This window comes from Paenibacillus sp. FSL R5-0623, from assembly GCF_037974265.1.
GTDB lineage: Bacteria > Bacillota > Bacilli > Paenibacillales > Paenibacillaceae > Paenibacillus.
Map to the genome: position 1 here is coordinate 5,940,164 of NZ_CP150233.1, position 57,671 is coordinate 5,997,834.

Annotated in this window: 48 protein-coding genes (2 of these 48 running past the window's edge); 8 read left to right on the forward strand and 40 right to left on the reverse strand. The window is 46.3% G+C overall.

Annotated features, from left to right (window positions below; all coding sequences use genetic code 11):
• The 9 genes from MKY92_RS26185 to MKY92_RS26225 form a co-directional block, all read right to left on the reverse strand.
• On the reverse strand, positions 1–493 hold the beginning of the coding sequence (locus MKY92_RS26185; protein WP_339298170.1) for a prolyl oligopeptidase family serine peptidase. It extends 995 nt beyond the left edge of the window; the window shows 493 of its 1,488 coding nt (coding positions 1–493); it begins with the start codon at positions 491–493; its stop codon lies beyond the left edge, outside the window.
• Positions 494–577: 84 nt separating this feature from the next.
• On the reverse strand, positions 578–2,134 hold the full coding sequence (locus MKY92_RS26190) for a glycoside hydrolase family 32 protein (RefSeq protein ID WP_339298171.1): 1,557 nt from the start codon (positions 2,132–2,134) through the stop codon (positions 578–580).
• A gap of 44 nt (positions 2,135–2,178) precedes the next feature.
• On the reverse strand, positions 2,179–3,006 hold the full coding sequence (locus MKY92_RS26195; protein ID WP_339301916.1) for a carbohydrate ABC transporter permease: 828 nt from the start codon (positions 3,004–3,006) through the stop codon (positions 2,179–2,181).
• A complete protein-coding gene (locus MKY92_RS26200) occupies positions 3,006–3,890 on the reverse strand; it encodes a sugar ABC transporter permease (protein ID WP_338588587.1) in 885 nt (294 codons plus the stop codon). The genes MKY92_RS26195 and MKY92_RS26200 overlap by 1 nt, the downstream gene beginning before the upstream one ends.
• A 146-nt stretch (positions 3,891–4,036) precedes the next feature.
• On the reverse strand, positions 4,037–5,368 hold the full coding sequence (locus tag MKY92_RS26205) for an ABC transporter substrate-binding protein (RefSeq protein WP_339298172.1): 1,332 nt from the start codon (positions 5,366–5,368) through the stop codon (positions 4,037–4,039).
• A gap of 160 nt (positions 5,369–5,528) precedes the next feature.
• A complete protein-coding gene (locus tag MKY92_RS26210) occupies positions 5,529–6,509 on the reverse strand; it encodes a LacI family DNA-binding transcriptional regulator (RefSeq protein ID WP_339298173.1) in 981 nt (326 codons plus the stop codon).
• 91 nt (positions 6,510–6,600) lie between these two features.
• Positions 6,601–7,044, reverse strand: a complete 444-nt coding sequence (locus tag MKY92_RS26215; protein ID WP_339298174.1) for a FixH family protein — start codon at positions 7,042–7,044, stop codon at positions 6,601–6,603.
• 16 nt (positions 7,045–7,060) lie between these two features.
• Entirely contained in the window at positions 7,061–7,513 is a 453-nt protein-coding gene (locus tag MKY92_RS26220) for a disulfide oxidoreductase (protein ID WP_307542028.1), read from the reverse strand.
• A 126-nt stretch (positions 7,514–7,639) separates the two neighbouring features.
• On the reverse strand, positions 7,640–7,990 hold the full coding sequence (locus tag MKY92_RS26225) for a winged helix-turn-helix transcriptional regulator (RefSeq protein WP_307542026.1): 351 nt from the start codon (positions 7,988–7,990) through the stop codon (positions 7,640–7,642).
• Positions 7,991–8,133: 143 nt separating this feature from the next.
• Between MKY92_RS26225 and MKY92_RS26230 the strand changes: the two genes are divergently transcribed.
• Entirely contained in the window at positions 8,134–8,751 is a 618-nt protein-coding gene (locus MKY92_RS26230) for a nitroreductase family protein (RefSeq protein ID WP_307542024.1), read from the forward strand.
• 68 nt (positions 8,752–8,819) lie between these two features.
• On the opposite strand, the gene MKY92_RS26235 is transcribed toward MKY92_RS26230, so the two are convergent.
• Positions 8,820–10,448, reverse strand: coding sequence for a copper amine oxidase N-terminal domain-containing protein (locus MKY92_RS26235; RefSeq protein ID WP_339298175.1), 1,629 nt, complete (start codon positions 10,446–10,448; stop codon positions 8,820–8,822).
• A 330-nt stretch (positions 10,449–10,778) separates the two neighbouring features.
• Between MKY92_RS26235 and MKY92_RS26240 the strand changes: the two genes are divergently transcribed.
• On the forward strand, positions 10,779–10,985 hold the full coding sequence (locus MKY92_RS26240; RefSeq protein ID WP_017692174.1) for a hypothetical protein: 207 nt from the start codon (positions 10,779–10,781) through the stop codon (positions 10,983–10,985).
• Here MKY92_RS26240 and MKY92_RS26245 read toward each other — a convergent pair.
• Positions 10,982–11,872, reverse strand: a complete 891-nt coding sequence (locus MKY92_RS26245) for a phosphotransferase (RefSeq protein WP_339298176.1) — start codon at positions 11,870–11,872, stop codon at positions 10,982–10,984. The genes MKY92_RS26240 and MKY92_RS26245 overlap by 4 nt on opposite strands.
• A gap of 190 nt (positions 11,873–12,062) precedes the next feature.
• Here MKY92_RS26245 and MKY92_RS26250 point away from each other — a divergent pair, with 190 nt between their 5' ends.
• Positions 12,063–13,172 carry a hypothetical protein gene (locus MKY92_RS26250; RefSeq protein ID WP_339298177.1) on the forward strand — a complete coding sequence of 370 codons (1,110 nt, stop codon included), beginning with the start codon at positions 12,063–12,065 and terminating at the stop codon, positions 13,170–13,172.
• Positions 13,173–13,357: 185 nt separating this feature from the next.
• Positions 13,358–13,633, forward strand: a complete 276-nt coding sequence (locus MKY92_RS26255; RefSeq protein ID WP_076212874.1) for a WXG100 family type VII secretion target — start codon at positions 13,358–13,360, stop codon at positions 13,631–13,633.
• Between the two features lie 56 nt (positions 13,634–13,689).
• Here MKY92_RS26255 and MKY92_RS26260 read toward each other — a convergent pair whose 3' ends face one another.
• The 7 genes from MKY92_RS26260 to MKY92_RS26290 all read right to left on the reverse strand — a co-directional run bounded on the left by MKY92_RS26260 (position 13,690) and on the right by MKY92_RS26290 (position 21,787).
• Positions 13,690–13,959, reverse strand: coding sequence for a DUF4176 domain-containing protein (locus MKY92_RS26260; protein WP_076212877.1), 270 nt, complete (start codon positions 13,957–13,959; stop codon positions 13,690–13,692).
• A gap of 37 nt (positions 13,960–13,996) precedes the next feature.
• Positions 13,997–14,656 carry a hypothetical protein gene (locus MKY92_RS26265; protein ID WP_339301917.1) on the reverse strand — a complete coding sequence of 220 codons (660 nt, stop codon included), beginning with the start codon at positions 14,654–14,656 and terminating at the stop codon, positions 13,997–13,999.
• Positions 14,657–14,710: 54 nt separating this feature from the next.
• Positions 14,711–15,673 (reverse strand): hypothetical protein, encoded by a 963-nt coding sequence (locus MKY92_RS26270; protein ID WP_339298178.1) that lies wholly within the window; start codon positions 15,671–15,673, stop codon positions 14,711–14,713.
• A gap of 45 nt (positions 15,674–15,718) precedes the next feature.
• Positions 15,719–16,504 (reverse strand): hypothetical protein, encoded by a 786-nt coding sequence (locus MKY92_RS26275; RefSeq protein ID WP_339298179.1) that lies wholly within the window; start codon positions 16,502–16,504, stop codon positions 15,719–15,721.
• A 242-nt stretch (positions 16,505–16,746) separates the two neighbouring features.
• Positions 16,747–18,705: a hypothetical protein gene (locus tag MKY92_RS26280; RefSeq protein ID WP_339298180.1), complete on the reverse strand. Its 1,959-nt coding sequence runs from the start codon at positions 18,703–18,705 to the stop codon at positions 16,747–16,749.
• Between the two features lie 223 nt (positions 18,706–18,928).
• Positions 18,929–19,981, reverse strand: a complete 1,053-nt coding sequence (locus MKY92_RS26285; RefSeq protein WP_339298181.1) for a hypothetical protein — start codon at positions 19,979–19,981, stop codon at positions 18,929–18,931.
• 90 nt (positions 19,982–20,071) lie between these two features.
• Positions 20,072–21,787, reverse strand: a complete 1,716-nt coding sequence (locus tag MKY92_RS26290) for a DUF6138 family protein (RefSeq protein WP_339298182.1) — start codon at positions 21,785–21,787, stop codon at positions 20,072–20,074.
• Positions 21,788–22,080: 293 nt separating this feature from the next.
• On the opposite strand from MKY92_RS26290, the gene MKY92_RS26295 reads away from it, so the two are divergent.
• Positions 22,081–22,326 carry a hypothetical protein gene (locus tag MKY92_RS26295; RefSeq protein ID WP_339179545.1) on the forward strand — a complete coding sequence of 82 codons (246 nt, stop codon included), beginning with the start codon at positions 22,081–22,083 and terminating at the stop codon, positions 22,324–22,326.
• Positions 22,327–22,446: 120 nt separating this feature from the next.
• Here the strand turns inward: MKY92_RS26295 and MKY92_RS26300 are convergent, their stop codons facing one another.
• The 3 genes from MKY92_RS26300 to MKY92_RS26310 form a co-directional block, all read right to left on the reverse strand.
• On the reverse strand, positions 22,447–24,099 hold the full coding sequence (locus MKY92_RS26300) for an extracellular solute-binding protein (RefSeq protein ID WP_339298183.1): 1,653 nt from the start codon (positions 24,097–24,099) through the stop codon (positions 22,447–22,449).
• Positions 24,100–24,219: 120 nt separating this feature from the next.
• Entirely contained in the window at positions 24,220–25,812 is a 1,593-nt protein-coding gene (locus tag MKY92_RS26305) for a response regulator (RefSeq protein ID WP_339298184.1), read from the reverse strand.
• Positions 25,787–27,547, reverse strand: a complete 1,761-nt coding sequence (locus tag MKY92_RS26310) for a histidine kinase (protein WP_036606811.1) — start codon at positions 27,545–27,547, stop codon at positions 25,787–25,789. Before MKY92_RS26310 ends, MKY92_RS26305 begins: the two co-directional genes overlap by 26 nt.
• A gap of 318 nt (positions 27,548–27,865) precedes the next feature.
• Between MKY92_RS26310 and MKY92_RS26315 the strand changes: the two genes are divergently transcribed.
• Both MKY92_RS26315 and MKY92_RS26320 read left to right on the forward strand, forming a co-directional pair.
• The gene (locus tag MKY92_RS26315; protein WP_036668173.1) at positions 27,866–28,786 is read left to right on the forward strand and encodes an ABC transporter permease subunit; all 921 of its coding nucleotides are present in this window, start codon (positions 27,866–27,868) and stop codon (positions 28,784–28,786) included.
• A 12-nt stretch (positions 28,787–28,798) separates the two neighbouring features.
• Positions 28,799–29,677: a carbohydrate ABC transporter permease gene (locus MKY92_RS26320; protein ID WP_339298185.1), complete on the forward strand. Its 879-nt coding sequence runs from the start codon at positions 28,799–28,801 to the stop codon at positions 29,675–29,677.
• Positions 29,678–29,722: 45 nt separating this feature from the next.
• On the opposite strand, the gene MKY92_RS26325 is transcribed toward MKY92_RS26320, so the two are convergent.
• From MKY92_RS26325 to MKY92_RS26350, 6 genes are all read right to left on the reverse strand, one after another.
• Positions 29,723–29,914, reverse strand: coding sequence for an aspartyl-phosphate phosphatase Spo0E family protein (locus MKY92_RS26325; protein ID WP_221820680.1), 192 nt, complete (start codon positions 29,912–29,914; stop codon positions 29,723–29,725).
• 246 nt (positions 29,915–30,160) lie between these two features.
• Positions 30,161–31,183: a hypothetical protein gene (locus MKY92_RS26330; RefSeq protein ID WP_339298186.1), complete on the reverse strand. Its 1,023-nt coding sequence runs from the start codon at positions 31,181–31,183 to the stop codon at positions 30,161–30,163.
• 23 nt (positions 31,184–31,206) lie between these two features.
• Entirely contained in the window at positions 31,207–32,205 is a 999-nt protein-coding gene (locus MKY92_RS26335) for a hypothetical protein (RefSeq protein WP_339298187.1), read from the reverse strand.
• 28 nt (positions 32,206–32,233) lie between these two features.
• Positions 32,234–32,995: a WYL domain-containing protein gene (locus tag MKY92_RS26340; protein WP_339298188.1), complete on the reverse strand. Its 762-nt coding sequence runs from the start codon at positions 32,993–32,995 to the stop codon at positions 32,234–32,236.
• Between the two features lie 241 nt (positions 32,996–33,236).
• Positions 33,237–33,425: a hypothetical protein gene (locus tag MKY92_RS26345; RefSeq protein WP_074096524.1), complete on the reverse strand. Its 189-nt coding sequence runs from the start codon at positions 33,423–33,425 to the stop codon at positions 33,237–33,239.
• Positions 33,426–33,686: 261 nt separating this feature from the next.
• Positions 33,687–34,010, reverse strand: a complete 324-nt coding sequence (locus MKY92_RS26350; protein WP_339298189.1) for a helix-turn-helix transcriptional regulator — start codon at positions 34,008–34,010, stop codon at positions 33,687–33,689.
• A gap of 205 nt (positions 34,011–34,215) precedes the next feature.
• Here MKY92_RS26350 and MKY92_RS26355 point away from each other — a divergent pair, with 205 nt between their 5' ends.
• Positions 34,216–35,583, forward strand: a complete 1,368-nt coding sequence (locus MKY92_RS26355) for an MFS transporter (protein WP_339298190.1) — start codon at positions 34,216–34,218, stop codon at positions 35,581–35,583.
• Between the two features lie 82 nt (positions 35,584–35,665).
• Here MKY92_RS26355 and MKY92_RS26360 read toward each other — a convergent pair whose 3' ends face one another.
• The 13 genes from MKY92_RS26360 to MKY92_RS26420 form a co-directional block, all read right to left on the reverse strand.
• Positions 35,666–36,688 (reverse strand): BtrH N-terminal domain-containing protein, encoded by a 1,023-nt coding sequence (locus tag MKY92_RS26360; protein ID WP_339298191.1) that lies wholly within the window; start codon positions 36,686–36,688, stop codon positions 35,666–35,668.
• Positions 36,685–37,248 carry a hypothetical protein gene (locus tag MKY92_RS26365; protein WP_339298192.1) on the reverse strand — a complete coding sequence of 188 codons (564 nt, stop codon included), beginning with the start codon at positions 37,246–37,248 and terminating at the stop codon, positions 36,685–36,687. Before MKY92_RS26365 ends, MKY92_RS26360 begins: the two co-directional genes overlap by 4 nt.
• A 32-nt stretch (positions 37,249–37,280) precedes the next feature.
• Complete coding sequence (locus MKY92_RS26370) at positions 37,281–39,047, reverse strand: ABC transporter ATP-binding protein (protein WP_339298193.1); 1,767 nt, start codon at positions 39,045–39,047, stop codon at positions 37,281–37,283.
• The gene (locus MKY92_RS26375) at positions 39,044–40,789 is read right to left on the reverse strand and encodes an ABC transporter ATP-binding protein (RefSeq protein WP_339298194.1); all 1,746 of its coding nucleotides are present in this window, start codon (positions 40,787–40,789) and stop codon (positions 39,044–39,046) included. The genes MKY92_RS26370 and MKY92_RS26375 overlap by 4 nt, the downstream gene beginning before the upstream one ends.
• An 11-nt stretch (positions 40,790–40,800) precedes the next feature.
• Entirely contained in the window at positions 40,801–41,274 is a 474-nt protein-coding gene (locus MKY92_RS26380) for a hypothetical protein (protein ID WP_339298195.1), read from the reverse strand.
• Positions 41,261–41,530, reverse strand: a complete 270-nt coding sequence (locus tag MKY92_RS26385) for a phosphopantetheine-binding protein (RefSeq protein ID WP_221820660.1) — start codon at positions 41,528–41,530, stop codon at positions 41,261–41,263. The genes MKY92_RS26380 and MKY92_RS26385 overlap by 14 nt, the downstream gene beginning before the upstream one ends.
• Entirely contained in the window at positions 41,531–45,163 is a 3,633-nt protein-coding gene (locus tag MKY92_RS26390; RefSeq protein ID WP_339298196.1) for an amino acid adenylation domain-containing protein, read from the reverse strand.
• Positions 45,164–45,272: 109 nt separating this feature from the next.
• Entirely contained in the window at positions 45,273–46,532 is a 1,260-nt protein-coding gene (gene fabD / locus MKY92_RS26395) for an ACP S-malonyltransferase (protein ID WP_339298197.1), read from the reverse strand.
• Positions 46,533–46,562: 30 nt separating this feature from the next.
• On the reverse strand, positions 46,563–47,588 hold the full coding sequence (locus MKY92_RS26400; protein WP_076212928.1) for an HAD-IIIC family phosphatase: 1,026 nt from the start codon (positions 47,586–47,588) through the stop codon (positions 46,563–46,565).
• Complete coding sequence (locus MKY92_RS26405; protein ID WP_339301919.1) at positions 47,585–48,742, reverse strand: acyl-CoA dehydrogenase family protein; 1,158 nt, start codon at positions 48,740–48,742, stop codon at positions 47,585–47,587. The genes MKY92_RS26400 and MKY92_RS26405 overlap by 4 nt, the downstream gene beginning before the upstream one ends.
• A gap of 80 nt (positions 48,743–48,822) precedes the next feature.
• Entirely contained in the window at positions 48,823–49,065 is a 243-nt protein-coding gene (locus MKY92_RS26410; protein WP_076212934.1) for an acyl carrier protein, read from the reverse strand.
• Between the two features lie 83 nt (positions 49,066–49,148).
• On the reverse strand, positions 49,149–49,994 hold the full coding sequence (locus tag MKY92_RS26415) for a 3-hydroxyacyl-CoA dehydrogenase NAD-binding domain-containing protein (RefSeq protein ID WP_339298198.1): 846 nt from the start codon (positions 49,992–49,994) through the stop codon (positions 49,149–49,151).
• A 47-nt stretch (positions 49,995–50,041) separates the two neighbouring features.
• On the reverse strand, positions 50,042–57,671 hold the 3' portion of the coding sequence (locus MKY92_RS26420) for an SDR family NAD(P)-dependent oxidoreductase (RefSeq protein ID WP_339298199.1). It continues 1,478 nt past the right edge of the window; the window shows 7,630 of its 9,108 coding nt (coding positions 1,479–9,108); the start codon falls outside the window, past its right edge — the gene reads right to left on this strand; its stop codon occupies positions 50,042–50,044.

Below are 57,671 nucleotides of genomic sequence, written 5' to 3' on the forward strand. Positions count from 1 at the left end.
CCACCGGATACCACACATTAATCATCAGCTCACGCTTGTCCCCGGCCTCGGGTGTTTTGGTCTCTTCGCGAGATTCATCCACCAGGTGTTGAGAGAATGTGCCAATCGTATAGGTGCCGGTTGGTTCAGGCATCGTAAAAGCCGGCAACAGCCAGGTCAGTATGATTGAACCTGCACTGAAGGCCAGAACGAGAATCGATGCCAGCGTCATCTTTATCCATGAACGACGGTTAGGTTTCAGTGCACTCTGAACATAACGGCTACTGCGGTATGATTTCATGAGTTGAATGATTAACGTAATGAATAATACAAGTGTAACGATATAGGTTGGTATCATCTGCACACGAAATGAATTGATTAAGCCATGCAGAAGCACTGCCAGAATCAGAGCTGTGAGTGTCCCCACTGTCATTGCTCGGTGCTTCGGAAACACCAGCATGAGTACCGTAGCAGCTACGGTTACCAATACCAAAATCCATTCCAAAGTTCTCATTATTCAGCCTCCAATATTTCTTGATAAAAAAAGAATAAACCTTGAAGTATCCTTCAAGGTCAAGGCTGAATTTTAGATAGAATTTTATCGAGGAATTCGTAAGTTCCATTTGCGAAGTTCAGTCAACGTACACGTTCCAGCCGAAAAAGCCTTGATACCTGTTGAGTTCGGCCCAGGATATATCCGCCCAGTCATTACCTGTTCTCCCTGCTGAATGAACACTTCAACGGAGCTGACATCCATAAAAATATGAAGTTCCAGTTTCCCGTCAAGCAGTTCCACTGTCGCAGCTCGTTCGCCCCCCGGTCCTTGTCCGGCCTGCTCGCGACTTAAGCATAAACGACGCTGCTCTACATCATAGGAAATCACGGTTTCTTCATCCTCACCCGTACGCAGCTTCAACCCGAAATGCTGTGCGTCTTCCGCTTCGAATACAGCATACAGTTCATAACGGTCTCCACTGATTCCAAGATCATGTTCATTACCATTTAAATCTATGCCATACTGTTCGGTTCCTTCCGACCTGTATTGTATAAGTTCGGGAAGAGGCTGGAATATCAGGCGTTCTCCCCTACGAATTAGTTGTCTTGGCAAAGTCATTGCTCCAGCCCACGCATGGGAATATTGTGTCGGGATTTCCGTTTCCCACGTATCCATCCAGGCCACCATGATTCGTCGTCCCTGTGCATCCTCCATCGTCTGAGGTGCATAAAAGTCGAAGCCACAGTCAAGCGGAACGTACTGCTCGTACTTCAGTACACCTTGGTCTTCATCCAGCGATCCCATCATATAAACGGTCGAATGCAAGTTGCGATAGTTGTCTCCCTGAGCAGGCATTCGCTGCGGAGACATGATCAGCACATCTCGGCCATCCAGTGTGAACAGATCTGGACATTCCCAATTGTCACCAAGCGTCCCGTCACTCTGGGCCATAACGTTGACATAACTCCAATCCAGCAAGTCCGTTGAACGGTATAACAGAATGACACCTTTACCAGCAGCATCATTTGACCCAAGTACACAATAGTACACACCGTTTCGTTCAAATACTTTCGGATCACGGAAGTCCTTCGGACTGGTATGCTCCGGGATTTGATCCAGCCGAATAACCGGATTCATCGCGCTTTTGACAAAATCAATCCCATTGTCCGAGACAGCGATATTCTGTGTCTGCAAGTAATCGTTATCCTTGTCAGGTCCAGTCACGATATGTCCCGTGTACATCAGCACCAATTTGCCATCCTGCACGATTGCGCTTCCGGAGAAACAACCTCCACTGTCGTAGCTCTGATCCGGTGCCAGTGCAACAGGCAGATAAGACCATGTAACCAAATCACGGCTCACCGCATGGCCCCAGTGCATAGGCCCCCATACCGGTTCGTAGGGATAATGCTGATAGAACATATGATACATCCCACCGAAGTATATGAAGCCGTTGGGATCATTCATCCAGCCCACCTCTGGCATCAAATGATAATCCATTCGATAGGTTGGATCAACCTGATGTCGGTTCTCCTTGATATATGCGTTGGCCCGGGCGAGTGTATAACTCTCCTTTGTTTGAGCCGAAGAACTTGTCAGTCCAAGGTCTGTCTCTTGTCTTGTGTCCATTCCCTGCTTCTCGTGTCGTTCCTGGTTCATATGTCCTTCACTCCTGTCTCTCTCTCTATATCACCCGACTGAACTTATTTGATAGCCCCTTGCATGACCCCCTGAATAATGTACTTCTGCGCAAACAGATAAACGATCAGGACAGGCAACAGGGTCAACACCAGACCAGCCATCAATGGACCGTAATCCACTGTGTATGTCCCATAAAAATAAAACGTGGACAGCGGCAGCGTTCGCTGCTCCGATGAAGTCAGTACCAGGGAAGGCAGCAAAAAATCATTCCATATCCACAATACATTCAGTACACTAATCGTTACGGTTGTTGGCAATAACACCGGCAGTACGATACGGAAAAAGGTCTGCACCCTGCCGCAGCCATCCATTAGAGCGGCTTCTTCAAGCTCCAGGGGAATACTTTTGATAAAGCCATGGTAGATAAATACGGCGAGCGGACTGCCAAAGCCAATATACATGTAGATCAGCGACCACTTGTTATCCAGCAGACTGAGCGATCCGTATATTTTAACCAATGGAATCATAATGGCCTGGAATGGAATAATCATCGCAGCTACCATCAGGAAAAAGAGATACTGATTCAGCTTGCTTTTGTGACGAACAAAGTAATGTGCTGTCATCGCCGCAAAAAGAGCAATCAGTAATACACCTGCAATGGTAATGAGCAATGAATTGCTGAAGGCAGATACATATCCCATCTTGTCAAACGCATTGACATAATTATCGAATTGAAAGGAGCTTGGCAAGCCCAGCGGATCGGAGGTAATTGCCTGATTAGCCTTGAACGAATTGACGATTAGAAGTACAAACGGAAATACAAACAAAATCATCACAATGATTAGTGCAATAAACTTTATCCCGTTGAGAATGCGCGATTGTCCTGCCATCATGCCTCGACCTCCAGTTTTTTGCTGAAATAGACCTGGAGCAATGTAATGGCGGCTACAAGGATAAACAGAACAAAGGCTTCTGCCTGACCCAATCCGTAGTCACGGGCAAGAAAGGCCTGCTCATACACATGCATGGATACCATCTCTGTGCTCTTGAAGGGCCCGCCACTGGTCAAAGAGACGTTCAGATCATACACCATGAATCCACGTTGCAGTGACAAAAAGATGCATACAATAAATGAAGGAACCATCAGTGGCAATACAATGCGCGCCAGCATTTTGCGATTACTTGCCCCATCAATGCTGGCTGCCTCCATAACATCCTTCGGCACATTCATCAGTCCTGCAATGTAGATCACCATCATATAACCGGCATACTGCCAAACGGTCACCACAATGAGTGCCCAGAACGCTTTATCCGGGTCAGCCAGCCAGGAGGTGGAAAACAGAGTGAGGTTCATTTTTTGTCCTGCAAAAACGAGTACCTGATTAAAAATAAACTGCCAGATGAAACCAAGCACGATTCCGCCCACCAGATTCGGCAGGAAAAATCCGGCCCGAAACCAGCCCTGTGCCTTCATCCCCCGGGTTACAGCGTAAGCGAGCAGGAATGCAACCGCATTGGTCAGCACAACGGTAATAAATACGTACTCCAGCGTCATCCCGAATGATTTCCAGAACACGGTGTCCTTGAACACACCAATATAATTATCCCAGCCAACAAAGTTTTGATCGACTGCAATGCCATCCCAATTCGTAAACGTCAAATAAATACCATACAAAAATGGAATAATCATCACCGTAGCAAACGCAAATAATGTCGGGCCAGTAAAGATCAGGCGAGTGCGCAGACGTGTCCATAATCCTTTTTCGGTCAGCATTGTCAACCTCCACTCTATCCAAATGTTAGCCTAACGGTTATGCCGGAAAAAATTCGAACAGACCTCATGTGGAAGCTGTACGTTCATCATCTCCGGCGTACCGCAAGACTCTCTCTATGTGCTGCACAGGGCTAAGATTAATTCTTTTATTTCACGTTGCTCCAGTATGCCTGAATTTCGCTGGCAAGTCCGGCACGGTCAATGACGTCAGCCAAGTATTTCTGCATGGATGCACCCAGTTTGGACCAGTGATCCGCAGGAAGTGTACTCATTGATTCCTCGATTTTTCCTGCCTTGATGTATTCACTAATGGATTTGCCAAGTGGATCGGTTGGCTCCAATGTAATGTTGCTGAATGCCGGAATAATACTGGCTTGATTCACCAGGAAATCCTGACCTTTTTCGTTATAAACGATCCATTCCAAAAATTTCTTCGCTGCTTCCTGCTGCGCTGGTGTGCTCTTTTCCTTATCCAGCAATATTCGTTTGGATACAGCAGCAGAGATTTGTGTATTACCGAAATCATCTGGATTATTGCTCACAGGTACCGGGAGGAAGCCATATTTTCCATCTGCTGTATCAAAGCTTGAAATTTGCGGCCATGCCCAGTTGCCCTGGAACCAGATGCCAACCTCACCCTTGCCAAGCACCTCCGGTCCACGCTCATAGGTTCCGGACAATGGAGAAGCCTTATCAATATTGTAGGTTTTCATCAGGTCAAATGTATCTATCAAGCCATTAAATACGGCATTGGAGGAAAGGTCCACTTGTCCTGCCTTCAGATCAGTAATGAATTGGTCCACCTTCGCACGGTCCGGCGACTGCCCACCATATGCAAGCCCCAGATAATGCGCACCAAGCGACCAATCCATTGGTGATACAATCAAAGGTGATTTTCCAGTAGCAGCGATCTTTTGGAACAGCTCATCAAGCTGTGCAGTGGTCTGTACAGACTTCGGATCGAATGTCCCACCTACCGCCTGATCCAAGACATTCTGGTTATAGATGAATCCATATCCTTCAATAGAGAACGGGAAGGCATAATTTTTGCCATCAAACGTTGTAGCCGCTGTGCTGTTCTCCACAGCATCCTTCACCCAAGACTCGGATGTGAGATCCAGAACACGATCCTTGAACTTCTCGACATCCCCTGTATCCAGCATCATCATCGTTGTAGGGCTGCCGGAGGCATACAGAGCAGACGCTTTTTCAAACGGAGACTGTCCACTGCCTACAGGTACAATTTCAAGTGTGACATTTGGATTTTCAGCATGGAAGTCTTTAGCCGCTTGCTCCAGCTGACTGTTAATTTCCGACTTGGAATTAAGCAAGGTGATTTTGACACTCTCACTGCTGCTACCCTCTGAGGAGGAATTGGACTCCATCGCTGCTTTACTTCCACATGCCGACAATACAAGCATCATAATCAATGACAATGACAATACCGATAATTTCATCCATCTCTGTTCTCTTTTCATCTTGTTATGGCCCCCGATCAATAGTTTAAAAGGAAACGCTTACAAATCGAATTATAATGTCAAAGGTTTGACATGTCAATCGTTTGACATACCATTTAAAAAAAATATTGTGCCTTGATTTTTTCGTCGCAAAAGGACGAATAGGAAAAAACGACCTGTATCAGGTCGTCTCTCTCTCCACAATGGTAACTGGCAAAATATGCTCCATTCCGATCTTCTCTTCCGCGAGCTGGCGCCGAATCAGATCAATCGCCAGCTTAGCCATGGCCTCCACCGGCTGCCTGATCGTTGTTATGCCAGGCACCGTATACGACGCCGTACGACTGTCATCATAACCTACAATAGCGATATCGTCAGGTACCTTGCGCCCACCTAACATGATCTGCTTCAGCGCATGCACCGCCATCAGATCACTCGTTACAAAGAGCCCATCCACCTCCGGGTGTTGTGCAAGCAGCTTATCCACCAATTCCGTATACTGATGCTGATCAAACACATTCAGATCGGTTTCATGAATCATGACCGGCTTGACTCCATGAGCCTGCAATGTATCAACGAAACCTGTCGTCCGGCGATTGGACAGCATTTGCAATTCCAAATTACCGCAGATATGTGCCAGATTCCGTCTGTTCTTCGAGAGCAGCAATTCAGCAGCCATAACCCCTCCCTGATAGTTATCAGATGAGATAAAAGGGATGTCTTCACCGATCTTACGATCAAAGGTCACGATTGGGGAATGCAAATTCATATACTCATCGACTTCAAGTGTATGACTTCCCATAATAATGCCATCCACGCGATTACCCTTGAGCATTTCCACATATTCACGCTCTTTGGAAGGGTCCATGTGGGAATTGCATAACATAATTTTAAATCCATTCTGGTATGCATGGTACTCAACATAGTTAGCCAGTTCTCCAAAAAACGGATGGGATACATCGGGAATAATCAAGCCTATAACATTGGATTGTTTACGCAGAAGAGAACGGGCAATTTCGTTGGGTCGATAGTTCAGTTCGTCCATGGTTTGATACACTTTGTCCCGAGTCTTCTGACTGATATATCCCCGGTTGTTTAATACACGCGAGACGGTAGTTACAGAAACTCCTGCCCTGAGTGCAACATCATGAATTGTTGCCATAACAGCCTCTTTTCCTACAACATTCTTCATACAGATATTATTATAAACCTATTGCTAACCCTGAACCAATCCGCGGTATCTGCCCGCTCTTTCATTCCGCTACAATTCTCGCTCTCGGCATGCTATGCATAGCTCCGTGCGTAACATGGACCTGTACCACATACGTGCCTGGTTCTTCAAAGGTATGCTGGATTTCATATAGCCCTTCCTCTGACTCATTGGCAGTAATAGCCCCCTGATTCTCCAGTTCGTCCGCTGTCATCATACCTTTTTCCGGAGATACAGAAGGTGGATCATCAAGCTCATTCCAGATCTGGAATTGCACATGGTCGGCATGGCTTAACGGTGTATCTCCCTGTGTAAGCTTCACCTGCAACTGTATTGGTTTATGAAGAGAAGCCTTCTCTGGAACGACAAGTTTAACTTTGATCATCTCTGGCATCTCACCCGATTGTGACTGTTCCTCATAAGAGCATCCCACTGTCAGGAGGACCAGAACAATGAAGGGCATGAACCAACGAGCTTGTCCACTCATCACCATCTGTCCTTTCTTATAAAGAAGATTTTGGTGTTTTGCCGATACCCCACAGCATTACGATGATGATAATAAAGGCAATCAGTGCGAGTAGTGGAATGGTGATGAAACCAAACCAGTTCAAATAGTCGGTATAACACGGAACCTTGCCACAAGCTACGGCATTACCTGTAGCCGAAAAAATACGCTGGATTGTTACATGATATAACGAAATGCCACCACCCACAAAACTAAGTGGGAGTACGTATTTCGTGATGCCCACGTCATCCTTAAAGTAGGCAATGCCCAGCAAAATGGTTAGTGGATACATGAATATACGCTGGTACCAGCACAAATCACATGGTAGATATCCCTTGATCTCACTGAAATAGAGACTCCCCCCTGTTGCAATAACGGAAACGGCCCAAGCCACAAATAACCGGGTATCCACATTTCTCGCTGGACGCTCCGATTTTGATGATGTACTCATTCCTCTGTCCCCCTCTTCATTTTGCTTATACCAAATGATCATACATCATTCTAGACTCCATCGGCTATTCCAGCTGTTATGTAGGTCATTACTCGATGATTATACCAAATATTTGAACTTTTGGGTTCATTCATGGTCACATTGAATATGTCCATCCTGCTCCATACCTTTGGTCCTTGCGTACGTATTGCCCCAGTCGCACATCGTGTTCAAGACCGGAACGAAGGATCGTCCGAGATCAGTTAAACTATATTCTACTTTTGGCGGGACTTCCTTGAATATTTCCCTATGAACGAGGCCATCGCTCTCCAACTGTTTCAATTGGTCTGTTAAGACCTTTTGTGTGATTCCAGGTATCAGTTCATAGAATTCCTTGGTTCGCACCGATTGTTGGCTCAGAAAAAAAAGGATAAGACACTTCCACTTCCCCCCAGCGATATCCATGAAAATATTTATTCCGGTATTATATTTAACCAATGTGCCGTCCCTCCTCAATAGATACTTTAAAGTGGCTATACCACCTTTTTGTGCGTTATTTTCGTATTTGTTATTGCCTACTATAATTCAAGGGAGCTCTAAATAACAACGATGGAGATGATTTTGTGAGTGTACAAACCATTTTGGAAAAACGACGTTCCGTTCGTCATTTTGATTCAAATTATACGATAAGCCCAGTGATTCTGACATCGCTCATTGAATCTGCAAGCAAGTCACCGAATGGGAATAATATTCAAGCCACCCGGTACCTAATTATTGATGATCCCGACTTGCGGAGCACATTGCTGCCTATAGCTTTTAATCAACAACAGGTGATGGATGCTTCAGCATTGATAGTCATGTTGGGGGATTATCAGGCATTTGAGCAAGATAACATCATCAACATTCACGAAGAAGGCTTTCAGTCGGGCTATTTTGATGCATCACTCCGAGATTATCTGGCGAATGCGGCAATACAATACTATGCAAATAAATCGGATGAAGAGCTCAAGGTGGAGTTAACCCGAGATGTAAGCCTAGCATCGATGTCATTCATTCTACTCGCTAATGAGGCTGGTTTCGAAACCATCACGATGTCAGGTTATGATTCCGCTCAATTAAAAGCCAGCCTGAATATTTCCGATAGATACTTGGATGTCATGCTGATCGCAGTTGGCAAAGGTATTAAAAATGGACATCAAACGGTACGTCATCCTGTGCATAAAATTATGTATCGCAATACAATAACTTCCTTAGGATAACAAAAAGAAGCTGCCGTATGGGTATGGGGCAGCTTCTTTTTAATTCATTTCGTATTAAACTCTTCTTATTACATGGATTTGGTCAACGTAATGGAACCATCTTTTTGTGCCCATTTCACGTCCCAGTTCAGAAGTTCAGCAATGAAACGCAGAGGTACTTGAGTACGTCCATCTTTGTTTACAAATACCGTTGAACCCACGTTTTTCTTCACGTCGTTGACTTCCATAACGTTGTTGTTCACCCAGAATTCAAGGATATCATCGCCAGCCATTACCGTTACTTGTTGTGCTTTTTTGTCCCATTTCACTTTTGCGCCAATACCTTCACTCAGGAAACGCAATGGAATGTAGGTTGTGTTTTTCCAAAGCACCGGTGTAGTATCCATGTTGGTTGTTTTGTCGTTAATTTTCAGCATTTTGCTGTTCAGTTGCATCCACACCGTTGTCATTTCTGGCGCTGGTGCAGGTGTTGCTGGCTCTTGGAATTTGTCGTTGAATTGAGTCACGATGGCGTTACCAAGGGCTTGACCTACACCAAACATCACTTTGAAACCTTCACGATTTGTTGTGTACGAAGCATCATAGTTCCCTGCTGCATATTGATTCAATACGTTTTGCACTTGATTTTCATGTGTTGTCAGCGCTTCTTGTCCTGCTGCCTTTGGCAGATTGCCAGCTGTTGCTGAATCCAGGAATGTAGCGAATTCTGTTATAAATCCATCAATACGTTTCTCTACTGCCGCACGAGCCGCAGCATCGTTGTTTTTAACAGCTTTTACATAATCGCTTTGTGCATTAACGTGGTTCGTTACCCAAATTTTCTCGAAAGCATTGGCACCATCGTTACCGTAAACGGAAGCAATCGCTGCTTTGAAGTCAGCTGTGTTCCCAGCTTCAGCAGTAATCAATGCGTTGGAAGCGGCTGTACGTCCATCAAATTCCTCTTGCATTTGCAGAGCCGAAAGCGCAAAGTGTTCGGAAGCCAAGTGGTTGAGTGCAGATCTCAGATCAGCTGCTTTTGTATCCGCTTTGGTATTTTCGAATTTCTCAGGCATTTGTGCCGTAATTGCTGTGGAGAGTGCCTTACTTACGTCGAACATTTCTTTGAAACCTTCACGGTAAGCCTTGTATGCATCAGCGTAATCTCCAGCTACATACTCATCAAATACTTTTTGCACGAGATCTTCATGCACTTGCAGAGCCTGTTTGGCTGCTGCTTTTGGCAACTTGCCTTCGGTAGCTGTGCTCAGAAATGTGGAGAACTCATCCACAAAACCGTTGATGTTTGCCTGTGCTTGTTTGATCCCAGCCTGGTTGCCCATTTTGGTTGCTTTCACCAGATCATCTGTGTATTTGTTATGAGCGCGGAAGATGCGTTCGAATTCTTTGGCACCTGCGTCACCGTATAGGGAAGCAATCGCTGGTTGCATATCCAGTGCATTCTGGTCGAGTGCTTTGTAGGCTGCATCTGCATCTTTTGTTCCGTCATATGCTTTGGCCATTGCGGTTACTGCGAGTGCAAAGTGCTCGGACAACAGGTGGTCCAGGTTTGCTCTCAGGTCAGCCGCAGGTGTGTTCACGGATGCTTTCATCATGGTCATTGGTGTCTGTGGTGCGGCAGCTGCTCCAGCGATCCCCGGCATCAACAGTGTCAAGCTAAGTACAGGTGCGATAAACTTCTTCATCTTCATTTTCATTACGTGTTCACTCCTCGATTATGTTGTGTGTATAATTTCTTTCCTCGTCGTTGTCTTCATAGGGTGTAACGCAGGGTTCTCTATTCTGGATCACTCTGTGGGCAAAAAAAATTCACAGCTTTCAGTGAAGAAAGCTACGAACTCCTGTTGTATCAAGGTTTTTTTGAAATAAAAAAATATAAAATTGTAGTAATCTTTCCGATCCAAGACTACATACATACTGTAATATAGACACTTCATTTTCCTTTATTTCTCAACCAAAGCTTACATCAAAGGTTATCCTGAAGTACAATAAGGACATATCATATTATTCGCGAAGGAGGTCCATTCATGACCTGGTTGCCTTATGTTTTAATTGTGGGTATCGCCTTGTTTGGAGGTATTGCTACCATGATCATCGGAAATTCCAAAGCCAATCAGACCAGCAACCCCGAATATGACCGCCGCACAAAGCAAAACCTAAGCAAACTTTCCTATGTATACGTTGGTGCGATTGTCCTTGGTTTTGGCGGACTAATCCTCTATCTTTTTAACTAAAATGTTTCGATTCGGCAAAGAATACGTTCAAACACACCAAGCAGCTTCAGTTTTCGTTCTACATATCCAATGGTTGAGGGGCCATCTCCCCTCTCCCTGATTACTACCAAAAATCCGCGTAACATCCATACTTGTAACTGTTCGTAAAGCTGCCTCCTGTTAAAATCAGCATTCTCCTGCACATAACCATCTTCAAAGTCAGCCATAATCTTTCCAAGTTCTTGCCTATGTGTTGACGAGGGAATTGTAGAAGTCAGTACAGCTGCCAGATCGAAATGATGATCGTCCATTCTTACTTCACCGAAATCAATAATGTAGATGGACTCTTTTGTAAACAACAAATTCCACATGCCCAGATCCCCATGAATGACTGAATGGTTCGTCTTGCGAAATTTCAGACACTCCTCTGTAAGCTGCGCTAACATACGAATTTGTTCGGATGAAGAGGCTAACACTACATTGGAAACCTCACGCCATAATTGAGATAACTCGAAACGATCTTCCATACCAGCAACCTTAAGATGATTCGTCATACGATGAAAAAGACCGACCACCTGACCTAACCGAACAAAGTCAATGTTACTTTGGGAACGTGGAAGCAAATCCTCTATGTAGATCTGCAAATTATAAATCTCATCATTATATGTAATATACGGCATCCTGTATTTTGTCTGTACCATGGATGGCGAAATATTTACTGATGCCAATGCCTGAACCATTTCATACTCAATCCACGCCTGTTGTTCGTCCCTCAATTTACGTAAAACGAATTTACCTTGTGTAGACTCAATCAACATGGCTTTAGAACTATTACCGTGTTCTATAGCTTTAAATCCTACAATATTACCAATATCATAATGATCTCCTACGTAATGAAAATTTGTCACGCCTTCACCTCATTTCCTGATCCTAAGCGATCTATTCAACAGACAGATGCCAGTCTCCTGTTTATATACACATGTTTACAAGTTGGAGATAATTCAGAATTATTCTGGATATGTTCGGGGTTTAATATAAAGCCATAAGGGACAGCGAGCCCATTAAACAAAACTAACCCCCAACTTGAAGGAGAGATATATGATGAAAAAAAACATGAAGAAATCCGTAGCAACGATGATGGTACTGGGCATGACTTTAACAGGAGCAACGGGTGTATTCGCCGGAACACAGCTGGAGAAAATCTCTGCATACCTTAACCATGGAATTAGCTTCAATGTCGATGGCGCGGCTTACTCACCAACGGATGGCAATGGCAACAAACTTGCGCCAATTACTTATAACAACTCTACTTATCTGCCCGTACGAGCGCTTGCTGATGCACTGCATGTGCCTGTATCCTATGACGGCAAAAAAGGACAGGTCATGATCGGCCAAGCTACCAGCAATCCATCAGCCTTGACGAATGTAACGTATAGCGCTGCACAAAAAGCGGCAATTCAAAAAGCTTTTGCACAATTCGATGGGTTTGAAACAGCTTATGCCCCTCAGCAGATGATCGCAGGTGACACGTTCAAAAGTGTAGGTGCGGGTGGCGATGGTGTCAGCTTTATTTTTAGCCATATGAAAGTGGATGTATCTCCAAGAGATTATTCGGACGGTTATACGAGCAAAGACGTGAAACTGTCCAATGGTATAATCGCCAAATGGTACACACCAGATCAAACGGGCATGCTTACGTTCCAACTGGATGATCGCTATGTTACCCTTAGCTCCCCGGATCATAAGCTGAGCCAAACTCAGTTGCAACAAGTCGCTGTCTCTGTTCAAAAGTCTAACAGCAACAATGATCAAGGGATCACTGCATTCGCTGATGTGAACTATAGCAAACAACAATTGGATAACATGCGTAAGGCATTTGCGAAGTTTGACGGATTCACCACTGCTTATGCCCCACAACATATGGTTGCTGGAGATACGTTCAAAAGCGTAGGTGCAGGCGGCGATGGTGTAAACTTTGTTTTCAATCGTATGAATGTAACGGTATCCCCTAAAGACTACTCGTTCAGCTATGATGGCAAAACAGTAAAACTGCCTAATGGCGTATCAGCCAAATGGTATACACCAGACCAAACGGATATGCTCACGTTCAAGCTGGATGATCGTTATGTAACTATCAGCTCACCGAATAACCAATTGACTCACACTCAACTGGAGCAAATGGCGGTATCTGTACAAAAAGTGAAATAAAAATAAACATACATCATTTCGGTCCCGCTCTATGAGCTGGGGCTGATTTGATGTGTGTTTTGTCCTATGTAAGACACGCTGCACTGATCTGAAAACAAGGCTTTTGTCCAGCTTCATTTTGAAAAAGATGGGGTTATAATGGAATATACATTATCTTATGCAAGAAGAGAAACGGAGTGGACCTCATGAACCAGCGTATTGATCTGTCCCCAGAAGAACTGCAACAACTTGCGGGTGAGTTCAATAAGGCATCCCAGAACGGACATGATATTCTTACCCAACTCAAAACGATGATTGATCAGTCTGAGGGACAGTGGGAAGGGGAACGCCAGCGAGAGTTTCTCGGGCGTATGAATGACAGCATGACAAACATCGGTCATTATTTGCGCGGTTTACAGGAAACCAGCACCAGTCTTCAACAGACAGCGACGCGTTTCCGCGAAACGGATCAGTCACGTTAGGACTGATCCGTTTTTTTTCATTTCCTCATATGTAGAACCGACCTTTACAACTCGGGCTACTTACGCTCCAGTTCCGCCGCAAATGTCTCTTCCTCCTGATCCACATACCCTCTGAAAATGATCTCTTCGATATCTTCATGATTGAATACATACGTATAATCCGGATTGATGTAACCCTCAGGGTATAGACAGCCAATATAATCAAATTGACGGGGTGGTTCTGTCATTAACATCTGCTTGCGTCCATAGATGACAAGCTTCTTGGTGCCTTCTTTTAAACGAATAACAGACCCATTCGGCAGAAACGAAGCTATATTTTTTTCCAAAATGATCGCCCTCCTTAATTATGTCTCTATCCTGCAATTACCCCTCTGATTTGTTCATAACCTGGCGAAGCCAGTAATACCGATGCAAGTCCATAATGAAGTGAAACACGACAAAGGCCAGCATAATGTATACACACATCAGCACAACAGCCACAGTCTGTTGCGTAACAAAGGCCAGTGAAATATTGGCCAGAAGATATGCTCCGCCCGTAATCATCGTTAATGTGGCAACAGGCATACCCGGGCTTTTATCCCCTTTTTTCCGCTGAGGGGGCTGCCGTAGCTTACGCAAACGAAACTTCACGTATTGAAACAAGGCAAAACCATATACTGCAAATGATCCAATGGCGTACCAAGGTGTCGTCAGAGCAAGTGTCCCGTAGGCAAATTTCTGTATAATCACCATAAATCCCACAGAACAAACGATGCCAAATACCCCTCGGAACAATACATAATTCAGTTGGAGTCTGCGTGGGGCAGCAATAAGGGCAATCGCCCATATATTCATAAAGACTAGCGGTGGCACGAGAATATACGCATACATAGATTGGAACGGGACACTGAACACGGGAATGAGCAGAAATACGTTAAGAAAAAACAGAACCAGCGTACCTACACTCAGTCGAATACCATCTGCCGCATAGATGACCAGATAGTTCTCAAATGTTTCCCTTGGGTAAGGAGTGCCTTCATACATTGTAGAAACAACGACGTCACGGGCCGAGGGTTTTGAACGTTTTTTGTTCGCCATTTATTTAAACCACCCCGCCACTGTGGACCAGGCTTTCTTCGCACCATGCTTAACAACATCCTTCACCGAATCATCCTTCCCGTCACCGTCCAAATCCATATTCATCGTAACCCCTTCAGCTAGGTAAGTCAGACCTACGGAAACGCCCAACCCCACTGCACCTACTGCAAGCACAGGTGCCGCCGCAGGCAAGATGGCCGCAGTCAACAGCGTTGCACCTACCGTTGTTGCACCGCCTACGACAACATTCCCAATGATATCACCAGCAATTTTGTCACTGCCCGCGTTCTGATTGATGTTCTCTTGGGTATCTGTAAACACGTCTATTCCCACACTTGCCCAGCCAAGCTTGTCTGTCAAGGCCGATTTTACGGCATAACCAGGCTTGATCATAGAAGCTACTTCTTTAATCTGAGGAGTAGCCGTTCCATTGGCAATTTTGGCTTCGATATCACGCACATAATGGATTTTGTAATCCCTTGGTCTGCCGTTCGCAGCCTTATTGTCTTTAACTGAATCATAGCTCTCACGGACTAGAACGCGAGGAGAATTCCGATCCAATTGAGCCTTGATCATATAACCGTTCTTCACGCGATAACCCAATCTGGCAACTGCCGCTGCTCCTGTCAATGTTCCTACCGTGCTCCCAGGGCCATCAAAAGGAGCGAGTGGATTGATACCCGTAAGCCCAAATGTCCCCCCTGACTGATCCTCCTGTTCCATCTTCTCACGGGTTGTCTTTACATATGCAGCCAGCTGCTGCATGCTCTGTCCAGCCGTCTGAAACCGCTGCTGATGTGTCTGGTACAGACCAATAATCGTCTGTCGATTCCCCGACTGCCAAGCAGCTCCCTGAATGGCATGTTGGAGAAGACTGTCCACCTGTTGCAGTTGTGCCGTCACCTGTTCAATCTGCTGTGCGAGTGAATTCAGATAGTCTGACTTCATGACAATTTTGGTCAACTGGATTCCCCCTTAGTTTACATATATGTATGAATCATATCGGACTTAAACTCCGGACAGTACGGATAATGAACGCGTCGTTAGCAGAAACAGGCTTTGCACTAGTTCTTCTTCCGTTATCTTGAAAGCTGTAAATAGACCATTCTCTTCCCCCTCAAGGAACAACCAATTACCGTGGATACTACCTATAAAATAAATGGTTTGCGGCTGTCCTTCCTGTCCTCGGGTGTACACTTCATACTGCCCCCACTTCTCCAGCGTGGCAAAGCCTTTAGCCAATGTCTGCATCAAAGCCTGATCCAGATGCCGATCCTCTTGCAAGATAGATTCGAACATCTCCAGTGCTGAATCGACCGCCAACGCAGACAGACGCTGCAACGTTTCTACCTGCATGGGTGTACGAATTGTATCCTGTGATTGAGGGTTTACATTGGAAGCTAATGGATCAGGTAGTTCAATCCGATTCCCAATGACCTGAAACATTTTTTCGAATTCGTCAAAAGAAGTGAGTAGCGCCTGATCTTGTGCAGGTTCCCAGACCCACTCAACCAACTGCATGCCTGACAAAAATCCATAGGTCACCGATGATTTCCCATCTGTTGCACGCAAATCTAGTCTGGTTATTGCACTACTGAGCTTACAGCCTGTAAGCAGGTTGTATATTTGCGGGTCTATGGTGATCTGTTGATTGTCCAATTCAATAATACCTTCTTCAACAAGACCTGTGAGAATTTGTTCATAGCTATGCTTGGCCTGTTCACCCTGTAATGAAGGGTCTTTCAGATCCATGAGAAGCTGATCCGCTTCCGGAATATTCATCAGTTGGAACAACAACAAGGCCTCCCGGCCGCAACACTGAAACGATGTATATGAAGGCAAAGTCATTCCCCTTTTCCATGCTGTCAATTTAAAGACGTTGGCGAAAGATTCTATTCTTTTATTGTAAAAGGAACCTTGGCTGGGCTCAATGCGCCCCCACTCCTGATATTAAGCCATTAGGCCTGATTATATTTACCCAAAAAAATGAAAAAGGCACAGCAAAAATGATGCTGTACCGGAACTGCTTATTTTCTTTAGAATTTATTTTTATCAAATGGTTCTGGAAGCTTTAAGGAGTACACCATCGTTGATTTTCCTTCGTTCACGGGAACAATCACGTTAAGCACACCATCTTGTAACATGTTTTCCGGAATTTTGGCTGTGCTAAATCCCCACTTCCTTTCAGGTATGTCCGTTAAAGATACTTTCCCGATCACCGAAGTGTAGTCTGGATTGGTGAACAGCAACTCTGTAATTGAATCTTTAGAGGAGGAAATGGTCAATGTTCGATCAAAATTCAGCACTACACCATCAATTCGGTCTGGCACAGCTGATTCCATCGGCCTAGTATTTACCGGATCTAATTGGTAACTGTCCCCTACCCGATCCATCCATCGTGCTCTTGCATGAAAAGGAAGAATTTTGGAATCCATGGCTAGATCAGTTCCCTTTTCTTCATCGCTCATGCTTAATTGTTTGTTGTACCTGCTTCCTTTTGTCTCCGATACTTTGAGCCCCAAGTCCTTACTCCACTGACCTAAAGGAATAAAGGTCTGATTGTATAGCGTCAACAATTGTTTTGAAGGTTGATTTACACTGGAAGAACGCTGTCCACGAGTGAAGGTGATCCGATCCTTGCCGAGATTATATTGAATATGAAATGCTTTAGTGAATACTTCTAAAGGAACATAATGCTGCCCTTCCATATAGAAGGTGGGCTGTCCTTTATACTCCAATACACCCTGATCAGACTTAATGGCTACAGGCTCCATGGGGAAAAAGATAGTAGAGAACTGAAAGGAATTCCAGTAATTTTTCCAGTCAATGTACGTACCATAATTCAATTTAAGATGTTTATTTTCTGAAATAACATATAAGGATGGCGGGTAAGAGCCTGGATTGGAAAAATACTGTTCAATAATATACTCATCCTCAGTAATCCACTGAATACTTTCGGTACGAGCACGATAAGGAGAATCATAGGAACGAATCCGCTTAAGGGTCTTCAGATCATAAACTTGTACCTTGGACGACTCCATTTTACTATCCAGACCGTTCTCTGTGACCAGAACCAATGTTTTTCTTTCGGGCGAGATAAATGAATGCACATAGCCTACTCGCTCTTTAATCAGTGTGGTTTTTTTACCATTCTTGGTTACAACCACGGTCCAGTCTGATTTCCGATCCCTCGTGTTACCTTGAGAAACATTTAGATGAACATCTGCACTTACCTGAAAAGCTTTAGTAGACAAGCCTGTATTCTGGTCAGGCTTCATCCACAAGTCGCTTACTTTGGCCTTTTTCCCCTTTATACCGCCATATTCAAGATAGTGGCAATCTAAAGTATCTGTGCAATACACCCCAAAATTACGGGTTTGTGGAATTGGTGATACCACATATTTGGTATCTGTAAAATCCCTTTCCAACAAAATATTTCCGCGAGTGTATATTTTTTTTCCTGTGACCATGGAATAGTAGTTGGATTTATGTACGTTTTTCTCGTAAATCGTATAATATATTCCGATTTGAGGTTCCAAGTAGATACGGTTTTCACCCTCATGGACCTTGCGAAGTGTGTTCGAGCTATAGTCATACTCGTACAAAACGTAATAATGCTGCTTATCATCCGTGGCATAATAAGTTATGTATCCTTTTAACCCTGCTGGTGTGTCACTAACAATAGGATCATAATGATGGGAAGTTGTCGTCAGACCGGTATGTATTCTAGGGAGAACAGCTGGATCGGTAAAATGGTACTCATTTTCTTTGAGTTCACCAGTATCAAAACTCGTTCGAAGCGTAGTCACGGTCACCTCCGTGCCTCTGATTGCAAAACGAATGTTATGTTGCACCCGATCTGTGGATGAAATGGATCGCTCTGCGTTCTGAGCGGTTTGAGTTATTGAAGTAGACGCTGAGACTGTGAATTCCGACATGCTAAGTATAAAGATTGAAACTAAACTGACGATGAGCCATTTGGATACTCTGGACATACTTAACTCCTTTTCTGTGTAATAGATTTGGTTGAGACTCGTTAAGTATAGAACTTTTAATCTAAATATTCATTACTTTTTCTTCCACCTTTCGGTCCTAATGAAACATTCCAAAGGACAGAGACGGATATATTCATTTATCTGTCAGCTGCCACCTTAGAATCTACTAAATCTCTTTCTCCATATGGGATGTTACCGCTTACTAGCTGCTTTGATTAATCCATCAAACCTTTAGATCAGCCAAACGAACAACCCTGCGATACATCATCGCATCCATCAAATCCTCCCAATCGAGCTCACTGGCATTAACGTCTCGATAATAGACCGCAGTAGCAGGCAAGAAACCAACCAGCGGCCCTGTACCACCACATATCAGGCTCCCGCCGTCTCCGCCTTTGGGCATCACATCTTCAACCGAATCCAGTGTAAGCTCATACTTGTAGGGATCACCGGCAAATTGCACTCCGAAGAAATTTGGCAGTTCCAGATCATAAGGACAATCATCCATTTCTTCAACTCGTGAAGAGGCCGCCTCTGCCAATCCATCCACAATCTCATCAATGCCTTCCAGACTTCCAAAATGCTTCAATCTCATCGTATAGTCGAAGCTGTCACCCCAGGGAAATAACGTGCGACAACCGCCGCCATAGATATACTCCCATTCGTCTTCGGTCAGCAAACCAAAGCCCGCCGCAGCTTCCTCCCTCAGAACGTCTTCCAGCTCTATTCCTTCGTTAAACCACAGGATTCGAACTTCATCCTCACCTTGGCGAATCAGACGAAATTGTTGATGCAATTCATATTCACGTATTTCCGATTGCTTAAACTGCTCCAGTGCTGACGGGAAATCAGGATTTTCCTGTGCAAATGCTTCCTCCTCAGACACTTCAATCCAGCCAAGAGAGATCAGGTCACATTCAACGAGCATTGGCCCAATATTCACTTCTCTCACAGGTGACATTTGACTCGCCAGAAACGAATCCACGTCCTCCACACCATACTCACTGACCGTTTCATGCAGGTCGGCTGAGGTCTCTTCGTTCATACCATGCTGCCAACGATCCCAGCCGAGTGTTACTTGATCCCCAGGGACAAACACAAATCTCAGCCCATCCTCCGTAAATACACCTGTCTCCATCCGCTGACCGAATCGTTCAAATGTCTCGAGACCCTCATATACCATACCGTCTGGTAACCGACGAACAAGCTTACGCATCATAGCCTCTTTGTCCTGAGCATTCAACGCCTGCCACATGTCTCGTCTCAATGCCTCCACAACTTCCCCCACCTTTCCTTATGCACTTTCACTTCTCTAAAATGTTTTACTAGCTGGCACAGCACAATCTTACTTGTGTTGTTTACATTTTCACTTCCCTGCAGCCTGCAACAGTTCCAACAATAATTCCTTCCGTCTTCCCTCCGCTTTGCGAGCAAGCGTTGAGAGCTTCTCCACTTTGCCAAAGATCGGATAGAGTACACGTTCCGCTTCATAATGCTCAAGTTCTTGAATCTGTCTAACCAGCAGTTCGAGTATTTCCTCATTCTCCAGTTCGGGTTGAATCTTTAGCTTCAGACTATCGGTCGAACGACGCAAGCTGGCGACTAACGCAGGTATGGCTTGAGCCGTGACACCCTGTTGTTCTACAAATGCCGCAATGAACTTATCCTGAATCAACTGATGCTCATCATCCACTTCACCCATGTAATATTCAAGCAGCGGGAAATACCGCTCATCCACGAGCCCCAGCCCAAAGGTTGCATAACTGCCTGGCATACAGCTTTTCTCTCCCTCGGTATCCTCGTAGAACTCAAACTCCTGGATAGCCTCACGCGCATACTCTTCCAGGAGTGGATGCAACTCCGGGTACTCCAGTGCATTGGCAAAGAATCGGTGGGTATCCGACTTCGCGAGTCCCTTGATCGGCAAATACTGCTTTACGCTGGACTTGAGCTTGATCTTATAACTTTTCGGAAAGCCCTGTTTCAATAAATGAGTGATAAAGGTTAGTGCCTGCTGATAGGCACTTGGCTCTTCCTTACGAATGTGAATGGTCATCAGTGCAAATACATCATTTGCTTTGCATTCTACTTCTTCCGTTTTCACATGAATATCGTCCTTCGCATACGTTCCGCTACCTTCTGTCATCATCCGTGCCGCACGTTTGCTACCAAGCTGCTTCGCAAGTTCCAGAAAAGTCACACCTTTGGGTTTGCTATAACTCGGCTCAAAACGTAGAATCATGACCGCCGCGTATAACAGCAGATCGATTGGTTGAGACTCGGATGTTTGCTGCCCCCCATGCTCGTCCAAATGTTGGCCTGTCTGTGTTTCAATGTTCGATTGAAGCGTTGCTCCGGGCTTAAGTGAATATTCATTGGTACGATAAGGCGAAGACTGAACATCATAATACTGTGGCAAAAACTGATTCTCCGTCCATGCCGTCACCGCACGAGTAATCTCACCACGATGTTCCGCAAGTGCCTCGGGGCGCCCCTGATTCAACGCTTGAATACGTTCATACTGCCTGATGGTCCATGCTACATTCAACTCCGGGAACAGCTTGGGATCGAGCAGATGACTCGTCAAAAAAAAGGATTCCAATGGCTTCGTTGGATATGTACTGTTCTCCAGCTTCTTGTCTACATAGGTATGAATACGCTCAAGGAGCAACTGTCTTTTCTCTTCGTTTATCCATTCCAATAAAGTCAGTTGCAACTTGCCTTCGGTTGTTGGGAATTTCCCGCGGAAGGTAAAGCGGTAGTCAATCAAAGGGGAATTTTCCAGCTTGTCCAATCTTCCCTGCACTACCTCTGCAAGCTTAGGCTCAATCTCGTTCCGTACCTGTTCCTCGGTAAAGGCCCCTGCCTGCTTTGATTTCACATCATTATCCAAACCCAGATCTAGGCTGTCTACCGTGGTCCGTCCAGGTCTGTAATCAAGCACAATATCATTAAAAATACCCATTTGCAGTGTAGTTCGCTTCACAATACTTTCCAAGTCATCCCGCTTTTCCTGTTCATCAAACCATTCATGAATCGTCGTTATCATCTCTTCCATCGCCTGATCATAAAGTGTACTCATCTAATCTCCTGCCTTCCCATACATCTTATGATGTTCATCAACCACACTTGAATTTCTATGAATCCCGGACCAGTCCGAGGTATCTATGTTATACATACGTATTGATGTTCGTATACTACCTATTATTTTACTCTCTCAAGTACACCCGGAACAATAAGGCTTACGCACGGTTGCTTGCTAGTCAAAGAGATCTACGGATTCCTTTCATAACTATGTACGCTCTTGGCATGCCCTCGCTATCATCATCCCCACGTTGTATAATCATTGTATTCCTTTTCAGGAGGTCTGACGAAATGAGCTACAGCAAATACTTCCCCTTGGAAAACTATTTGAATCAAGTTTCAATCACCCTTACATACGCAGAGCTTGAGGAAATTCTCGGTTTTACGTTACCCCCTACAGCGTATAATCGCGAACAATGGTGGGTGAATAATTCCAATAATCATACACAGGCACTATCCTGGTTAAATGCCGGATGGAAGGTGGATAATGTGGTTTTAGGAAAAAACGTTACTTTTGTCCGCTGCGAGTCTAATTGATTATGTACGATATAGATTAATAGTTATAACTCCAAAGACTCTATTTTTCCATAAATGTTATTCGAGACAAAAAAAGCAGGGTAGATCCGATGAATTCATCGTTCTCCCCTGCTTTGTAAATTAATTAACTGTCTTATACCACTCGTTCACTTCGGCGGTAATATCATCCCCGCCCATGGATTTCCACTTTGTCACAAACGCATCAAATTCCTCAATGCCCACCTGACCATAGATGATCTTGCTGAACGTATCCTTTTCCAGCTTGTCGATCGCGTCCTTCTTCATTTTCATCGTCTCAGTTGGTGCTCCCGTGAACTTGTTCTTGATCGCGTTATCTTTATTCGCAACGACGACTTCAGCGGCGACAAATACTTCCGGTTTGTTGGCAATTTTCGTATTTTTCTCAAAAGGGGTCTCCGGCTCTTTGCCCTTCGCAAGTTCCGCCAACGTATCCATCATGAGGTTCGGAATCCGTGCACCGTCATACGTAATCGTATATTTGAGTGGGGATACGCCATCTTTCACTTCAGCTTCACCAACCACTTTGCCGTCCACGATGTCATAGTCGTATCCTTGCGCGAAGCCATGTTCGAACTCGCTGCCCACTTCCGGATTAGCAAAGTTGTCGAACAGATAATTTTGATACGTGAAGAAAATCTCCGGGTTCGCCATATCCTTATTAATCAGCACCACCCCGTTACTTGCACCAGAACCATGTTGATGGCTCTCGCCTGTTGGCCCTGTAGGTAAGGCAATGGCCTTGTACGTGGCACCGTCCACATTTTTCTTCACATCATCAATCGGCCAGTTTGGCATCCAGTGTGGCCCCACGATAATGCCAGCTTTACCTGCAGTGAACAATTCTGCTGCCTTGATCTCGTCATAGACGCCTGCTTCTTTGGGCAGGTAACCTTTGGACAACCAATCTTTCATCGTTGCAAGACCTTCCTTCACACCTGGCTGAATGGAGCCATATTGCAGTGTTCCGTCTCCGGCATCATTCCACTGTCCAGGCATCGTGTTGTACATGCCGAAGATCCAGCCGGATTCCGTCATCCAGCTATTGAGCGCATTTTTCATACCCACGGTCAGACCATACGTATCTTTCTTACCGTTCCCATCCGGGTCCTGATTCGTAAAAGCATCCATGACCGTAACCAGTTCATCCATGGTTTTTGGTTCTTCCAGTCCCAGCTTCTTCAGCCAGTCTTCCCGAATAAACATGACCGAATCGCCGTTGTAGGCATAATCGAAGATTGGAATGCCATAACGCTCGCCCTCATACATGTACGGATACCATTCCTCCGGCGCCGATTCTGATGCCTGTTTCCATGTGTCCGAAGCATACTTGTCAAACAACTCACCTGCATTCGCAAATTTGCCGGACTCAATTAATTCTCGGACCAGATTGTAGTCTCCCCGAATGGAGACGATATCCGGCAGTTCTTCGTTAGCGGACAGGGACAAGCGTAATTTCGTGTAAAATGCATCATTGGTCACTGATACGGCCCACGGTGTGGTCAGATCGATGCCAAGTCGTTCCTTGGCCCATTTGGTATGCACATTGTTCTGTGCCGTTTCCCCGTTCTTGAATTTCGTATCATCATTCCAGGCCCGCAGATAACTCATCTGTACAGCCGGTTCATACTTCCCATCTTGCAGAGCAAGTGGTGCAGCGGCTTCCTTCGCCGGTTCTTCCTTGGCCCCCGAACTACATGCCGTTACAGCAACCATCGTGATCGCGAGCAATGTTGTCATCATTTTTCTATACATGAACTAACCCCTCCTCAGGTAACTTGGATACCCTTATGTGCCAAATGCACCTTACATGAAAAGGATAGTGCAGCCGGGGAGGCAAACATATATCACAATTTCAATGTTCATATTGATTTGTTAACCGTTGCGAAAATCCTGCGGGGTCAGTCCATAATGTTTGCGGAACACCTGAATGAAATAAGGCGTGTTATTGTACCCCACTTCCTGACCGACTTCATAGATCTTCATCGCCGTATGCTTGAGCAAATGAACCGCACGTTCCATTCTGGAACGGATAATATAATCACTAATGCCTTCACCTGTGGATTGTTTGTACATTTTCGACAGATATACAGGGTGCAAATGCACCTCTCCGGCAATGACTTGTAACGATAGATCCTCGCCTAGATGATGGTCAATCCATTGCTGCACCTGCCGAATCAGCGTTGATCCGGCATCCTGTCCCGCATCGCTTGTGCTCTCTTCCCACTGCTGCATCACACTTCTGGTCCACGTTTCCAGACTACGCAGCGAGATGCCATAACCATCCTTGAGCAACTGCTGGTACTGCTCGCCAAGCACTTCGGCTAACTGTCTTCCTTCCCGATGAGCCATATAGGAGAATGCCGCCGCCAAATAATGAAAAGCCACATACACATGTTCCGGAAACACACTGTTCGACAGTTCAGCAAAGATCTGATCAATCTTACGGTGTGCATCCTCCATGCGCCCGGCTTCCAGTAACGTCGTCAGACCCGGCGGTTCATACAGCGCTGCAAGAGACTTCAACGTGGCCCCATTGGTTCCTGCCGCCGCATTCAGATGTAATCCTTTGCCAGCCTCGGCTTGCTTGCGAAGCGCACTGACGGCTTGATGATATAGCTGGGGCACCTGATCTGGGAAACGCCCCATGCGGCTAACGGACAGGGAAATGGTCGCGTTCAGATACTGCCTCACACTGTGAAGCAATCGTTCTCCAAGTCGGCCCATTAGCATTTCAGGTTCGGCTTGGGTTTGTTTGGGACTGGCCATGAAGACCAGATCATCATAGGCATCATCCGTATGACAGAGATGATAGGTACTGCCGTAGATCTCTTCCACCACATTCGAGATGGCGTACTTCATCAGTCGAAACGCTTTATGTGTGGGTTGATGGTCATCATACCGGATGAGCAGCAGCTGCATTTTATCCTGTGGACGGAACCCGATCTCCAGTTGCTCCAGCTTACCTTCGAGTTCAGCATCCGCAAATTTATGCCCTAACAGTACATCCTTCATTAGCTCCGCCCGCTTCTCGGGCAGATGTTCCCTCACTGAATACATGGCCCGCTGATGCAGCATCTGTTTCTCACCCTCCAGGCGAATCTGCACGGCGGCCTGCTGCACGGATTCGATCAGTTCCTCATCCCTGACCGGTTTGAGCAGGTAACTGACTGTTCCATGTTTGAGCGCCTGCTTCGCATAATCGAAGGAAGCATGCCCCGATAAAATAATACATTTGGTCTGTTCCCACTTTTGCCGGATATGACTGACCAGATCCAGACCGGACAGACCCGGCATGCGAATATCCGTAATAATAATATGGACCTGATGTGATGCCATATGTTCCAGGGCCTCTTTGACCGAATAGGCTTTGAATACCTGACCAATCCCGTGTTCTCTCCACGGTATCGAAACAGCGATCGACTCTACTGCCGAATGTTCATCATCCACGACCATCAGATTCATCATGCGGTTGTTCCTCCTCAAACCATCGAATTTCTACACTAAGTCCACCGTAGGGAATCGCTCCAAAATGAAGCCCCGACGACAGCCCATATCGCGTAACGAGACGCTGGTGCACATTCCACGTGCCTGTTCCAATCTCTTCACCCATTGGTTCATTGATCTCCCGTTCCAATTCGGCAATCTCTTCCGCTGTCAGCGTGACACCATCATTATCAACAAACAGGCTATATCTTGTATATTTCCGACCCTCAATATGTTCGGGTACCGCCATTCCCGTTACGACGACATGCCCACTGCCTTCCATCGGCTCAATGCCATGGATCACCGCATTCTCTACAATCGGCTGGATGAGCAGTCGCGGAATGTGAAGCTGCATCAGTTGCTGCGGTACGGCAATCTCGTAGGTCAGCCGGTTGGTCCGCATCTGTTGAATGGACAGATAATGGTCCAGCAGCCGAATCTCTTCTTCTACTGTTGTCATGTCATTCTCGCCCCGCGTAATATAGCGATAGTAGTCTCCCAGACTTAGCGACATGGCAATAACCGCTTCACGGTTGCCAAGCTGGGTCATATTTTTGATATAAAACAGGCAGTTGTACAGGAAATGCGGATTGATCTGTGATTGCAGATGTTTCAATGTCGCTTCCCGTGAACGGATACGCTCCTCGTATACCTTCTCGATCAGTTCCTGAATCTGCTCTGCCATATGGTTAAAGCTTTGGGTGAGATACGCGAATTCATCACGGGAGTGATCGACTGGAATCCGAGTGGACAACTGGCCTTTACGAATCTGTTGCAGCCCTCTCATCAAACGATGGATGGGCACCTGGACTTTTCGATACAAAAGCAGTGCGGCCCCGATACTCAGCACGAGCAGTAACAGAATGGAGGTAATAAACATATTTCGGCTCTTGTCCATTGGGGTCAGCAAATCATCCAATACCACAGGGTTCACGTATACCGCTTGCAGTTGTTTGGAGTGCACGTAACTGACCAGATATTGTTTACCGCCCACTTCCAATTGATGATTGCCTTCCCTCTCCGGCCCGTTAAAAGGCATATCACGCATGATCGCTTCGACCAGTTCGGGGTCCGCCGTACGGTTCAGCAACGGATCATTACCTGGTACCAGCAAGAAGGGATCTCCTCCCTGTGTCTCTTTGAAATCATCCAACATGGCAACCACGTTCATCGGGTCAAAATTAATCTCCATCACCGTTCGTACGCCTGTATTCACCGGTTTTTCATTCCACTCGTAGTTATCCGTGAAAAAGTAGGTGAAACTCCCCTTCTCCAGCTGCCATTGGCCAGGTTGCGGGAACGTCAACATCTTCTCATCGTAGACCGTCCGGCTGGACATGGTGGATAACACAAGTTCCGCTTGTGGCAGGACAATGGTAATATCGTTCTTCCAGCGGCTCGTGGACTGGTACAACGATAATTTGTCGAGAATATCCAGATAGATGCTGTTCTTCTCATATTGGCTGGTGGAATCCGTCATGTAACGGTAGTGCAGGATGCTCGGATCTCGAAGCAACGTCAGGCCATACAGCGAGAGCTGCTCGATATTTTTATCAACCTGGGAACTGAAATAATTGAACTGGTTCAGACTCGACTGCTGTTTTTCTTCAACGACCATGTCCACATTTGCCTGGTTCGCATACGTATAGAGCAGCAGAATGGGTACGAGCAGGCAGATTAAGAGAATGACCGTCTTCGCAAATACTGTGAATTTCATTGTTTCACCCTGTCCCTGAATTTGAAGTCGTTCTACACCGAAGTCCTATTTTATATTGAAAACCCTTACATTTCTATATGATTTTATGTTCTCCAGCTTTCCTGTGACTTGAAATCCTCTGTTTCCATCAACAAGTTAATATTTCAACATCCGAATTGAAATGTTGTTCTATAGTCCGCCCTTTTCCATTGCTATAATTCAGTTGCTCCACTCTGTGCAGAGGCATGATCGCCTCATATTGCCGGGGTTGGACGAGATAAAGGAGGGACCCTGATGGCTATAGAACAACCGTTAACAACCAATACGCCGGTACGAAAAATGACACCCCATCCACGCAAACGTACCCGCTGGAATTTCAAACGCACATGGCCGCTGCATCTAATGCTGCTGCCTGCTGTACTGCTCACTTTACTGTTCGCTTATGTGCCCATGGGCGGCATTATTATTGCTTTTCAAGACTTCAAACCGTGGCTGGGATTCACTGGCTCCAAATGGGTGGGCTGGGACAACTTCCGGTTCATGTTCGAATATCCCGACAGCGTTCAGGTCATCTGGAACACGGTACTGATCGCTTCAATGAAGATTGTGGCTGGACTTGTAGCCCCTGTGGTGTTTGCCATTTTGCTGAACGAGGTTCGGAACTCCACGTTCAAACGTTTCTCACAGACCTTGGTGTATCTGCCCCATTTCCTGTCCTGGGTTGTCCTGGGCGGCATTCTGCTCGATATGTTATCACCGGAAGGTGGGCTGGTAAATCAGGTGCTGGCCGCGGCTGGCGTTGAACCGATCTTCTTTCTGGGGGATGGCGACTGGTTCCGTGTAACGGTGGTTGTCAGTGATGTGTGGAAGGAATTTGGATTCGGAACAATTGTATTTCTGGCAGCACTTGCGGGCATTAACCCGGCATTGTACGAGGCTTCGGAGGTAGATGGGGCAACACGACTCAGACAGACATTGCACATTACCCTGCCTGCACTTGTGCCAATGATTATCGTGGTAGGTACGTTATCGCTGGGCAATATCCTGAATGCAGGCTTTGACCAGATCTTTAACCTGTACAATCCCTTGGTATATGAGAAAGGTGATATTATCGATACCTTTGTCTACCGGATGGGGATTCTGAATGGCAAAATGAGCTTTGCGACAGCCGTTGGACTATTCAAATCATTTGTCGCGATGTTCCTGGTCATCTCTGCGTATCGGATGGCTTACAAAATCGCCAATTACCGTATATTTTAAGGAGGAATCAAGGTGTATCACAAAACAACTGGGTACCGTATATTCAATGGTTTTAACCTGATATTCATCGCGGCCGTCTCAATCCTGTGCATCCTGCCACTGGTCCATATTCTGGCCGTTTCCTTCAGTGGTAAAGCGGCAGCATCCGCCAATCTGGTGACACTTTGGCCCATAGATTTTACGGTGGACGCCTATACCAAAACATTTGGTAACAGTAACTTTCTGAGTGCACTCTGGATTTCAGTCCAACGTACGATTCTGGGCACACTGCTCAGTATGACACTTGTCTTCCTGACGGCTTATCCGTTATCCAAGGAAAGTCTGCATTTCAAAGGGCGCTCATTATATGCGTGGTTTTTCATCTTCACGATGCTATTTAGCGGGGGATTGATTCCATCCTACATTTTGATCCAGAAGCTTGGACTGATGAATACGATGTGGGCTCTGATTTTGCCGGGAGCAGTGGCTGTCTGGAACCTGATTCTCATGAAGAACTTCTTCCGTAACGTGCCGAAAGAGCTGGAAGAAGCCGCATTTATTGATGGGGCCAACCATATCACAACTCTGTTCAAAATCTACCTGCCTGTATCCATGCCCGCCATTGCCACGATTTCTTTATTCACGATGGTAGGTCAGTGGAATTCCTGGTTCGACGGGCTGATCTATATGAATGATGCTTCCAAATATCCACTCGCCACGTTAATGCAGACTATAATCGTACAGCAGGATTTCTCCAACATGAACGTGGATGCAACGCAGCTCCAGAACATGTCTCAACGTACGGTGAACGCGGCCCAGATATTTATTGGCGCTCTGCCGATTCTGCTCGTATATCCGTTCTTGCAGCGTTTCTTCGTTAAGGGAATTGTGCTCGGGGCGGTAAAAGAGTAAGGCAAACACACGGAATTCCTTCTTGGAATTCTTTGTTCAGAAAGGTTATGATTTCAGCTGATTCGTGATCGTTCTCCCACGAGTTGCGTTGTTATATTCATTAATTAACTCATCCAATACCATGGATTGGCGAATAACCTCCGGATGCCATAGTTCCGGGTATTGAGCTGCAACCTGGTAGAGCCTTTGCCGTGCATGTTCGATACATTCCTGAATGGTTTCCGGATTATGTACCATACTCCCGCCCCCTGTTGTCCTTGTATATCATCATCCAAAAAAGACCATCTAATATAATATTCGGAACAAGAGGGGGTTTGGATTACCCCAAAATTAAAATTTTGGTTATTTTTTCTTGTAAAAGTTATTATTAGCGTGGATCACATGGGCTGATATGTATATGTTCAATACAAATAAACCGGATGGGCTGCGGCCTGTCCGGTTTTATTCTTGCTGAGTTTTTCAATTTTCTCTATCATGCTCCATTTATCTTAATCCAACATCCTTAAAACGATTGCCTATCGTCTCTGGAAAGACACGTTTAATGGCATCAATGGCACGTTGTTCCGTAGCCCCTGCCTTCCCTATAAGCTTAATTATCCTTTGCACACATTCCGGTTCTCTTGAATCCCAAGAGATGGAGTTGTCTATTTCCTCAACGATCAATGTATACAGGTTTGCGAGTAGCTCATACTCGTCTATGACCTGGTCCATTAGTATGGACAGATGTTTAAGTCCTGCCACATAAGAGGCCATATCCCATCTTGATTTGGCATAATAGCGAAGGACTGTTGCCGCTTGTTCTGCGTCATATATTCCTGACTGCAAAACACCAGCAATAGCGGCATACGCAGCCGCCCCACAGGCATAATCTTGGGGTGGCAGCATATAATCATGGGTTTCCCATTTGTACACGGCCTGGATTAACGATTCCTTGCAGACCTCCCATAGATCTATGGGTGCACAGGCTTCCAGAACCTGATAATACCAGTAGGGTGTACTGTTCCTCCCAAACGAATCATAGGGCAGACGGATGACTTCATTGCCTTTACTTTCACAGATCAATAGCACCTGTTCCACATCATCATATCCAGTAACAATGACAAATTGATCGTGCCAGAGAATCGCACCTACGCCCCGGTTAATGGAAGCTTTGATATCCAGCAGAGCCTGCTTCTGATACAGGGGAAAGGTTGGTTCGAATGAAAAGCCCGCTGCCTGGCTCGCCGTCACCCCAATGAAGTCTGCTGCGACAAAGTTCTCTGCCATCCAGTTGTATGCGGAGATTGACTCTGACGTCAGACGCCGATCCACCACTAGTCTGAATGCACTTGCAGTCATGCCTGCAATCATGTAGTGTGGGAAAACCGTCCACTGTTTATGTAATAAAATACGATGCATCGCATCTGTATACGCGCTCACACTGCTCCATGATCTATATTCATCAGCAAAATTCACAGCTTGCGGAGATTGAATCCAGTCCTGCAATACCATTTTTGTCGCCATCATCCTTCACTCCTTCCTCTCTCATCCTATCGTGCGGAGTGTGCTCCCCACCGTGGTATAGTGGATCTTTTACGGTCAGGATACTTACTGGATATCACTCGAAAATAATCAATAGCCTGCTCTTCCAGTGCTTTCGCCTTCACTAGTACCTGTGCTAAATCTTCTGTGGTATCTGATCGCAAGACACGTCTATTCTCCTGCTGAACCATATATCCCTTCATTTGGTCAATTAACGTCTCAAGCTGTACATAACACGAACAAGCGTGGTCCAGTTCGTTCCATATCCCTCGAACACCCTGTAAATACATTCGTATTTCGGATCGCGAATGGCAGAAGGATTCCAAAATATAACCTGCACCGGATTCATCGAAATCCCCACTCCGCAGGGCCTCCACCCACACATCATATGCCTTTTTACCCGAAGCAATATTCTGATCAGGTAACAGACGATAGGGAATATCCCAATCCTCAATCGCCAGTCGCAGGGATTCCAGCAGCATCTGTTGTTCAGGGATGCGAACCTGATCACCAAACACCTGACAATACCAAAATCCGGTAAAGTTTAACCCGAAATTGTCATACAACAAAATCTGCGGTTCCTCGCTCCATCCGTCTTGCACATAAAAGATGCGGTCACTGTCATCATATCCATGAATAACACCGAACTCAGGAATCCAGTAAATCACACCAGTGCCTTCATCAATACTCCGTCTCACCCAGTTCACTGCATCCTGCTGGTAATAACCGAACGTGGAATGACGTGTACGTCCCCCATCCCAGATCGTGAATATCCCCAGGTTATCGACTCCGGGACGATGTGCTTCCCCCCATTGTCCATACGCTGTAACCGACATGGGAAGTAGTCTGCGATGCACCGACAGCTTGAAAGCCATGCCCGTAAATCCGGCAAGTACAACCTTGGAACCTTGAAACTGGCCCGTATGGGTTAGTATCGCATGCAGACTATCGACGTACGATTTGGACTCCCGCTTCATGATGAGGTTATCTAAAATATTCTCAGCCAAGGATGGATCTTCTCCTCTCTATGCTGCTTTATTCCACGTTTTGCTTACGTTGTATCGAGAGTCTGTCCATTAATCCTTCCGCGCTTTGCTGAAGCTTGCGCCTAAGCCACCCAGGAGACAATAGTTCCTCCCATTCGCTAATAAACAAATGCTGCAAGAAAGCGTCCGTGTCATAAAATTCAATTGAATAAATCTGATCTTGCCTAGACTGGATACGATACCCTTGCCATAGGTCCATTTGCTGCAATTCTTTCAAGCGAATCTCAGCTACAAACGGTTTACGCACAGGGAGTGGTTCTTCCCATCCACCTAGGAGCGCATCTGACCTGTACTCAAATCTCTCATCCAAGATCGATACATGAACAATGCCCTCCAAGCGAATAGCCACTTGCTGTACAGGGTCTGCTTCATAACCCACCACGTAATCGGCGTTAAACTGGGATATCATCTTCAATGGACACAAGGAAAACTGCCGTTCTCCATCGTGATCCCTATAATGAATATGTACTCTGCGCAAGTCAGTTATGGCATGGGACAACAATTCGAAGAATTGCAGTTGTTTCGGTTGCGCCGAAAATACCGGAAGCTCGCTACTTCCCATCGGTTGTTCCTCCAGCGTAAAACGCTCCAGCAAATGTGCTACACGTTTCACCGCGTCCGATTGATCATAATCATAATGTCGATATCGATGCGCCAGATATTTCAGCACACGCTGCTCTTCTTCGGTCATATACAAATGGGGCAATCGAAAAGTCTGATCCTCATAACAATAGCCCCGATATTTTGCCATATACACCAAAGGGGCTCGCAGGGAACTTGCCATATATTCAATATACGCTGAGCCTGACGACGGGAGATTTCAAATTCACGGGCAAGCCAGCTGCTATTCGGAAAACGTCCACCCCGAATCTGTTCGTCAAACCAGTGAATCCGATGCATGTTACTCATCTTCCCGCCCCCATCTCATCCATTCCTAATATATTCGATTATATCAAAAGACATGGCCCGTTCCGAAGAACAGGCCGGTTATGTTACACATGTGCCTTATCCACTCTGGATTGCACGGCTTTGAAGCATTTCTTGCATACTTTCAGACTTGTACCGTCTGTTTTTGTTTGCGTATACAACAATTTAATTCGGGTACTGCTACACACCGGACATGTTCCCCGGCCCCTGGAAGGAAGACTCCACAAGACGCGTCCTCTTTTCGTTTTTGCCAATGGTTGTGAACCTCTTTTCGATATGGTTTGTGTGTTCACCGTTATTATATAGGGCATGGTACGACACAGAATGTCGCATCAGTATTAGAAGTATTTCTAAAAGTCCCCAATTGATCACGAAGTAGACCACGAAGTAGACCACGAAGCGAACTCGACATCGAATCTTGCGAGAACCTTCTCGGTGCTGAATCGTTAACTTTTTGAACATGCAGTATTAGGAAATAAAAATGTCCCCTCTTCGACCTGAAGAAAGGACAACGTTTAGGAAGGATCTGTGCTCTTCTGAGCTGCGGCCTGCAATAACGGTTGCAGGAGTCCGGGAAAGCGCGTTTCCAAATCATCGGATCGCAGGGTGAGAAAATGCTGTGTGCCCTGTACTCTGACCCGAATAACTCCGGCTTCCCGCAGGGTGCGAATGTGGTGCGACATCGTTGACTTCACAACAGGTGCATGAAAATGGCTGCACGGCTGCTCTCCACTTCTGGCTGCTTCTACAACAATCCCAAGACGGGTCGGGTCGCTTAACGCATACAATACGGAGGAAAGTTCAATATCTGACACCTGTGGATGATGTAAAATTTTCATACTGTAGTCTCCTTTTCTCAGACTATCCATTGTATTTTAACACACATCCATGATATATTTCTAATGTTCGACATCAATCGAACTTTAATGATTTCGTTATGTAACCCCTGCTGTTAGGCACGGGATTGACATCATACTACATTTTGCAAATGTTACACACCGTTTCTGAAATGTTGCGAAATACACATCACTTTAGGAGGTTTTTATGAACAACACCGCAACCGCATCATCAGGGGAACGGACCGGAATACAGGAAGGATTAATTGTAGGCTTGCTTGGCTTCACCGTTGTACTCGTTGTGATGAATACAATGATGTTTAATCTGGCCCTGCCCAAAATTGCAGCCGAATTTATGCTTACATCTGTCGCTTCCTCATGGATTGTTACAGGGTATTCCATTGTATTTGCCATTTCCTCGATTACGTTCTCACGTCTATCGGATTTCATACCTATTCGTACATTATTCACGACCGGGCTTACGTTACTTGGTGCGGCATCCGTTCTCGGGTTCTTCAGTAATCATTTCATCATTTTGCTCATTGCACGCCTGATCCAGGCTGCGGGTGCTGCTTCGGTTCCCGGGCTCGCTATTGTACTGATTACCCGATACATTCCCAATGATCGCCGGGGTAAATCGATGGCTGTCATCATGTCCGCGAGTTCACTGGGGCTTGGACTTGGTCCCGTCATCGGCGGAAGTATTACTCAGTTTCTGGGATGGCATGATCTGTTTATCGTTACAGGATTAACGTTATTCTTGATTCCTGTATTCTTCAAACTGCTTCCTCGGGAAACACCGCAAAAAGGTTCATTTGACCTGCTCGGTGCCGTGCTTCTCGCCATCGGTACTACAGGTGTGTTGTTATTCCTGACTTCCCGTCAGTGGTACACGCTTGTTATCGGTGCTGCGGCACTGCTTCTGTTCTGGCTCCGAATTCGGCGAGCGGCAGACCCGTTTGTTCAACCTGCTTTGTTCAAAGACAAAAAATATATGATGCTCAGCTCGCTGGGGATTGTATCGTACATTAATAACTTCTCAACGTTGTTTCTGTTACCGCAAATTTTGGCACATCTATATGGACTGACACCTGCTCAATCGGGACTTGTCATCTTCCCGGGTGCAGTCGTGTCCATGCTGCTGTCCAACCGGATCGGCCGGATGATTGACCGACATGGCAATACGTTGCTGCTGAAGTTTGCACCATGGTTGCTACTGGCAGCTGCCGGGTTATTCGCCTTATTTGCAGACAATAACATCTACGCCATTATGGCTGTCTATGTCCTGCTCAGCGTAGGTTTCTCTTCCCTAACCACCAGCGTGTCCAATGAATTGTCTGGCAATCTGACCATGGATCAGGTCGGTGCAGGTATGGGATTGTTCCAACTTAGTCAGTTCTTCAGCGGTGCTTTCAGCGTTGCTGTTACTGGCGTAGCATTAACTGCGATGCAGAACTTGCCACTCTCCTCGGCGTACACCAATATTTTCTGGGGTATGACCGTGGTTGCACTCGCATCGGTTATCTTCTCTCAGGTGTATCTGAGAATGCAGTCACAGAAAAAAGCTGCTGCTTAATATGAAGCAAATCATCAAAAAGGCCCGTAAAGCGACGTTTGCTTTACGGGCCTTTTTGATTTTCGTAAGATTAGTGATACCCTTAACTGGCAACAAGATGTTTGACCAAGTCATGGGCCTCTTGTTCCAGAGCTATAATTTCTCCGATTTTACCCAGCACTCGATCTAACATATGATGTCGACGATCCAGATCCAGGTATTGACTTTTCAATGTCATATTAGCCGCGAGATTCCATCGTTGCGCAGCATATTCGTACGTCTCCACCAGTTGAGAAATATCCGGATTGTACGGTATTCCTTCTCTTAGGAAATGGCCATACAAATATCTGTTATTACTTATGCCCGCCAAGTCGCCATACATATTGTCCAGATATTCTTCTGTCAATGCGGATGAATCTTGCATATGCTGACGTGTAGCGTCGATATACCTTTCAATGGCAGGCAAACCAACATACGGATTAACCAATTCATACCACTCAACCTGTTTGGTTAGCTGCCCGGATATTCCATCCATGATTTCATGATTTTGTTGAAGCATTTCGTAGAACTCTCTCTCTTTCACCTGCTCAACGGCATTCCCAACATCTAATGTAGCATAACGATAACGCGTACCCTCACGGATTAATGGCGTCTGACCTAGATCAAGCGCTTCAAATAACGTCTGTTCATCCATATTACCTTTCAAATGATAAAAATCATCAATAAACTCAAACTGTCCATCTGCATAGTCGGACAAGACAATACAATGCGACGAATGAAGTAATTGATAAAGTGAATTGTACTTCATGTAAAATACATCAACCCATACAATGACTGCTTCGTTTTGCTGAAGCAACGTCATGATTTCCTGGATAACCTCGATCCGTTCGTTTGTTCTGACGATATTCAAATCAATATGATGAATGCGTTGAAACTCATTTTCAACAGTCATATAAGTAGGGACAAGTTTCGGGGTGCCTCTCTCCGGGTCTTCATGGTACATCATCCCGCATTGCTTCCATACCGCCAGGAAGTTCGTGATTTCTTTATAGTTGAGAATGCTGCTTACACATAGGGTAAAGCAATCTTCACCTTCTGTATGTGCTTCTCTTGACTGAATATTCATATATTCCACTCCTTCCCTAAGGTTAGTGCAAAGATATGCATGCATGGATTGTCTGGCAATAGGATCTTGTCAAATGAAATGGGTTCTTCCAGCGTAATCTGCTGGAACCAAATAATAGGCTGTTTGGATGTCAGTAAGATACCCTTTTGTGTACACATCCCGCTACATTGAAACATAATTTCTTCATTATAATGTGGGCTCGTCTCGGTCCAGTTTGTCAGATCCAATGACGCTCTTCCCATCCGCTCTCCGGCTCGTTCAAAATCAATGAATTCATGGTATGAACCATTATCTGCCGCACCCAGAATATATAATGTCGAATATAGATCCAATGGTACCGGAATGCGCTGCCTATCCAGTTCTATATTATTAAATGCCTGTCTGCGTAAAGGAAAATGAAACGGAACATCCCGCCATTGCACATTCTCCTGATCAGGAAGTTCGTCTCCAGGGTATGAGGAACCAAAGGTCGTGAAATTCCCTATCTGGTTTGTATCCAGATAGCTAAAACCATTGTTGTTATAGTGCTCTTCCAAAGGTAGTGGACAATAGATGGTCATGTCATTAACCTCCTAGAATCATTCTATTTACGTCAGGTGACAGTTGACCCGACACCTTGCCGCTGCTCCTTGAACAACGTGTCATACACCTCATGCCGCCCGGCCAGTTCCAGATGAGTGCCCGTAGCAACAATCTCTCCCTGATCGAGCACAATGACTTGCTTGGCATCCTGAATAGCTGAATACCGGTGGGCGATCACAAGCACCGTCATATGCTGTGCGATCCTACGGATCACCTCATTTATTTTCCGTTCCGAGTCATTATCCAGTGCAGAGGTTGCTTCATCCAGAATAAGCATTCGGGGTCTTGTTAACAGCACCCTCGCAAGCGCCAAACGCTGCTTCTGGCCTCCGGACAGCTTAATACTTGACTCACCCAGAACCGTATTATACTTGTCAGGCAATTCTTCAATGAAATCATCCAGCAAAGCCATGCGGCAAACCTCTCGTATCTCTTCTTCTGTAGCCCGTGGCTGTACGAGTCTGAGATTATCCATGATGGACATACTGAACAAGGTATTCTCCTGCATAACCACCCCTATATGTTGATAAAGGTAGTCTGATCCCAAGTCACCAATGGGCTGTCCGTCAACGAGAATAGCCCCTTGCTGTGTTTCATTCTGCCCTAGAATAAGTTTGATTAACGTGCTCTTACCCGAACCACTTCTGCCTACGATCGCTGTATAATCACCAGGCTGGATGTTCAGATTAATCTCATGCAAGACATCACTTTGATTCTCCTGATAACGAAAGGAGACATCCTTGAATTCGAGATGCCCTTGGAACTCTGGCTGTAATCCGAGCTTTCTCTGTGGTACAACGGGTAGTTCCAGCAATTCAACGATCCGTTCAATGGAAGGTGTCACATCATGAAGTTGAACATTGGAGGCATTAATTTCATTAATGTTGTTAATCATCTGTTGATAGTATGTCAGAAAAACAAGCAGTCCCCCGATTGTTAATTCTCCCTGAAAAATCAGCAACCCGCCGATAAAATAAAGATTCATCTTATTAATAAAGTCATCCTGAAAGGTGTAGTACAGCTCATTGGCATACGTATATGCCAGATGTCGGAATTTGATTTTGCCAAAACGTTTCCAATATCCCACAAACTTGATGGATTCTTTGCGTTGCATATTCAGTGCCTTGATTTCCTTCCAGTGTCTGAAGCTGTTCGATATCCATGTCTCATATTCTCCGGTAGTCTGGCGGAATTCAGAGACCAGTACTTTGGCTTTTTTGCCCAATCGGGAACTGATGACAAAGGAAATGGGAAGCATAACAAAACCCAGCAAAGCCATCTTCCAATTCAGCGATAACAGAATAACCACATACGCCCCTACGCTGATCCATTTGAACGTATAATCAATCAAATGCAAAAAGATAAAGTCTTTAACCAGTGTGACGTCTCCATCCAGCCTATTCTTCAGATCTCCCGCACTATAGCGCTCATATAAAGTTGGCTTCATGCGCACTAATCTTTTCCACATGTTCAGCTGCAAATCGAGCTTAGTCCGACCTAATAACCGGTTACTGAACAGCGTTTGTAAACCCAGAGTGGTTGTCTCCAACGCAAATAAGCCCAGGTATCCGGCAAGGATATAGGGTAACATTCCAAGCTCTCGTCCAACCATGACATGATCAATGAGCAGCTTATACAGATAAGGGATCATGAGCGCAATAGCAGTCAAGGCCAATTTCAGTGTACCTAGAATGAAGATTTGACGGTTCGCATTTTTGATAAATGGCTTAATCTGTTTAAAGAGTGCATACCGGGAAGTTGACGGTGTCTTCGTCACGACATCAGTCCCTCCTTCCGGATGAAATCTTCTGCAAATAACTCACTGTAGTGCTCGCTATTCTCCAGCAGATATCCATGCGTGCCTGTAGCCACAATGCGTCCCTGATGTACAACAGCAACCCGATCAGCATTCAGGATGGAGGATAAGCGATGAGCGATGACAATCGAAGCACGATCCTTGCTCAATTTCTGCCAGGAATGCTGGACCGCTTGTTCAGCTTCATAGTCCAAAGCGGAAGTGGCTTCGTCGAATATAATTAATTTGGGTTGTTTCAGAAAAATGCGGGCAATAGACAGACGCTGCTTTTGTCCACCGGAGAACTCCATTTCCCCTGCACCAATAACGGTGTCCAGACCCTGAGGAAGAGAACGGATAAAGTCTCCAATATAGGCCTGATCACATGCCTCCAGCAATTGATCATCATCCGCGTGAGCGCTGCCAAGCATCAGATTGTAACGGATGGTTTCATGGAACAGAATGGCCTCCTGCTGCACAATTCCTACTCTCTTGCGCAGTCGAGACAGAGAATAGTCATCTATATGCCTGCCACCAATTCGAATCTCCCCTTCCTCCGGGGTGTAGAAACCAAGCAGCATGTTCACAATCGTTGTTTTGCCCGAACCACTCTTACCTACAAGCGCAACAGATTCATGAGCACCGATCTCCAACGTGAGACCGTCCAGCACATAGGGACCCTGTTCATCATACCGAAATCTCACTTGCTCGAATGACGTCTCCCCATTTTCCATCTCAACTTCAGATTGACCACCGCTCCTCTCCGTCTCTTCATCCAGAAGATCAAAGACTTTGCGGGACTGTACCGTCAGCTTGGGCAGATTCACAACCGCCTCGTAGATCATCATCATGGATTGATTATTCTTGGTCAGATACGACATAATGGCAACAAAGGCTCCTGCCGTAAGCTGTCCCTGAACAATAAGCACACCCGCAATGGCATAGATACACAGATCTGATAGCAAAAAAATAAATGCATTAGAGCGGGTAGACATCCATTTCATGACTTCTGTCTGATTGTCGAGACGAATAACGTCTGCGCTCTGTCCCGTGAACAGTGTAGTGACCCTTCTGCCACTCCCCAACAAACGAATATCTCTCATGCCTTGAAGCATCTCCAGCATCCAGCTGACAAAATGGCCGTATTTCCCACGCAAAATGGTCTGCTGCTTGGTCATCTTACGATTAAAATACTGTGATACCCAGACCGAAACCGGAACCAGCACCATCATGGCCAGGGCGATATACGGATTGAGATAAAATAAAAAAACAAACGAAACCAGCAATTTCGTAAATGGAGCTGCCATCTGAAAAATGATTAACTCTATTAACTGCATGACAGAATCCGTGTCTCTTGTTAGACGTGTGACCAGATCACCGGTCTGGGCTTTTTGAAAATAAGATGCTTTAAAATGAAGAATGCGATCAAATAAACTTTTTCGAATATCAAATAGAAATTTAACATTCAGGTAGATCCAGATGGATTTAATGATCCAACTTAGAGCCCTTACACCTACATACAAAGCAATATAAGTCAAAATAACATAGCCGAAGAAATGAAGATTACGGTGATAGAATACTTCGTCGATCAAGATGGCAAAAATAAGCGGTCCAATCAGATCCACCACCACCATGATTAGCTCGCAGAACAACATGGTCATCAAGCTGATTCGGTAGGGTTTGGCGAATGTACGGATTCGTTTGCTCAGTGAAATATTCTCCATGCCATCCTCCTCTAGGATATCCAGCTCTCAAGTACGGTCTGGCTCTGGGATTGTACCTCGGTAACAATCGAGAATTCGGTTGTATGGGATAACTTCATCCGCTCCGCCAGCTCTTCATTCCATACACCTTCAGCTGTAATTCGAGTCGTAGATGATGTGGGGTCCTGGTTAACCTCAAGGATCTGGGCAGCGTAACGTTTACCTTGTTCCTCTGTGTACCAGATCAAGGAGTCACCCTTCTGAAACCCCGTAATAGGCTCTTCTGTAAATTCAGCTATAATGTGTAATTTGACATCCTCCCCTTGCAGTGATTCAGACCCTGCAGTTGCCGTTGCCGTCTCACTGCGCAGATAGGAGGTCGTATGGAATTGCATGGCTAACGTCACTAATGCTGTCACAGTTAATCCAATAATGATAAGTGCAGCCACGGGTAATTGAATCGAAAGCCGGAACCAGATCTGTCCTATTCGTTTAGTCCGGCTCATGTTCCGAATCTCCTTCAATGAGGCTGACCAGGTAATCCCTGAAATCGGCTATGGTGTCGGTTTGCACAAATGCCAATTGATCATCGTCTATCTCAATGTTGAATACTTTCTCCATCTCCACCACAATTTTAATGTAATCGAGTGAATTCGTTCCAAGTTCCCCCCAGGCTTGATCCATCTGAATATCCGTTCCATACTCCATAACCTTGTCGATGACCTGTATTATTTGAGTCTCCAATGTCATGATTTCACTCATTCAGATCCTCCCCATCATGTGAGATTTAACCAACTCATCGTAATACTCCCGTTCAAGCACACTTATATTTCTGTATATCTCATGGAGTTTATGAAACGATGTTGGTTTATATGAAGAAGTAAGCACATACTTGGCCAGAACTGAGCGAATGTCACTCCACTCCATGACAATGCGCTCACGAATATGTGTCAATCTGGAATCCGCGCCAGTTAGATTGGCACAACGATACACCTCGGCCTTTTTGGCACTAATCAATTTATGAAGCGAAATGACCCAATCCTCCGCTATGGAAGACACCACATGTTGATCCTGAACAACGGCCTCAAACTGTGGCACACTCTCCTCCAGTCTTGCCAGACTGTTCTCTATCCGCTCCTGTTGCTCTTCAATATGATCCACATAGATCTTCCAGTAAGCCTCCAACTGTTTCGAACTGGCATCTCTTTGATGTATCACCGGATAATGCTTATTGTAGAACGTATAGAAGGTGTGATTTTCCATATTAAAATGCTCGATATAGCCATGATAGCTATCCGACAGATCCTGGTAACTAACAATTCGTTCTTCATACGACAAGTTATCATGATGCTTATGCTCCATCACGGTAAACGTCTGGTTGATCGGATCAGCACCGTATACAAGCCAGGTATGTGGAATATGCTTTTTGAGATACGTATCATTGCGTATGGATGTGTAGTAGACGTCAACCCAGACAATAACCGGTTTGGCATTCAGAACCGCTCGACTGACATCCTGTATAATGTCCTCGCTAGCTTTTACCATTTCATAACCAATGCCCAGATCGTCCAGAATGTCTGTATCCTTGCGACAGGAGAAGAAACCATTCACAAGAAATTGCTTATTCTCAGACCATAGATACTCATCCACATGATGGATGAAAAACGGATGTATGCTTTTGTTCTGTTGCAATACAATGGGAAATAGAGAGTTATAGAAGCATAATTTGAAAAAGACTTCGTTAAAAGGCTGATATCCACCGGAATGGGCTAGCTGTGTATGCTCCATACCCAATGATGATGACGTCTTGTTAACCTTTACAACGCCAGATGGCTGCCCGTTATTTTCACTTTCATATGAATCGGCAAGCCCGGGATTCTCTTCCAGAACTGCTGCAAGCATCCTTATGGTGGGATTGTCATACAAAATGGAAGGCAGGACCCGAATACCGAGATTCTCCAGTTCAACCTCCATTCGGATCACAAGCAGGGAGTGCCCACCAAGCTGAAAGAAGTCGTCGTCAATACCGATCCGTTCCATCTCCAGCAATGTACGCCAAACTTGCACCAGTTGGTGCTCCAGCTCATTCGTAGACGGTGCATAGTTCATGCCAAAATGTAATGACTGCCTCTGGTTCAATAACTCTCGTGTATCTATCTTCCCATGGATCGTTCGTGGCATATGTGATATTTGAATATATCTTGAAGGCAGCATATATTCGGGCAACAATGATATCAGATATTGGCGAATATCCATGACATACAGTTCCGTATCGGCCACAATATAAGCGGTCAGCACCTTCTCACCTTCGACTCCGGTCGTCAGTACAACACATTCGTCAATTGGACCGTAACGGTTCAGATGTCGCTCTACTTCTGCCAATTCAATCCGATGGCCCCTGACCTTAACCTGCTTGTCCATCCTTCCCAGAAATAACATGTGGCCTTCCGCTGTCCACATTCCTATATCCCCTGTGCGAAACATCCGCTCTCCTTCAACAAACGGTGACTCGATAAACTTCTGATCTGTCAATTCCTGCAATCCTATATACCCGCGAGACACCCCGTTGCCCGAAATACATATTTCTCCGGGTACGCCTACGGGCAACATTCGTCCATGACGATCTCCAATGTGTACAAAATAACCTTGAATAGGGCGCCCCACTGGAATCGGATCAACAGTCTCTGATGACAGCTTCTCATAGAGTGCACATACCGTCGTCTCGGTGGGGCCATACGTATTGTATACATTGGTATAGGTGAGCAGATGTCCAATATCCGCCATCTTCAATACATCTCCGCCGCTGATAATGGTGCGAACACTCGCAAGATTGGGCATCCGGTTAAGTTCCCTCAGGATATGAGGTGTAGTGCTGACAAGGGTGACCTTGTGTCTGTCCAGTAACTGCACCAGTCCGTGGATATCCAGCAGTTGTTCTCGTTGAACCACAACCAGTGTTGCCCCGGCAGTTAATCCAGGAAACACTTCTTCCATATAAGTATCAAAGGTACTCGCTGCTTGTTGAAGCACCTTGTCTGTTGAATTTAGTTGAAACTCGGCTTGAAAAGCGTTCACGTATGCACTCAGATTTCGTTGCTCTACTCCGACCCCTTTGGGCTCACCCGTTGAGCCGGACGTATACAGAATGTAGGCTAGACCATTCATATCGGGTACGAAACTTAAACCACTTCCATCTTCTATTCTCCATGGGGCAGCATCCAGCTCAATCATTTCTATGCCTGAGCCTGAAGGCATTGCCAATGTCATCTCCTCTAAAGCTCGATGTACATTCGTTTCCAACAGTCCCGTAAGAATAATGCGGGCATCCGATTCCATTAAAATATGGCGTATACGCTCCATGGGATATTCAGGATGAAGAGGAATATAGGTTCCTCCTGCTTTGAACACCGCCAGGATTGTAATGATTAACTCCATGGAGCCTGCCATCATAACGGGGACTGGACTCTCCGCAGTCACCCCAGAAGCAATCAGGAGACGGGCAAGCTGATTGGATTGCTCCTCCAGAGACTGATACGAAATCTGGCGATCTCCCTCTATAACCGCAGTCTGGTTGGGTGTTCTGTTTACTTGTTCAAGAAATAGAGCACAGACAGAACGTGCCTCCGGCAGGAACAAACGTGGACTCCTGTTCCATCTTTCCATGATTTCATTCTCCTCTTCCAGAGAAAGGAGCTGACTCATGGATAGCGGTTGGTCTGGTAAGGCTGTTGTCTGTTCCAGCAATCGTATGTAGTGGGAACATAAACGCTCAGGTTGGCTGGGTTCATGGGATATGGCACCATAACGGAGAGTCATCTGAAGTCGTTGATCTACCCGGTCAAACGCCAGTGAACAATGGGCTCCTTCATCCAGAATAGGTTCCTCATGGATTCCTTTCATATACAGAACCGTCTTCAACTCGCACTCCTCGGGAAGCCGCCCCAGCTTCTCTGCCATCTTATCGTAAGGAAAATGCCAGTACGTTCGGGCGGACATGACTTCAGATTTGGTATGTAATACCAATTGTCTGAACGATGCTGTCTCGTCTACTTTTCCACGAATTGCGAGCAAGTGGGAACTTCGAAAATCTTCGACTTGTTCTGGAGTCAGGGGCATACCCAGCAACATATCTTGATGTCCATAATAACGATACAACAGATGTTGAAATCCCGATAAGAGCAATATATACAACGCCAAATTTGACCCCCCACTCATGCGGATCAATCTTGCGGACAATTCATCTGGAAAGGATAAGGAAAGGATCTGTACGTTGGGTTCTCCAGTCTGTATCGAAGGTTGCAGAATTCCATCAAACAACGTTCCAATATGAATATCGCCATCTAGTTGTTTCTGCCAATACGCTCGTTCTTCCTTAAATTTATCACTCGACATCATAACATTAAGTAGATGGATATCCATGATCTCACCCCGAATACATAGTAAACCGGCACAACAAGTGCTGATCACACCTGTCCTGCCGGTTGATTGTTGTACACGTGCTTGTTTATGCCGTAGTAACTTTCAGGTCACTCCACAAATAATACTGCCCCGTCTCGTCCAGGATCTGGTGGAACCAGTCATCCCGTTCTTCCTGCTCTACTTGTTTGGTTTCGAATATTGTTCCGAGCCATTCCAGCGACTGTTTCATCTGCTCCGTAGTCGGGGCCTGATCCGCCGCCTCAAGCTCCTCTTGAAGCTGTTGAATCTGTTTATATGGCTCTACGACTCCTTTTTGATATTCCTCCTGATCCCAATTCCGATTAGGTGTAGCTACAGCCGCAGCCATACATTTCGTTACTACCGTTGGTCTCGGTCTGGATACAACAGCCTGATCCAGTAACTCTTTCAGTGCTTTACGATCCTCTTTCTGTCCGTAGGCAAAAGATTTCATACCGAGCTTATCCATTTCTACCAGTCCGCTCAGGACATTTTTGGGTCCAAGTTCAATCGTCAGCGTAACTCCATGCTTCTTGAGATATTGCATCGTCTGTGCCCACTTGACCGGCTGGGACAGCTGCCTTTGGAGAAGTCCCGTAATTCTCCCGGCTTCGGTGTATGGCGTGGCGGTAACATTGGATACGACAGGCCACTTGAATGGATGGAAACGATAATTGGCAAGTTCCACCCCAAGCTGTTCACCAGCCGACTCCATCAAGCGGCTATGGAACGGCGCACTCATCATCAACGGGGTTGTCTGGGCATCCTGGTCCAGCAGGATGGATTCCACTTGTTCAATCGAATCCTGATGACCGGATATGGCATACTGGCTCGAAGCATTGTAACAGGAAATCGCAGACCAAGCCGTATCGGTTGACACTTGCTCGCAGGCTCTGCGGATCATCTCCTCATCGGCACCATCAATGATGGTCATGGCTCCATCTGCTTCATCTGCGATAAGTTCCGTCAATTCCCCGCGTCGCTTGGTGATCTGCACAGCATCACCAAATGTCATAGCACCGGAGCACGCTAGAGCTGCATACTCACCCAGGCTGTGGCCTGCGCAGAATTGCGGGTTGATCCCGATCTCCTCCATGTAGACACGATAGGCAACCACACTCGCTGTCAACAATGCCGGCTGCATATTGGAAGGTTTGTTCAGATCAAAAAGGCTGCCTTCAAAACTCAATTTGGCCAAATCAAAGCCCAGAATATGGTTGGCTTCTTCATACGTTTGTCTTGCAATCTCGTACTGATCATAGAAGTTTTTCATCATCCCTACATATTGAGAACCTTGCCCTGGAAACAGAAATGCTATTTTTTCCATTGATTAAACACCTCGCCTCTTAGATTGGATTTACGCGATAACTTCCATGGACACATACGCAGGCTGATCCTGGATCATGCTTAGATCACTCTCAAACAAATAAAAATCTCCGTTCTGCTCAATCTCACGGAATCCGGCAAATTTGTAAGTGATCATCATCGTACGATTTCGATCTGTTGATACAAACTCGGCCTGCAAACGGACATTCGCTTCCTTAGCCATACGCATCACATGATGCAGCAGCAATGTACCTGCTCCTCTGGACATGACGCGGCAGGACACCAGCAGCAGTTTCAGTGTCCACACTTCGTCATTTAATTCGAGCAACGCCAGGCCGATTTTGCCATACGTACCGTACTTGTCTTCCAGTCCTGCAATCAGCAGTTTGTGGCGTGGAGAATACCGGAATTGATCGAGTTCCTCGTAAGAGTAGGTATAACCTGTGGCGTTCAGTTGATGTGTTCTGACCGTCAGTTCTTCTGCACGCTGTAGATCCCCTTCCTTCACTTCAGAGATCGTGAAGATCATGCCAAGGGAGGCCAGGAATTCATCCTGAGTACCTTCGAACTCCTCCTCCTTCTCATTGCGGGCAATATCATTCATATACATCTTTCTGCGTAAGGCAGAATCCTCGGTAATGAAACGTGGCTTCATCTCATCCATATCTGTTAATTCAAGATAGGCCATCGCATCGATACAGAGGACGTCGGGGTGAGTGAATAATACTTCCTCACGTTCGAAAGGCTGATCATCGATAAAAGCAATCGTGTCCATTCCGATATTGATGGATTCCACGATGGTTTTCACCGATCGGGATTTGGCATTCCAATTGATTTGTGGATAGATAAAATATTCGCGCAGACCGAATTCTTCCAACTTGGCCATCGCCAGTTCATGATCGTTACGGCTGGCAATCGATTGCAGAATTCCTCGTTCATCCAGAGTACAGATAACTTCCACAATATTTTCTTTCAGCGTGACCTGTTCATCCTCCAGCAAAATTCCGTTCCAAATAGTATGGTCCAAGTCCCAGATTACACATTTTATTTTTTTCATGACAGAACAGCCTCCTCTTGTACGGATTCATAGGTACTCGCAGCATATGAAGCAATAACCATCTCATGCATTTGTGTGGTGCCCTCGATAATCTCATTCACACGAGCATCCCGGTAAAATCGCTCCACCGGATACTCCGCACTACAGCCCTTGGCTCCATGAATCTGTACCGCACAGTGCGCTACCTTGTTGACCATATCTGCCGCATAGTATTTCGCCGTCCAGGTTTCCATAATGGAATCCGGGTCCATCACTTCTTTCAGATATCCGGATTGATAACATAAAAGCCGCGCCGCTTTCACATCCACTATGATCTCCGTCAGCATTTTCTGAATTAACTGATTTTCCTGCAGGAGGACTCCGAACTGACGGCGGCTGCCTGCATAACTCAGCGAAGCATCCAGACAGGCTTGTCCCAGTCCAACACAGCCCCAAGCTACGGTATAGCGACCATAATCCAAGCAATGCAAGGCCACCATAGAGACACCTATACCTGAACTCCCCACCATACGATCGGATTCAACGTAAACATGCTCCAGATGCAGTTCCGCCAGCATCGAGCCTTTAACCCCCAACATCCCGTTGATCGGCTGTATCTTCAATCCTGGGTTGTTCCGTTCCACCAGGAACGCGGTTGGTTTATCATTCACCTGGGCAAAGATGAGAAATAGGTCAGCAAGCTGACCCATCGTGATCCACTTTTTCTTCCCGTTCAACACATATCCTTCGCCATTGAATTCGGCTACGCTCTCGATGCTTTTGGCATCACTACCGACTCCGGGTTCGCTCAAACCAAAGGCTCCAATGACTTCACCCGAGGCCAGACGTGGCAACCAATAGGAACGCATCTCTTCAGAACCAAACTTCTGAATGGCTATGGCAACCATACCGTGAACCGTAAGCAGACTTCGTACGGATGAACATCCTCTTCCGATCTCCTCGTTCAGCACCCCAACTGATATCGGATCAAGCCCCATACCTCCATATTCCCGAGGAATCATAGAACCCAGATAACCTGAGGATTTCAGCGAGTCGATCACCTCTGGATGAAGCCGTTCTTCTCTATCGTGCAAGCCTGCGTACGGGACGATATATTGATTGGTAAATGATGCAGCATCCTGCTTGCAGTGTAACTGCTGTTCGCTCAATTCCATTTTCAACACGTTAACCTCCTATAATGGGACCGGATGAATGCACATTTTTCACACTGTACTGGGGAGAGAATCGGCGGCTTTTAGGAACTGACCGTCTTGCTCTCAATAAGCTCAACGATGGCATTAATGGACTTGAAGTTCTGCAAATCCAGATCTTTATTGTCGACACGAATGGAGAATTCCTTCTCCAGAAACATAACCAGCTGCATCGCAAACAACGAATTCACAAAACCAAGGGCAAAGATGTCCTCGTCGTCCTGAAGCTCATGCTTTTTGAAAAAACGACCCAAAAACTTGCGAACTCTACCTTTAACTTCTTCCATGTGTATAACACCCTTTCCCTCATTAAAATGGTTTTGAATACGCAATAAAGCTTGTTTATGCCATGAATTATTCATGTCGTTGATTAGTAACTATAGAAACCTTCCCCTGATTTTCTTCCGGTCTGTCCGGCGTGCACCATCTTTCTCAGTAAAGGACAACAACGGAATTTTGGGTCCTGGTAGCTCTCATACAGCACATCAAGAGAATCCACAACGGTATCCAAGCCAATTAAATCCGCAGTCTCCAAAGGTCCCATCGTATGGCCGTAACATTTAACAAAAATATCATCCACCTCACGTGCTGTAGCCACCTGATCCTGAAGAACAAAAGCAGCTTCATTCATAAACAGATGGGAAATGCGGTTTGAGACAAATCCGGGATAGTCGTTAACCAGAATCGTCTCTTTACCGATCGATGACAATAGTTCAGTTACTTCTTCAATGGTACGTTCCGAGGTATGCATCCCCTTAATTACTTCAACGGCTGATTTCAAGGGAACCGGATTCATAAAATGAGTACCAATGACCCGATCAGGCCGTTTGGTTAATGCCGCAATTTTGGTAATCGAGATACATGAAGTGTTCACCAGAAATATGCATGCCTCATGACAGATCGAGTCGATCCGGCTGTACACTTCCTTTTTGATGTCCCACTGTTCATTCACATTTTCAACGATGATATCCGCTTCACGAAGCATCTCCAGTTCCGTCGTCATATGGATGCGCTCCATAATAATCTCCGGGTCTTCCAGTCCCTCTACTTTCTTGAATAACTTCAGCATTCGGATATTGTTATAGATCTCTTCTCCGGCGATCTCCAGCACTTCATCCTTGATGTCCACCAAGACAACCTCATGACCTGTCTGTGCAAAACTCTGGGCTACACCGCGGCCCATCACCCCTGCTCCAATTACCCCGATCTTCTTCATCGTCCCTGTTCCTCCTGTTTGTGGGGGAGAAGCCGTGCTCTCCCTGATCAGAAATTAAAATCAAGATCTTCTGCGGCTGAATCGTAAGAAACCAGCATATGCTTGCTGCTTTCCAGTTCAATCTCACCAAGCTTCTGTTCCGGATGAAGCAATAACTGTTGCAGCAGCGCTACATAATCGTGAAGCATCTTCTCCGCCGTTTCCCGTTTGAAGAGCTTGGTCCGATACTCCAGATTAAATCGCAGCTTGTCATGTTTCTCGATGATTTCGAGATACACGTCATAACGGCTTTCCGCAGCTCCAAACTCATACGGAGTTGTGGTGAATTTGCCGACTGTTACGTCCACTGTACCTACATTCTGAAGTGCAAACATCGCATCAAATAAAGGATTGCGGTGTCTGTCTCTGTTCAGGTTAAGCTTCCGCACCAGATCCTCGAACTGAAACTGTTGATTCTCGTAAGATTTCAAGGCAGCTTCCCTAACTTCAGCCAGCAGTTCCAGGAATGTTTTCCCGGATTTTGGTTTGGTACGAATCGTGATGATGTTAATAAACACACCAACAACATCCTCCAGATCGGCGTGAGATCTGCCCGCAATGGGAGAGCCTACAACGATATCATCCTGATCTGCATATTTAGAAAGCAACACGTTGTACGCTGCAAGCAGCAACATAAACAAGGTTGTTCCTGTCTTGGCAGCCATGCGATCCAGATCCATAGTCAATGTTTCATTGCCGATAAATACAACCTGATCTCCTTCGAATTCATTAGCCAAAGGACGAGGATAATCGGTAGGCAATTTGAGCTGCGGGATAGAATCCTCATACAGGTTCAGCCAATACTCTTCCTGTTTGAGCAGAGCACCGGAAGAGAGCAAGGCATTATGCCACACCGCATAATCTTTGTACTGGATGGTGAGTGGTTTCAGCTCACGCCCTTCATACAGATCTATGATCTCCTGCATAATGATGTCCATCGACATGCCATCCGTAATAATGTGGTGCATGTCAAAAAATACGGCGTGTACACGATCACCAAGCTTAACCACCTCAAAGCGGAACAAAGGCGCCTGATCCAGCTCAAAAGGTTTCACGAAACCAAGGAGCTTCTCGGTGAGTTGTTCCCGAGTGGACTCCGAGTAACCGACGTTGAAGTCGACCTGGTCCCACACCTTCTGATATGGAATTCCGTCCAGAAATTCAAAGGAAGTCCGGAAAGATTCATGACGTTGAATCAGCTTACGAATGATCTGTTCAAATGCCCCGTGCTCAAAATCTCCCTCCATGATGGAGGCTCTTGGGATGTTTGCATTGGTATTTTGACCCTCAAGCCGGTCCAGAACTACGAATCTCTTCTGCGCAGAAGAAACCGGGTAATACGGTTGGGGCTCCACACGAGTCAGCACAGGCAGTGCTCCCTCGGAATCTCCGCTGATGGAGAGACCATAAGACTCTTCCAGATAAGCGGCCGATTCCGCAATGGTTGGATACATCAGGATCTCTGCTGTATTTACCAGGATCGACAACTCTTTGGTGAGACCATTGGCGATCTTGAGACCCAGGATGGAGTCTCCACCCAGCTCATAGAAATCATCATAAATACTGAGTTCATTGACCCCAAGTGACTTACTCCATAATCGACCTAAGGCGCTCTCAATGATGGAATAATCTTCGTCTGTCCTGCCCAATAACTTCATGTCGCCCGATTCTTCCTGTGCACGACTGGCATTCCCCTTGCGTCCGGTTTCAATAGCTTCGCTAATGTCAGAAGAGAACAGCATGAGCGGCATGTCATCAGAGACATGCTGATAGATTCCCTCCCGGTTAAGTTCCCCGATCAGAACCTGGGTTACATCCTTGCCCATGGCTTCTTGCAGTCCCTGTATACCTCTGGCCGTCGTAATCGCCTTGAATCCCCCATCTGAATTGGCATGAAAATCCCGGGCCATGCCGGTTTCTTTCCATGCGGTCCAGTTCACGGCAAGGGTGGACAGACCTGCCTGCCTGCGATGTGCCGCAAACGAATCCATATAGGCATTGGCAGCAGTATAGTCTCCTTGTCCAGGTTCACTAAAGAACGTTGTAGCCGTGGAGAACATGACAAAGAAGTCCGGTTGGTCCGCACGTGTCAGTTGATCCAAACTCCATGTCCCCAGCACTTTAGGCCGCATGACACGTTCAAAGGCTTCACGTTCTTTGTTCATCAGGAAACCTTCTCCAGCCACACCAGCGCCGTGAATGATACCAGACACGGGACCGTGCTGCTGTCTGATCTTGCTTAGCACCGATGCGAGCTGAAGAGGATCAGCAATATCTACGCTGTATAGATGTACTTCTGCGCCCCGAGCTTCCATCTCTTTGATCCGCCCAATCTGAGCAGTTAACTTGGTTTCCTCACCTGAGGACAGCACATCTTCCCATGTTGCCCGTTCTGGAAACGGTGAACGATTCATCAACACAAGTTTGATTTTCTCCGGCGCTAAAGATAATGCACTCGCCGTCTCCAGTCCAATCCCGCCTGTCCCTCCAGTGATGAGGTACACACCACCTTCACGCATGTGTATCGGTTGGTCGGGCAGCAAGGAAATTGGGATTTCACCCAGCTCCTGGACATATCGATGCCCCTTACGATAAGCGGCAAGATATAACGTGTCAGGATCACGAATTTCCTGCAACCATTGATCTATTGGTGTCTCATCATCGATATCAATGCTTCGACAGCGGAATTGATTCATCTCATGGCAGATAGTCTTGCCAAGCCCAACCATGGGTGCATGCTCTGGACGAATGTACGGCTCACTGCCTGTAACGCTTTGTGTACAAGATGTCACCAGTACCAGATCGACTGGTCGTTTGAAATGAACCTTGGACATCGCTTTGGACAGATAAAACAGACTATACACGCCGCGATCAAGCGACTCCTCCAATTCGCCCACAGTACCTACATCCGCATGTTGATCCAGTGCAAAGAAATGAAGGAGCTGCGAGATTTTATAAGGCTCTACCGCTCGAATGAACCGTTCATAATCTTCTTCACATGATCGAATGGTAAATTCGGCGTTGGCTTGATTGGTATAGGACTCTCCGCGGTAAACCTTGATCACGAGCCGCCCTTCCGCTTCCAGTTTCCCGGCTACGGATGAGGCAATACCACTTCTATCCATCAATATCACAACCGGCTCTGTATTGCCTCCATGCTGATCCATTGATATTCGATTCATTTCTTTCCACATAGCCGCATAATGCAGTGGAGCCGCGGCCTCTTCTATAGAGACCTCACGCAGCTGTGGACGTTCGGGAATATGGATCCAGCAGCGCTTCCGTTCCAGCGGATACGCGGGCAAGCTGACTTTACGAGCATGTTCACCTGCGTACAGTTCTTCCCAGTCCGCATCTGCTCCCTGTACATACAGATGGGCAATCTGCTTTAACAAATACTCCGACTCGCGTCCATCCTGTACAAAGCTCTGAATGGCCGAACGCATTAATTGGCTCAGACCCAATTTTTCCGATTCGGTCATTTCACCAGCTGCCCTATCCTTCTTACTCTTGGGAACAGTACGATGTTCACCGAACTCAACTCCCGGCAGTGCAATGGATTGGAATGATCTGTTCTCCAGCTGTCTCAGCGTATTCAGCAAACCTTCCGTATCCCGTACCATAAGTGACAACCGGAACGGGTAATGCCCCCGTCCTGTGCTTGCTGTACTGCACATATCTACGAGTTCATATCGCTCGTTTCGGTCCAGCAGACGAACATATTCAGCAACCAGCCGCTGAAGTGCCTCTTCGGATCGAGCAGACAATACCAGTAAATGAGGACGTGCTGGTGCAGATACAGGTGTAATCACTGGTGGCTCTTCCAGGATGACATGACAATTCGTTCCACTGATGCCAAATGCGCTGACACCGCAGCGACGAGGTCCGTCCTTCACCTTCCACGGTCGTAATCGTGTATTCACATATACAGGCGAAGCATGAAAATCAATATTTCGGTTTGGACGGTTAAAATGAAGATTCGGCGGAATCACACCATGCCTGACAGCAAGTGCCGCCTTGATCAGGCTGATCATACCTGCTGCCTCAGAGGTATGACCCAAATTGGTTTTAATGGAACCGACCGCACAGAATTGACGTCGATCCGTGAATTGTCGGAACGCATTTTGGATGCCTTTAATTTCAATTGGGTCACCCAGTGCGGTTCCTGTGCCATGCGTTTCCATGTACGTGATCGTTTCGGGATGAATACCTGCCTGTTTCCAGGCCTTCGTAATGACTTCCTGTTGAGCCGCTGGATTGGGAGCCGTAATGCCGGCTGAACTGCCATCCTGATTCATGGCAGTGCCTTTGAGAACAGCGTATACCTGATCCCCATCGCTAAGCGCATCCTCCAGTCTTTTTAGCATGACTACTCCGATGCCTTCACCAAGCCCGGCACCATCAGAGTCATCATCAAATGCTCTGGTCTTTCCGTCACCAGACTCCAGACCCTGGAGCATGTTTTCGTTCTTTTTGGTGATCGGCATGGTTGAGATTTTGATTCCACCCACTGCGGCCATGCTGCACTCTCCGCTTAACAGGGCACGCGAAGCAATATGCACCGCTGTAAGGGATGAAGAACAGGCCGTATCCACCAACATGCTTGGCCCTTTCAAGTTCAGCAAATATGATATGCGAGCAGGAATGATGGATGGTGTGTTACCCACCACGGCATCCGGAAGAGCGCCCAAATCCGTCTCATATATGAAACGAGAGTACATATCAACTGTGTTTGTTGAATACCCCAAATAGACACCGGTATCCGAACCGGCCAGTTTCCCGCCGCCGTAACCCGCATCCTCAATGGCCCTCCACACGGTCTCCAGGAAGAGACGCTGATTCGGGTCTGTCAGACTCGCTTCTTTCGGTGATAATTTAAAGAATGAATAATCGAATAAGTCAATGTCTTCTATAAAAGCTCCCGCTTTGGAATCCAGTTCCGGGAGGTCCAGTCTTGTATTTTGCAAATACCAGTCCAGATCTTGCTGTCGTCGTTCCGGGAGAGGACGGATATGATCCACCTTGCCTTGAATATGCTCCCAGAATTCGGATACATCGGTTGTGGAAGCTACATTCAGAGCCATCCCCACAATGGCTAGATCCCCAGACAATGGTCCGGAAGCAGTCTGTCGTGAATGCTGCTCATCTTGAGCACACATTTCTGCTTGCTTCTCAGTTTCCGGTGATGTCTGTTCTTCGCTGGTTGCAGAAGCATCCATGTCGCTCAGTACAGCAACCGTCTCTTCTTCCGATTCACCATGTTCCTTGAATATATATTCAGCCAGCTTGTGAATCGTCGAAAATTCAAACAAGTCCGTTACGGCAAGAACGCCAGGGTATCTTTTGGAAAGTCCTGCGTGGATTTTCAACAGCAGAATGGAATCAGCACCAAGCTCGAAGAAGTTCTCATAGATATCGATCTCGTCAAATCCCAGAACTTCTTTGCATACGCTGGCAACATGCCGTTCAGTAGCCGTATATCCACCCTCACTCTTGCCTGATAATTTCACTTCACCGCTTGAAGTACTGCCCGCCTTCTTGGTCGACCTCGTTTTGGAAGCAGCACTTTGCAGATATTCAGCCACTTTGCCACTGAGTTCTGTGGACAATCGAACCTGCATTTTATCCAGCAAACGAACGCCGCCGCCACTGAAGTTCAGTTGCCCGATCAGCACCCTGCGAATGGAGGAGTTCATGGCTTGTTCCAAGCCCTGTATGGCCTGTGCAGTAAGGACTGTTTTGAAGATGGTATCTGCGGTGAAACCAGCATCCACCGACATGCCCGTCTCTTTCCATGTGGTCCAATTCACGGTGAGTGTGCGTTTTCCTCTTAAGGAACGCTCATCGGCGAAGGCATCCAGGTAAGCATTAGCCGCCACGTAGTCTGCTTGCGTTACACCACTGAACATCGTCGCTACAGAAGAATACATCACAAAGAAATCCAGATCGTCACTGTGGGTGAGTTCGTCCAGATTCCAGGTACCATATATTTTGGATGCCAGCACTTCGCTGAATCGTTCTTCACTTCGATCCACCAGAAGTTGATCTCCACCGACACCCGCCCCATGAATGATTCCATGAATAGCACCATAACGTGTACGCATATCCCGAATTACCCGATCCATCGCTTCCCGGTCAGCCACATCCGCACTGTACCAGGAGACTTCCGAACCTGCGGCCTCCAGCTCCGTAACGGCTGTAATGAAACGGCGAAGCTTGGCTTGACCGGGCTGATTCATCAGGTTATCCCAATGTACACGCTCCGGTATCGGGGTGCGATTGATCAGAGCCAGACGCACAGGAGCTTTGGAAGCCAGGAAACGCGCTGTTTCCAGACCAATACCACCGCCGCCACCTGTAATCAGGTACACGCCCTGAGGGCGTACAACTAATGGGGCATCTCCTTCAACCTGCACACGCGTAAATTCTTCAACGTAACGTTGTCCACCACGATACGCGATCAGATAGTCCCCCTGATCTTCTGTCCCCATTGCTTCCTCGATCCAGGCATCTGCGGCAGTACCTGCATCGACGTCCAAGGAGCGGAAAGTAATGGACGGATGCTCACGGTTCAGTACCTTGCTTAGACTCAGGTATGACGCATGTTCCGGCCGCTGAGTGGATTCGTTTCCCGTAATATGGTGAGCATTCTGTGCTATCAGTGTCATACCAGCAATCTCGGCAAAGTCACTTCTCATCAGAGCACGTACCAAATAATACACACTGTACACACTTCGGCGCTGACTGCTCTGCAATTCATTCAAACTTTGAATACCCGACTGCCCGGTATCCAGAGAACAGCCAACATGAATGATGTGATCCACCGACTTGCCCCGAAGGCTTGCGAAGAGACGGCCATAATCCGACTCCTGATCACCAAGTGTATATCGATTATCTCTCAAGTCTGCAAAAGCAGAGCCCAGTGCTGCCCGGATCACTTTCACGCCAGTACGTGCAATCACATGAGCTATAGAATCAGCTGCACCAGACATGCCTTCCATCAACAATACCGTTCCCGGTAAAACGGAGATCCCGCTGCCTGTACGCTTCCACTCAGCAGCTCTCCATTGCATCGTATAATGAAAGTCTTCTGTGTGTTGTTCAGACACTGCCGCGCCTCTGTCGATACGACTGGATACCAATTCGTCAGGGAGATCAATCCAGCAGCGATGAGATTCGAAAGGGTACACGGGTAGACTGACCCTACGAACCCCCGTACCTTTGTACAGTTCCACCCAATCCACATCGGCTCCTTGGACGTACAACGATCTAAGTTCGGACACGCCTGTCTCATCATCCCACTCGGAAAGGTTGATCCCTTGTGTGATCTCCTGTACCCGTCGATCGAGCTTCTTCCGTGACGCTTCTGTCATGTCACCAGGTTCAAGTTGTGATTTGCTGGCAGGTACAATCTTGTGCTCCCCAAAGCTGAACCACGACTCAGGTTCATTCCACGTCTCCGCCAAGGATAGCACTTGCAGCTTCAGTCCCAGATCGGTGAGATTCTCTGCCACTATAGCCAATCTGAAGTTGTAGTGTCCTCTGCCCACACTCGCGGTATAACACAGATCCTGCAGATGGCATGCAGGCGGTTTTTCATGTATTAAACGGCTATATGTTGTGACCAGTTCCCGCAGA

Coding starts and splice junctions, on each gene's coding strand:
- MKY92_RS26190 (WP_339298171.1), bottom strand. CDS start 2,134: ATGAACCAGGAACGACACGAGAAGCAGGGAATGGACACAAGACAAGAG.
- MKY92_RS26195 (WP_339301916.1), bottom strand. CDS start 3,006: ATGGCAGGACAATCGCGCATTCTCAACGGGATAAAGTTTATTGCACTA.
- MKY92_RS26200 (WP_338588587.1), bottom strand. CDS start 3,890: ATGCTGACCGAAAAAGGATTATGGACACGTCTGCGCACTCGCCTGATC.
- MKY92_RS26205 (WP_339298172.1), bottom strand. CDS start 5,368: ATGAAAAGAGAACAGAGATGGATGAAATTATCGGTATTGTCATTGTCA.
- MKY92_RS26210 (WP_339298173.1), bottom strand. CDS start 6,509: ATGGCAACAATTCATGATGTTGCACTCAGGGCAGGAGTTTCTGTAACT.
- MKY92_RS26215 (WP_339298174.1), bottom strand. CDS start 7,044: ATGAGTGGACAAGCTCGTTGGTTCATGCCCTTCATTGTTCTGGTCCTC.
- MKY92_RS26220 (WP_307542028.1), bottom strand. CDS start 7,513: ATGAGTACATCATCAAAATCGGAGCGTCCAGCGAGAAATGTGGATACC.
- MKY92_RS26235 (WP_339298175.1), bottom strand. CDS start 10,448: ATGAAAATGAAGATGAAGAAGTTTATCGCACCTGTACTTAGCTTGACA.
- MKY92_RS26240 (WP_017692174.1), top strand. CDS start 10,779: ATGACCTGGTTGCCTTATGTTTTAATTGTGGGTATCGCCTTGTTTGGA.
- MKY92_RS26250 (WP_339298177.1), top strand. CDS start 12,063: ATGATGAAAAAAAACATGAAGAAATCCGTAGCAACGATGATGGTACTG.
- MKY92_RS26255 (WP_076212874.1), top strand. CDS start 13,358: ATGAACCAGCGTATTGATCTGTCCCCAGAAGAACTGCAACAACTTGCG.
- MKY92_RS26265 (WP_339301917.1), bottom strand. CDS start 14,656: ATGTATGAAGGCACTCCTTACCCAAGGGAAACATTTGAGAACTATCTG.
- MKY92_RS26280 (WP_339298180.1), bottom strand. CDS start 18,705: ATGTCCAGAGTATCCAAATGGCTCATCGTCAGTTTAGTTTCAATCTTT.
- MKY92_RS26290 (WP_339298182.1), bottom strand. CDS start 21,787: ATGAGTACACTTTATGATCAGGCGATGGAAGAGATGATAACGACGATT.
- MKY92_RS26295 (WP_339179545.1), top strand. CDS start 22,081: ATGAGCTACAGCAAATACTTCCCCTTGGAAAACTATTTGAATCAAGTT.
- MKY92_RS26300 (WP_339298183.1), bottom strand. CDS start 24,099: ATGTATAGAAAAATGATGACAACATTGCTCGCGATCACGATGGTTGCT.
- MKY92_RS26305 (WP_339298184.1), bottom strand. CDS start 25,812: ATGATGAATCTGATGGTCGTGGATGATGAACATTCGGCAGTAGAGTCG.
- MKY92_RS26310 (WP_036606811.1), bottom strand. CDS start 27,547: ATGAAATTCACAGTATTTGCGAAGACGGTCATTCTCTTAATCTGCCTG.
- MKY92_RS26315 (WP_036668173.1), top strand. CDS start 27,866: ATGACACCCCATCCACGCAAACGTACCCGCTGGAATTTCAAACGCACA.
- MKY92_RS26325 (WP_221820680.1), bottom strand. CDS start 29,914: ATGGTACATAATCCGGAAACCATTCAGGAATGTATCGAACATGCACGG.
- MKY92_RS26330 (WP_339298186.1), bottom strand. CDS start 31,183: ATGATGGCGACAAAAATGGTATTGCAGGACTGGATTCAATCTCCGCAA.
- MKY92_RS26340 (WP_339298188.1), bottom strand. CDS start 32,995: ATGGCAAAATATCGGGGCTATTGTTATGAGGATCAGACTTTTCGATTG.
- MKY92_RS26350 (WP_339298189.1), bottom strand. CDS start 34,010: ATGAAAATTTTACATCATCCACAGGTGTCAGATATTGAACTTTCCTCC.
- MKY92_RS26355 (WP_339298190.1), top strand. CDS start 34,216: ATGAACAACACCGCAACCGCATCATCAGGGGAACGGACCGGAATACAG.
- MKY92_RS26360 (WP_339298191.1), bottom strand. CDS start 36,688: ATGAATATTCAGTCAAGAGAAGCACATACAGAAGGTGAAGATTGCTTT.
- MKY92_RS26365 (WP_339298192.1), bottom strand. CDS start 37,248: ATGACCATCTATTGTCCACTACCTTTGGAAGAGCACTATAACAACAAT.
- MKY92_RS26375 (WP_339298194.1), bottom strand. CDS start 40,789: ATGGAGAATATTTCACTGAGCAAACGAATCCGTACATTCGCCAAACCC.
- MKY92_RS26380 (WP_339298195.1), bottom strand. CDS start 41,274: ATGAGCCGGACTAAACGAATAGGACAGATCTGGTTCCGGCTTTCGATT.
- MKY92_RS26385 (WP_221820660.1), bottom strand. CDS start 41,530: ATGAGTGAAATCATGACATTGGAGACTCAAATAATACAGGTCATCGAC.
- MKY92_RS26390 (WP_339298196.1), bottom strand. CDS start 45,163: ATGATGTCGAGTGATAAATTTAAGGAAGAACGAGCGTATTGGCAGAAA.
- fabD (WP_339298197.1), bottom strand. CDS start 46,532: ATGGAAAAAATAGCATTTCTGTTTCCAGGGCAAGGTTCTCAATATGTA.
- MKY92_RS26400 (WP_076212928.1), bottom strand. CDS start 47,588: ATGAAAAAAATAAAATGTGTAATCTGGGACTTGGACCATACTATTTGG.
- MKY92_RS26405 (WP_339301919.1), bottom strand. CDS start 48,742: ATGGAATTGAGCGAACAGCAGTTACACTGCAAGCAGGATGCTGCATCA.
- MKY92_RS26410 (WP_076212934.1), bottom strand. CDS start 49,065: ATGGAAGAAGTTAAAGGTAGAGTTCGCAAGTTTTTGGGTCGTTTTTTC.
- MKY92_RS26415 (WP_339298198.1), bottom strand. CDS start 49,994: ATGAAGAAGATCGGGGTAATTGGAGCAGGGGTGATGGGCCGCGGTGTA.